This window comes from Amycolatopsis ultiminotia (assembly GCF_039536925.1).
In the GTDB taxonomy this organism is placed as follows: Bacteria; Actinomycetota; Actinomycetes; order Mycobacteriales; family Pseudonocardiaceae; genus Amycolatopsis; species Amycolatopsis ultiminotia.
In genome coordinates this window covers 1-53,257 of record NZ_BAAAZN010000034.1, presented here as the reverse complement: position 1 = coordinate 53,257, position 53,257 = coordinate 1, and the positions used below count along the sequence as shown (strand labels likewise).

The window sequence follows — 53,257 nt, the reverse complement described above, 5'->3', positions numbered from 1 at the left end:
GAACGCATCGGCTGGCACCCGGGCTTGTCCGGCCCGTTCACCCTCTACACCACACCCCGACCCGTCGCCTACTTCTCCCACCACGGCGCCGGATGCTTCATCCCCGACGACAACGGCGAATACCGCCGCGTCATCGACCAACTCGACAACCTCGCTCTGACCCCGCTCGAATCGGCCATGGCCATCGAACAGTTCGCCGCCAAGTTCGACCCGCAGGACACCGACAACACCTGACCCGCCGACGCCACGACGACGAGCCGCGCACCCCTCCCCCCACGCCGGACCGTCCCCGCCAGGCCGCGCGAGCCGTCGGCAGCCGATGACACTCGACGCGGCATCACCAGCCGTCTCTGCTGGTAGAGACGGTCGCGAGCGACGACGATCGTGCACACACTGCTGACAACCTCGGCGAGTCACTATTACAGTGACAACGCGACCACGGAAAGTCGTGCAGTGCGGAGGAACAGACGGCACGGTGCGGTTCTCGAGGCGGCGGTGCTCCACGCGGCGTGGCCGCTCGTGCGCCGTGAGGGCCCTCTCACCGAGGGCAGGTGGTGCAGCCGGTGGCCACCGCGGCGGCGGTGAGGGCTGACGCGACCATCATGGCGACCCCAAACGGCTAGTAGACGATACCGAGGGCGCAGCCGAACACGGCGGCCTGTTCCAGCGGCCGCCGCTTCGCCGGTCAGCTCACCGGCGCCAATTCCCCGGCGACCTTGTACGCATCCGCCCGGTGGAAGTACGTGCCGTCGATGAACGCCGGCGTGGTCCAGGCGGCGTCAAGGATCACCGCCGCGCCAGCGCGCGCTTGCGCCCGGCAGGGGCATGCTCCTTCTCCTGGTTTGGGGTTTGGGGCGCGCAGCCACTGCTCGTCTGGCTTGGAGCGCGCCGCGGACGTCGTCTGCGCCATTCGCTCAGCGCGGGGAGTCAGCCCGGTGCAAAGGGCTTGAGTTCGTAGGTTTCGATCAGCGGAGGCAGTGTCCGGGCCAGTAGCGGAACCGCCTCACCCGGCCGTCGAAAATCCCGTTCCGGAACACCAAACCCGCCATCGACAGCCCCGGAACTTTGCCAAGTCGTCGGCACGCGCAATCAATTCGACCGGCTTCGGGCCCACGCACCGCGCGATTCCTCTCACCACACTCGCGGTCAAACTCACCCGACTTCTGCACGACGGCAGGCAACGACCCGGCCACGAGGCGGTTACGCCGTCGGCCGACATGGCCTCGACGACCGGGGCCTCCCAGGAAACCGACCGGTCTACGACACCGGGTCACAGGTGGCCTATATCACAGTAGAGCTTAGGTAATGCTAACCTAAGCTCTACTCGCTCAGGTCATCCCCGGAACTGCGACCGCCACCCAGTCGAGGCACGTCAACCTCGATGTTCGCATCGACAACGAAAGGTTCGACCGAAGATGGAAAAATCGCAGCGACGGAGATCCCGTCGCGCACTGGGCGCCACCGCAGCGTTCGCCCTGGCGTTGGTCACCGCGGTGCCCGCGCAGGCGGCGGGCCCGGACCAGAGTGCAGGCACCCCGACCCAGGTGGGCGGGGTTCGCGTGTATCAGAGTGTGGTGGATCCCAAGACTGATACGGTTTTCGTTGCCGCGTATGGAAACTCCGCGGTCTACAGCTATGACGGGGCGACCGGGAAGCAGAAGGCCCAGTTCGACCTCCCCGGCGCCGGGCCGCAGGGGCTCGAGCTCAACAGCACGACGAACACGCTGTACGTGTCCAACGCCATCGAGGACAAGATCTCGGTGCTGGATGCGGCCACCGGCAAAGTCAAGGCGACCATCGACGAGCCGGGCAAGGGCCCCCGCGAGATCCGGGTGGACGAGGCGAGCAACCACTTCTACGTGACCGAGGCACATGCGCAGCCCGGCGCACTGGCCGAGTACGACGGTGCCACCAACAAGCGGCTGCGGGAAATCCCGACCGACGGGGAGAACTCGGCCGGGCTCGCGCTGGACTTGCCGGGCAAGCGGGCGTACGTGGCCAACTACGGCACCGATACCGTCTCGGTGATCGACCTGGCCGCGGGCAAGACCGTCAGCCAGATCCAGACCGGGGCGGGATCGAACCCGACCGGGGTCGCGTTCGATCCCGCGACCAAGCACCTTCTCGTGACGCTGCAAGGGTTCGGCTCGGTGGAGACGGTCGACGCGGCGACCGGGAAACCGATCGCCGCGCCGGTGAGCACCGGCAAGCAATCGCTGGGGGTCACCGTGGACAGTGAGCGCGCTCAAGCGTTCGTGACCAACTTCGGGACGAACACGCTGTCCGTGCTCGATACCAAGACCGGCAAGCGGCTCTACAACGTCAAGCAGGTTGGCAAAGCGCCCATCACCGCGGCGTTGAACACCAACACGCACGAGGTGTGGGTCTCCGCGGGCGGCTGGGACGGCGCATCGGACTCGGTGGTCAAGGTGGTGCCCCACCAGGACTCGGCCACCGTCGACACCCCGGTGAAGGTCGGTGACGTCAGCGTCTACCAGAACGTGGTGGACCCGGCGACGAACACCGTGTACGTGGCGAGCTTCGGCAACTCCGCGGTGTACGCCTACGACGGCGCGACCGGGAAGGAGAAGGAGGACCAGAAGATCGTCCTGCCGAACCGGCCGATGGGGCTGGGAATCAACGTCAAGACCCGCACCCTCTACACCTCGGACGGTATCGCGAACACAGTGCAGGTCGTGGACCTCGACACCGGCGCGGTGAAGGCGACCCTGCCCTTCGGCGAGGGTTCCGCACGGGAGATCCGCGTGGACGAGACGACCAACCGGTTCTACGTCACTGAACCGCACGCCGAGGCCGGCACACTCGACGAATTCGACGGTGCCACCAACCAGCTGCTCCGGCGCATCCCGACCGACGGCAAGACCTCCGCCGGGCTGGCGCTGGACCCGGCGGCCCAACGAGCGTACGTGAGCAACGTCGGTAGCGGCACGGTGTCGGTGATCGACCTGACCACCGGCACGGTCACCGCGAAGATCGGCACCGGCGACGGCTCACAGCCCACGGCGGTCGCGGTGAACCCCGCGGCTCAGCGGGCATACGTCACACTGCAGGGTTTCAACTCGGTGGAAACCATCGACACCGAGAAGAACCTTCCGGTCGGCGCACCTGCCGTCAGCGGCCAGCAGCCGCTGGGCATCACCGTGGACGCCGAACTCGGCCGGGTCTACGCGGTGAACTACGGAGGCAGCACACTGGCCGTGTTCGACGCGGTCAGCGGCAAGAAACTCGGTGCCGTGCCGAAGGTCGGCACGGCACCGATCAACCCGGGGCTAAACACCAATACACATGAAGTGTGGGTGTCCGCGGGCGGCTACACGGGCGGAGCCAACACGCTCACCAAGGTGTCTGCACCCGCCCGAGGATGACTACGCACGTGGGCGGGGCCGCAGGAACGCGGCCCCGCCCACGTCCTTGCGAGCGCCCGTTCCGCAAGGGCGGCCTGCCCTGCCCGGCCGGGCGATGCCGCTGAGGAGTAAGGCCCTTGCCGGGCAAGGGATGACGAGGATCCCTGCGCCGAAGAAGTGTGTTCGCACCGCTGCTCGGCAATGACGACCCGCAACGACGGCGACGGACAGAGCATTACTGCGCGCCCTGCCGGCCAAGATCGCTCGCGTGGCCCACCGTGACCGCACCGGCAGAGAGGGCGAAACTGCGGTCTTGCGGCGTGCCCGCCCCCGACAGAAGCCTTTTGTGCTGCGGAGTCGATCGCCTTGACGACGTCCGGCGGCCAGGAGGTCCGGACGGCAAAGAGGTTGCGCAGCCGCGGCTGCAGTTCGGCCGACGTGGCTGCGTGGTGCTTCTTCACCGACGTGCCGTCGAATAGTTAGGATAGACTCAGCTAATGTCCGGGGGAACGGTGGAGACTGTCGCCGCGCGGGAGGTGTTGCCACACGCTCACAGGGGCGCGGTGCTCTCCGCCGGACTGGGGATCACCCTCGTCGCACTGGTGGCCGTCTGTGTCGCGAGCATCGCTGTCGGCGCCAAGGATCTGCCGCTTTCCACGGTATGGCATGCCCTTTCCGCTTACGACGGGTCAGTCGATCACATGATCGTGCGCAGCTACCGGATTCCGCGCACACTGCTCGGAGTGCTGGCCGGGGTCGCACTCGGCGCAGGGGGAACCCTCATCCAGGCGATGACGCGCAACCCACTCGCCGACCCCGGAGTCCTCGGCGTCAACGCCGGCGCGGCATTCGCGGTCACCATCGCCGTCGGAGTGTTCGGGCTTACCGGCTTCTCTTCCTACGTCTGGTTCGCGTTCCTCGGCGCGGTCGTGGTGACCGTTGTCGTGTATCGGCTTGGCTCGCTGGGCCGCGGCGGTGCCACCCCGATCCGGCTCACCCTGGCCGGGATCGCCGTCGGCGCGGTGCTGAGCGGGGTGAACCGCGGGCTGCCGCTGCTGAACGCCAAGGCGTTCGACACCATGCGCGCCTGGCATGCGGGCTCGCTTTCCGTCCAGGGCATGGACATCGTGCTCGCGCTCGCCCCGTTCGTCCTGACCGGACTGGCGCTTGCGGTCTGGGTGGCCCGCTCGCTCAACGCCGTGGCCCTCGGCGACGACCTCGCCGCCGCGCTGGGCGTGCACGTCGCCCGCACCCGTGCGCTCGGGGTCGTGGCCCTGACCCTGTTGTGCGGGGCGGCGACCGCAGCCGCGGGGCCGATCGGCTTCGTCGGCTTGATGGTCCCGCACGTCGCGCGCTGGATCGTCGGACCGGACCAACGGTGGATCCTCGTCCACAGCCTCGTCGGCGCGCCCGTCCTGCTGCTGGCCTCCGACGTGGTCGGCCGGATCGTGGTCCGGCCGGACGAGATGCCGGCGGGTGTCGTCACCGCGTTCCTCGGTGCGCCGGTTCTGGTCTGGCTCGTCCGGCGGGAACAGGCGGCGGGACTGTGAACGGCCCGATGTTGCATCGTTCGCGTATCGCGTTCGGACGGTCCCTTGTGGTCGTCCGCGCGCCGGGAGAGTGGCTGTCCGGGCGGATCGGCGTGCGCGTGGTCGTGGTCTGCGTGGCGCTGCTGCTGGCGACCTTCGGCGTCGCGGTGTTCGCGCTGGGGACCGGGGACTACGCTGTTGCGCCCGGCCAGGTGCTGCGGGCGCTGTTCGCCGCGGGGTCGCCGCGGGACGAGCTGGTGGTGCTGGAATGGCGGCTGCCCCGGGTGCTGCTCGCGCTCGTGTTCGGCGCCGCGCTCGCCGTCAGCGGAGCGATCCTTCAGTCCCTGACCCGCAACCCGTTGGGCAGCCCCGATATCGTCGGCTTCAACACCGGCGCCTACAGCGGCGCGCTCGTGGTCATCCTGCTCACCGGCGGCGGCTACTACGCCGTCGCCGCCGGCGCGCTGGCCGGTGGCATCGCGACCGCACTCGTCGTGTATCTGCTGGCCTTCAAACAGGGCGTGCGCGGTTTCCGGCTGATCATCGTCGGGATCGCGGTCAGTGCGGTCCTCGGCTCCCTCAACACCTGGCTGAGCCTCAAGGCGGATCTCGACGACGCGATCTCGGCCGCAGTGTGGGGAGCAGGGTCACTGGCCGGGCTCGGCTGGGCACAAGTGCCGCCCGTGCTGATCGCGACGGCCGTGCTGGTGCCCGTGGTCGCTGTCGCCGCGCGGCGGATGCCGTTGCTGGAGCTGGGGGACGATGCGGCGCGGGCGCTCGGGGTGCGCGCGGAGCCCGCACGGCTGCTGCTGTTGTTCACCAGCGTCGGGCTGACCGCGGTCGTGACCGCGGCCGCGGGCCCGATCGCGTTCGTGTCGCTTGCCGCGCCGCAGCTGGCGCGGCGGCTGACCAGGACCGGGGGCATCGGACTGATGTCCTCGGCGAGTATGGGCGCGTTCCTGCTGGTGGCCTGCGACTGGCTAGCGCAGCGCGTGTTTGCGCCGACGGTGCTGCCGGTGGGTGTCGTAACGGTGTCGATCGGAGGGCTGTATCTCGTGTGGCTGCTGGCCGGCGAGGCGCGCCGCCGGTGAACGAGGGAGATGGCGAGGTTCGGCGCAAGGTGACCGACACGAACGGCCGGGCGCGGTTGAGCGCCGTCGGCGCGACGATCGGCTACGACCGGCGGATCGTCAGCGAGGACCTGACCGTGACGATCCCCGACGGCGCGTTCACGGTGATCATCGGTCCGAACGCGTGCGGCAAGTCGACACTGCTACGCGCGCTTGCCCGGCTGCTGCGGCCTCGCACCGGGGAGATCCTGTTGGACGGTAAGGAGATCTCCGGTTATCCGGCGAAGGAGGTCGCTCGCAGGATCGGCCTGCTCCCCCAGTCCTCACTCGCTCCGGAGGGGATCCGCGTCGCGGACCTGGTGGCGCGCGGCCGGTACCCGCATCAGAAGGCGATCCGGCAATGGTCGGCGGCCGACGAAACCGCAGTCGCAGAAGCAATGGCGGCAACGAAGATCACCGAACTGTCCGGGCAGCTGGTGGACCAGCTCTCCGGCGGCCAGCGGCAACGCGTGTGGATCGCGCTCGTGCTGGCGCAGCAGACGCCGCTGGTCCTGCTCGACGAGCCCACCACGTTCCTGGACATCGCGCACCAGATCGAGGTGCTGCAGCTGTGCCGGTCGCTGAACCGGGACCGCGGCCGGACGCTCGTCGCGGTGCTGCACGATCTCAACCATGCGTGCCGCTACGCCGACCACATCATTGCCATGCGGGAGGGACGGATCGTGGCCGAGGGCGCACCCGGCGACATCGTGACCGCCGAACTGGTGCACGAGGTGTTCGGGCTGCGGTGCCGGCTGATCACCGACCCCGAGGCAGGGACACCGTTGGTGGTCCCCCTCGCGGACGAGGAGGAGCACCGGCGGGGGCGTTCAGCCGAGCGTGGCGGCGATGTCGTCCAGGATCACGTTCACCCCGAGCGGTCCTGAAGAACTGGTCCACGCGGTACCGTCCACGACCTTCGTCCGGTTGCCGCGCACCGCGTTCAGCTGGGCGAAGTTGGGGAGCTTCCGCGCCCGGTCGAGGGCCGCCTGACCCGCCCGGACGTCGCCGAGCACGCCGACAAACAGGTAGTCGGCGTCGATCAGGTCGAGCTGTTCGAGGCTGACCGTCTGGCCCGCGCGGTTCTTCGAGTCGACGTTTTGCTGGCTCGGCGGCCGGGTGAGGCCGACCTGGCTGAGCAGCAGGCTGGCCAGGGAGTTCCCGCCGGAGATCGCCGGGCCGGAGTCCGCCCAGCGCACCACGCTCGCCGTTGCCGGCAGCTTGCCCGCGGCCTTCGCCTTGGTCTCCTCGGTCTTGTGCCGGATCGAGCCGAGGACCTTGGTGGCCTCGTCCTGCCTGCCGAGCACGTCGGCGATCTTGGTGAAGTACGCCTGCCAGCCGATCGCGGGGTTGGCCGCCCACACCGTCGGCGCAATCTTCTGCAGCTCGGCGAACTGGTTGCGGGCGCCGGTGGTGTCGTCGACGATGATCAGGTCGGGGTCCTGCGCCAGTATCTGCTCCAGGTTCGGTTCCTTGGTGGAGGCGACGATCGGAATACCGGCCGCCTGCGCGGTCAGGTAGGAGGGCGGCCCGTCCTGCCCGCGGCCCGCGGTCGTGCCCACCGGCCGAACTCCGAGCGCGAGCGCGTCGTCCAGCGCGGTTTCGCTGAGCGTAACCACTTTCTCCGGTTTGACCGGGATCTGCACGGTGGTGCCGTTGGCGTCGTGGAAGCTCTTGGTCGACGGTGCCGTCGAGGTGGCCTCCGTCGAGGAGCCACCGCAGGCCGTGAGGGTGCCGAGCAGTACGAAGGCCGCGGCGACCGCGGTCAGCATTCGCCAGGCGGCGGTAGGTCTGTTCATGTGGTGCCGTCTTTCCTGGGATAGCGCGGATTGGTGTGCATTTCGGTGAGCCCCTCAGTCAGGGCCGCCGCCCAGCAGCAGTGGTCGTGTCCGCCGGAGTAGACCCGCAACGAGGCGTTGAATCCCCTTTCCCTCAGCAGTGCGTGCAGCTTCCGCAGATGCAGCAGCATCGCCCCTTCGTTGGAGCCGACGTCGATCCGGATGCCGAGGTTGCCGACCGGCGCGGCAGCGAACTGTTCGAACAGCCAGGTGTCGCCCTCCGGCAGCGACGGCGGCCGTGCGGTCATCCCGGGCCGCCACCAGACCGACGCCGAATGGGCGAGTACCGAGCCGAACGTGGCCGGCCTCCGCAGAGCGGCCACCAGCGCGGTGAGCCCGCCCAAGCTCTGCCCGCACAGGACAGTACGGCGCGATCCCGCCCAACCCGGCAGTTCCCTCGCGACCGCGGGCACCAGTTCGTCGGCGAGCGCATCGACGAACCGTGGATTGGCACCTAGCTGCTGCATACGTTCGCCGGGCGGGCCGGCCTCGATGCCGACGACGGCCGTCGGGGGGAACCTGCCGGCCGCAGCTCCGGCGGCGACGGCGGCGGCGATTCCGTACCGGTCGAACCACTTCTCGCCGTCGAGTACGACGAGCAGTCCGAGTTCCCCAGTGGCGTCCGGGATGAAGCGCCGGACGCGGTAGGTCTGCCCTGCCGACGTTGTGAAGCCGAACGCGTCGGTGCGGCCGGGTGCCTCGTCCGCATACCAGTCAGCCAGTGACGGCGCGCCGTCGAGCTCGATCAGCGAACCGAACCGCCCGGACGTGCTGCGGTTGAGCGGATCGGTCAGCCCCTCCGCCCGCGAAGGCCCTGTCCCGAGCCGGCTCGGGACAGGGTCGCCGGGCTCGAACGGATACAGCTGGTAGCTGCAGCGCAGGTCCGCGGGTAACCGCAGGCTCACGAACCAGACGTCGGTGCCGTCCAGGCTCCGCAGCATTCCCCGGTTCGCGTTGTGCTGGTCGGTCAGGCGGTTGGCCCGCACATAGACGCCGGACACCGGCCGGTCCTCGCGCCACAGCACGGTCACCACCCGTTCGCCGGGGAAGCCGGGCGCGGGTTCGACCAGGGGTGCGCCGCTTTCGGCCACCTCGCGCCAGAACCGGGCAAGTGCCGTCCGGCCGGATGACCGCAGCTCGCGCACGAGGCGTCGCAACCGAGGGCTGGAGATGTCCGCTGTCGCAGTCGCGCTCGACATAGATCTCCGCCTTCGCTCCGAGTCAATAAAAGGTTAGCCTAACTTAAGTTGATTGCCCTGCGAAGGGCGCACATGTGGCTGTCCTCCTCGACCAGCAGCCTCGGCGGCCGGTTCCCGGTGGGTGGCGTGCCGTCCGGGAACCGGCGCCGTCACAGGGTTTCCGCCACGGCGGCGAGTCGCTCGGCGATCTCGGCCAACGGGCCGGGCTGGACCAGTTGCGGGTGGGTGCAGTCCAGCTCGTGGGCGATCAGCTCACCTCCCAGATGCGGCAGCCAAGCCTCACGGCGCAGCCCATCCCGCTCCCGGGACGCCCTCGCAGCGAAGAACAGCAGATCACCCGAGAACCGCCGGTGCCGGTGCTCGCGCATCAGCCGGGCATTGTTCGCGACGATGTCGATGACCGCGGACAGGGTCCGGTCACGCAATGTCGACAGCGCACTTCCATGGCGTCGCAACACTTCGATCACCGACGCCCGGGTCGGTTCCGCGCCGCCGAGAGCGGCCTGCTCGTGGCCGGCCATGTACAACAGGGCCAGCAGCGCGTCCTGTCCGGACGGGGGCGGCACGTCCCGCCACTGCTCGCTGGGGTAGGCGTCGAGCAGGGCCACCAGGCCGACCCGTGCGCCCTGCGCTTCGAGCTCGGCCGCCATCTCCTGGGCGATCACCCCGCCCACCGACCACCCGACGAGCAGGTACGGACCGTCCGGGGCGACCTCGCGGAGCACCTTCACGTAGTCCGCCGCCATCGAGGCGAGGTCGGTGGCCAATGGCGTATCGCCGGCGAGGCCACGTGCCTGCACCGCGTAGACCGGCTGGTCCGGAGGCAGCGCGCCGAGCAGGCCGGCGTAGGCCCAGCCGATGCCGCCCGCGGGGTGTACGCAGAACAACGGCGGCTTCCCGCCGTGGGCGCGCAGCGGCAGCAGGACATCCAGCGACCGGTCCCGCGACTCACCCCGCAGTCGTGCCGCAAGCCCGGCAACCGTCGGCGCCGTGAACAGGTCACCGAGCGACAGCGGGACGCCGAAGGTCTCCCGAATCCGCTGCACCAGGTTCGCGGCGAGCAGCGAATGCCCGCCGAGCGCGAAAAAGCTTTCATGCACGTCGACGGTGTGCGCGCCCAGCACGTCGGCCATCAGGCGGCACAGCACCTCCTCGGCGGGGCTTTCGGCAACGGTCGCCACGCCCTGCTCCGGACCGGCCTCCGGCAGCGCCGAGACGTCGAGCTTTCCATTCGGGCTCAATGGAAGACCGGGAAGTGGGACGAGCAGGGACGGCACCAGGTGAGCGGGCAACTCCGCCGCGAGCCGGTCGCGCAGCCGCGCCGGTTCACACCGGGCCTCGGGCTCCGGGACCACGTAGCCGACGAGCGTGCCCGCGCGGGCGACGACGGCGGCCCTGGCCACTTCCGGCTGGGCTTCGAGTGCCGCGCGAACTTCGCCCGGCTCGACCCGGAATCCGCGAATCTTGACCTGGGAGTCGTTGCGCCCCAGGTATTCCACCGCTCCGTCGGGCCGCAACCGGGCGAGATCGCCGGTCCGGTACATCCGCGAACCCGGCGGGCCGAACGGGTCGGCGACGAAACGTCCCGAACTCAGCCCGTACCGCCCGAGGTAGCCGAGCGCGAGCTGGACCCCGGCGAGGTACAGCTCACCGGCCGTGTTCGGGGGCACCGGGGCGAGCGAGCCGTCCAGCACGTACAGCCGCGTGTGCCACACCGGGACGCCGATCGGGACAGAGCTGTCCCCGTCCGTCGGGTCGGCAGGCCAGCTGGTCACGTCCACCGAGGCCTCGGTCGGCCCGTAGAGATTGTGCAGCGGGACACCGAGGATCTCGCGGAACCGGCGGGCCAGGTCGACGGGAAGCGCTTCCCCGGAACAGAGCACCCGCCGCAGCCCCGTGCACCGGGCGGCCGCGGGCTCGGCCAGGAACACCTGCAGCATCGACGGCACGAAATGCGTCGTGGTGATGCCCTCGTCGACGATCAGCCCGGCGAGGTAGGCGGGGTCGCGGTGCCCTTCGGGATGCGCGAGCACGAGGGTCGCGTTCTCCAGCAGCGGCCAGAAGAACTCCCAGACCGACACGTCGAAGCTGGACGACGTCTTCTGCAGCACGCGATCCTCCGCCGTCAGCCGGTACTCGGCCTGCATCCAGGCCAGCCGGTTGACGATGCCGCGGTGCGGGACCAGAACCCCTTTGGGGCGCCCCGTCGAACCCGAGGTGTAGATGAGGTACGCCGCATCATCGGCGGCCGGCCAGTCCCCCTGGTACGGACCAGCCGTCAACGCGCCGAAGAACTCCTCATCCAGCACCAGCGTCCCATGTGGACGGACGGAGGTGTCCGAGGTAGCGAGCACGCACACCGGCGAGGCGTCTTCGAGCATGAAGGCGACGCGGTCGGCGGGGTAATCCGCATCGACGGGCAGGTACGCGGCACCCGAGCGCAGGACTGCCAGCAGGGCCACGACCAATTCCACGCTCCGCGGCGCGATGACCGCGACCACGGTGCCGGAGCCGGCCCCGTGCTCGGCGAGTACCCCTGCCAGCCGGTCCGCTCGGTCGAAGAGTTCCCGGTACGTGAGCGTCGTGTCCGTCTCGGGGAAGCGCAGCGCGGGCGCGTCCGGTCGGCGAGCTGCCGCTTCGGCGAGCAGTTGCGCCAGGCTCTTGGCGCTCACTTCAGGGACCTCGCCGGTGCCCTGCGCGCGGACCGTGTCCTCCTCGGCACGGGTGAGCACCCGATGCCGGGCCAACGGGAGGACAGCCACCTGGGCACCGCCCCGGCCGACACTTTCGAGCAGCGCGGCGATCCGCTCGTGGTGCTCGCGGGCGGTGTCCTCGTCGTACAACTGGGGGTTCACGTCGAGGTCGACGCCGAGTTCGCCGCCTCCTGCGGAGCCGTGCACGACCAGCTCGGCGTCGTCCACCGGCCCGGCCGCCAGGTAGCGCACCCGGCCGCCAGCCACGCCGAACCGCAGTTCCGCCGGGAACGGCTTGAGGTTGACCTGCACGCTGAACAACCGGCCGTCCACCAGGCCGAGTTCGCGACGCAGGTACTCGCACCGGTAGCGCTGGTGCCGCCGCAGGTCTGCCATCCGTGCCCGCACCTGAGCGGTCAACTCGTCAAGCGTCGTTCCCGGGGTGAGCTCGAGCCGCAGCGGCAGTACGTTGACAACCGTCGTCGGCACCCGCAGCGCGGAGCCGGTCCGGCACATCATCGGCACGCCGAGCACGACGTCGCGTGAGCCGGTCATCCGGTGCGCGTACAGGGCGCTCAGTCCCAGCACGGGTTCGACCCAGTTCCCGGCTGTCCGCTTGCCGAGGCTCGCCAGGCCGCGGACCGCCGCTTCCGACAGCCTCCCGTGCTGCCGCCGGAACCGGTACACACCGCGGCTTGTCTCCTCGGTGAGTCCCGTGATTTCCGGCCGATCGCCGAAGCAGTCGAGCCAGAAGGCACGGTCTTCCCGGTAGGCGGGCGAGTCCAGGTAGGCGTCCTCATCCGCGCGGACACCGCTGAGGGAACCGAATCGCGGCGACGGTATCTCGATTCCGGCGAGCAGCGCCTGGTACGCCCGCGCGACCTGCCGGCTCAGCAGTCCGAACGCGAACCCGTCGGCAAGCAGGTGGTGGATCCTCAGGTACCACACGTGCTCCCGCTCGCCGGTCCGCAGCAAGACGGATGAGACGAGACCGGGGCCGAACAGGTCCACCGGCTTCGCGAGGTCCGCACGCATCCAGGCGAGCGCGTCCCCACCCGGCGGCAGCTCCACCACCTCCGGCATCAGCCGCGGGGCAGATCCGGGTAGCTGCCACGGGCGCCCGTCGCGTTCGACCATCGTGACGGTCAGCTGCTCGGCACAGGAGAGGGTACCGGCCACCGCCCGGACGAAGAGCGTTTCATCGAGAGGACCGGTGATCTCCACGTACTCCGCGCAGTTGAACACCGGATTCGCGGGATCCGCGGCGGCGGCGAACCAGATCCCGGTCTGCGCTTCGGTCAGCGGTAGCACAGGGTTCTCCTTAGTGCTTAGGTAAGGCTAACCTAGACACCGGATCAGGACATCGCCAGAGGAAAGAAGGCTCCGGCCGTGGGTTGCGCTGTGCGATCGCTCACCGATCGGCCCCGAGCGGCGGTACGGCTGCTCGCCCTGCCCCCCGAAGGAGGCCGGGCCGACTTGTTCAGCACGTGGACACCTCACCTGCCCGAACACATCGAACTGCTGGCCGCGCAGTATCCCGGCCGGGAGGACCGGTGTAGCGAGCCGTTTGCGGCGAACCCGGGCGCACTCGCCGACGAGCTGGTTCGCGAGCTGCTCGACTCGACGGACAAGCCATTGGCGCTGTTCGGGCACGGCCTCGGCGCGGTGGTCGCCTACGAACTGGCCCTGCGCTTGCAGGAAGCGGGCCTGCCGCCGCGGCTGCTGGCGGTCTCCGGCCGTACCGCGCCACACTGTTTCGGCGTGGTCCCGGAAAGCGCCGAGGCCGCCCACGAGTTGCTGCGCTCGTTCGATGCCGCCGCACCGTCTCACCAAGATCGGGCGTTCGCCGTCACCCAGGCCGACTTCGTCACCGCGGGCCGGTACGCGCGGCCCTCGGTCACTGCGCTGGACTGCCCGGTGGCCGCGTTCACCGGCGATGGCGACCCGAGAGCGAGCGTGCCCGCGGTCGCGGGTTGGCGTTCGGTCACGACGGGACCGTTCACCCTGACTGTCCTGCCGGGCGGACACTTCTACCTCATCCCGGAGCAGGCAGAGCTGGTGGCTGCGCTCACCGCGGCGACCACCTCTCCCACACCGACGCCCGGTTCCACTGCCACAGCGAAAAAACGCCCCGTTCCGGCCACCTCGGTGCCACCGCACGCGAGTAGCCCCGGACCGGACCGGACCACAACGAGCCCCCGGATAGCGCGGCTTCGCGCCGGACTGCGCGACGGCCGCCAGGACATGCTCGCCACGTTCTGGCAGGAGATTTCGCGAACAGGCACGCCACTGATCGAGCCCGGCCCCACCGCGGACGTGGTCACCTTCGTCTGGCGCGGCGAACCCGGAACACGGCGCGTCCAGGTGCTGGCCAACAAGCTGCACGACCGTGCGTGCCCGGAACGCAGTCTCCTGTGCCAGGTTCCGGACACCGATATCTGGCACCTGTCCTACCAGGTTCCCGCTGACTGGCGCGGCAGCTATCAATTCGTCGTCGACGATGCACGCACACCCCGCGCCGATCCACTGAACCCGCTCGTGCTGCCCGCTCCGGCGGACCGGCCGGTGAAGTCCGTCGCAGCCGCCTCCCGCGCCCCCGCCCAGCGGTTCTGCTGGCCCCGCCCCGGCCTGCCCAACGGCGCGCTCACCGAGCACCGGGTGGACGCGCCCGCGCTCGGCGGTGCCCGGCGCGTCTGGGTCTACACCCCACCCGGCCATCGTCGCGTGCACGGGCAGTACCCCGTGCTCGTGGTACTGGACGGTGACATGTGGACTGGCGAGCTACGGATCGAGACCACACTGGACACCCTGATCGCGAAGCGGCTGCTGCCGCCCCTGGTGGCACTGCTGCCGGACTCAGCCGGTCCGTACACCCGCGCCGTGGAGTACGCCTGTCACGAGCCCTTCGCCGCTTTCCTCGGTGACGACCTCCTGCCCTGGGCCACGGACCGCTTCGGTACCACGGATTCGCCGCGGCAACGCGCGATCGCCGGGCAGAGCCTCGGCGGGCTCGCCGCCGCGCACGCCGCACTCACGATGCCCTCGGTGTTCGGCGCAGTACTCGTCCACTCAGGCTCGTTCTGGTGGACCGACGACGACCAGCCCGAACAGCTCACCCGCCGCTACGCGGACAGCCCCGCCTCGGCCACGCAATTCCACGTCGACGCCGGCACGCACGAAGGTACGCGACCGGATCCGACCGACCGATTCGTCGCAGCGCTACGTAAGAAAGGCTATCCAGTACACGCCGGACGATTCAGCGGCGGGCACGACCGGGCGTGCTGGCTCGGCGGCCTCGGTGAGCAACTCGCCCAGCTCGGCGCAACCGGTTGGCAGCACACCTGACGAGTTGGTGATCCTCGTACCCGTCAGTCGAAACTGGCGACTGACTCGCGCCAGCCACTGACGGGCAGGGGGCGACCATGTGTGTTGACCTGAGTCCTACCCGGACCCAGTTAGCACGAGTGGCATCCTCCGCTTTGCCACCAGTAGGGAGAACATCGGGCCGCCTATGGAAAGGAGAGCAACCACCGACAACGGAGAACGCCGGGCTGATGGGCAGGATCAGGAACGCCGAACTGACCGTGACCAGTATTGAGGACGCGCCGGCACCCAAACCACTGTCATACGACTGTCTGAACCACGACCGCGACGTGCCGGGTAACGCAAAGCGCCGCAGACTGCGGCGCGGCAGGCGCAGTAGAGTTTCGGGCATCGGGCCCCGTACCAGACGAATGCGTTCACGTGGCAGAAGGCTCGACGCCCGCACTCACACCGTCCAGCGCGATACCTCCGTGAACGGTTCCACCACACTGGTTCGACCAGACCCAGGCAAGCCAAGCGATGTCTCGTAACCTGATCTGAGGCTGGCTGGCTCGGTAGTTGATCACGTTGTCGTGGTGCAGGTAATCACAGCGTCGCGGCCGGAATGAATCGCCCGTTCACCGGAACGGTTCCGCTAGCAGCTGCGACTGGTCGCGAAACGGCGCGGAGGCGAGATCAGGGACGGCCTCCCTGATCGACAGCGCGCATTGCCACTGACCGATCGTGTGCTGCTGCTGGTGACGACCGACTGTCACTGGCTGGCGACACCATCGAAGAACGACCGCTACCCGACTAACGTACACGAAACCCGGCAGGTGATCGCCACCCGTGACCCGCAACCAGAAACAGCCACAACGATTGCATCGTCTACCACGACTCCGGCGCCGAACAACTCGCCGACCGGCAGGTCATGACCGACGGCAGCTACCAAGGTAACCCGAAGTCGTCACGCCCTACAGACACCTTAAGGCGATTAGCCGAACGCTGTCCGGCGTACTACCCGATTCCCGAGCACCAGTTTCGCCAACGCTGCAATCTCAGCGCGAAAGGTCGGCTCGTGGCACGCAACGGGTTCCGTCTCTTCGAACTTCGCACGGGTTTCAGGTGCGGTACCGCCACCGTCGGCTTGCTGCCCGGCGTTTTCGATCGCCGCGCGGAGCACGACAGCGTCGATAAAGTCGTCCCGGGTTTGGGCAGGAACACTTGCGGCCTCTGCCACGAGCTTCGCTCGCTCCCGCACCCGGTCGTCGTTCTGCTGGTGCGCAAGCACCAATGTGTCACAAATGTCGATGAGCTCACGGGCCGCGACACCGCCTGCTGGAACCCCGACCATGGTTTGCCGGAGCGGCTCTACGTACCACCACAACCGTCGTATCCGACGGCGTTCGCGCCGCCTACGTAGCACCTCAAGAGCTCGAGCAACCTCGCCAGAACACGACCCGAGGACCAAGAGCACACCACCGCAGCTGTGTGCCATGAGCTGCACTCCGCCAAGGTCATGACCGCCCGAAGGAAGGTCGAGCGCAACCACTGCAACCGCGAGCCCGCCTCCAGTGGCCGCACAGCCCGCAACAGTGAAGTAGCTCCCGACCTGCGCCTGTGCCCCAGCGTCGCGCCCGATCAGCACCATCCTGGGTGCGGCCAAGAGGTACGCACTCATAGGGATGACCGCACAGAACCAGACCGCGCAATTCCCCGCTACGAAACCTTCGGGGCCGTTCGGCGCCAGTCGAGCCGCGACCACGACGAAGGCCGCCGCGGCAACGACAGGCAGCAGAACGTAACGTGTGCGCAGCCAGGTATAGCCGGTGACTTTGAGAATTCCGGCCGAGCCGACGGCTGTGCCCACCGTGCACCAACCACGCAGGACGAGTCCCAGATCCGGAATTCCCGTCAGCCGCGTCACCGTCGCGTCGGCCTGAGGGATCCGCAACAGCACGGATGCTCCGGCCAGCACGAGCAAGACACCGAGATACCCGCGCCCCGCCGCGCTCCGGTGTCGTATCAGGAGGACGACAGATCTCACGCCTTCGGCAATGATCAAGACTCCGACGAACACCGCGAACCCGCTATGTTGCTCACGCATCGATCCCGCGCAGCTCCGCCTGCGCTGCGAACACCCGATACAACCCCTCCGCGGCCGGGTGCCTCCGCGACGAGGGCATCACATCGGCATCAATACGCTCGGCAAGCTGGTAAGCAAACTCTTCGGCCAGCACTTCGCCCCAGTCGCGGGTGTCCGACGCCTGCCAGCAAGAGCCCGCGCCGCTGCACGGACCGAGCGACCCGGCCACACCCCCGTCTTCGAGAAGGACATGGCCGAGCTCGTGGAAGAAGATGTGCCGCGCGTGCCCGCCGCGGACGTCTCGAAGGATCACGACGTAATCTGCGGAGTCAGTGCGCAGCAGCATCCCCGTGGGCATCGTGCCCGTCGAACTGGCGCGCATGAGGCGGATCGGCGTATCCCGTTCACGATTCAGCCGGCCGATCAGCGCCTCGACGGTGAATGGCCGCACGATGGGCACCCGGTCAACGATCTGTGCGACGGTATCCAGCATTGCGCGGTCGAGTACGTCCGCTCTCATGGCGCGCCCCTCTCCTCCGTCACCGCTGGCTCTCCGGGCCGGCGGCGAACAACTGCGAGGTCCGGGACACCGCCTGCTCCCAGCTGCGTCCCGGACCTCGCTGTTCTGTGCGATGCCAGGTGGTCCGTCCCGGCTGCGACTGGTCTACCAGGTGTTTTCCGGATCACCGGAAGATCACTCGCCGTCTCACCCCGAGGTGAGACGAGCATGCTTCACCCGTTCGGCCGTACCCGGCAGCCGATTTCCGGATCCGCGCGACGGAGGCAGGTTCATAGTGTTAGCTGGTCAGGTGAGTCGGCACAACCTGTCCTACCAACGGCATTTCGAGTCGGCTGTCGACATCTTGCGTGGGCGGTGGATGCTCGCCGTGCTGGGAGTAGTTGCAAACAGACGGTCGCAGTACGGCGAGATCCTGGACGAGGTCAATCGCGGCGAGGTCCGGTCTGGCAACGGGGATGATGTCAAGCCGTTGTCGTCGCAGATTCTCGCGAAAACGCTCAAACGTGCACAGGACAATGACCTGGTCAGGAAAACCGACGACGGGCTTTTCAAGGCGTCCTGGTACGAGATCACCAGGAAAGGGCGAGAGGCGCTGACCGCGGCTCGCCCTCTCGTCGAGTGGATGCAGAAGTACGACTACCTGCATGCCGAGTCACCCCCGCCGCCGAGCGGTCGACCCGCGCGGGCGTCGGCGCAGGAACGGCTCAGCCGGCCCTGACTTGGTCCCGACCCCGGTCCTTGGCGACGAACAGGCGGTTGTCCGCAACGAGCATCAGCATGTTCAGGTCGCCTTCGTTCGCGGACTCGGCGTCGTCGCAGGCCACCCCGATCGAAACGCTGACGGACACCGTCTCTGCCGAATGCTCGGCCGGGCGCACCGGTACCGCAGTGGTCGACACCACCTGCCGAATTCGTTCCGCGATAGCGATCGCACGGCCCTGCTCGACATCGGCAAGGAAGACCACGAACTCCTCGCCCCCGAACCGGCCGACCAAATCGGTTCGTCGCACCTCGCCACACATCGCCTCGGCGACGGCCCGCAGCACGTCGTCACCGACCATGTGGTCGTGACCGTCATTAATGGCTTTGAAATGGTCGATGTCAATCATCAGCACTGCCACTGGTTCTTCGTGGCGATGCGCTTTGGCGAGGCCGGCTTCGGCAAGGCAACGCCACGCATCCATCCGGAGCAGCCCCGTTTTGGCGTCTCTGCTCGATACGACTTCGAGATGTTTGACCGACGCACTCCGATGCAGCACGTAAATCACGGGCATGACCAGCACCGCCATCCACGGCTGTTTCTGAATCAGCACCACCGCCAAGGCGCCCACGCACAGCGTGACCAGCAACAATGCGTTGTCGTTCCATCCGCCCAGCAGCCTCGGCAGCGAGCGCTCTCCATCCGCGATCGCGATGACCGCACCGACCAGCGCCGAGTTGACTGCCCAGTACGTACCGATCACCGCCACGAGAACGATCAACTGGGTCGCACCCACGGTGAGGGGCGCCAGAGACCGCGCAACCAGATCACTCGCGGTCGCAGAAATGACCATCACGCTGGTGTTGAACACAGCCCGGTACGGCGTCATACCGCTGACCCACCGCGTAGCTCGCCACCACAGGTGCAGGTACAGTGCCACCGCGGCCGCACCGCCCAACACTGGGCTCGTGAGCAAGGTGACGGCCAGGATCGTCACCGAGCTCATATTCACGTGCGGCGTGTCCGACAGCCGACGCCGCATCCGCTCCGCGCGGCTGGTCACTTCCCCGACCAGCAACCCGGCGGCGACCAGGAGCAGGCACACCCGGACGTCACCGGCGGTAGGAGGCTCCGCCATGCACCAGCCCGCAATGGCGCTGAATGCGAGCACATCGACCGCCAGTACCATGGCGAAAAGAGGTCTCGGCACAGCCAGCAGCTGCGATTTCCGGTAGCGGCGTCGTCTTGGTGCGACGATATTCGTAGTCACTTCCGGTCGTGGTTGCCTACCTTGCATACTGGTCCCCTGTGCATTGTCGCCTGATCTGCCGCGTGAGGCGTTGCTCCCGCCTCGGTAGGCCAGCTGGCTTGGTGGTCCCGATCCCGGGGGGAGGTGTCCGGCATGCGTGGCAAGGAATGGTGATCGCCTCCCTCCAACCCCGCTGGCTTGCTCCCGGCGTTCCTGCGAGAGCAAGCCAGCCACCACCCCCCGATAACTCCAGCCAGTACGGCGGCCACGGCGCCCGCGAGCCCGACCGCGAAGAACGGGCCGACACGGTCGGCCACGGCGCCGCCCGCGACGATCATCAACCCCTGCGAGCAGTACATGGTCGTGCCCATCCGCCCCATCACACCCCCGAGCGCCCCGTTCGGCACGATGGCGGCCGTCACTGTCTGCGTTTTGATCACGTAAAGCTGAGTGACTGCACCAACTGCGGCCCACAGCACCAACGTCAGCCACAGCGGCGGCCCCAACGAACACAGCGCCAGCAGTGCACCACCAAACGCGGCCAACGCGCACACGGTCGACACCCGCGACGGCAATGTCAGTCTCGGCGACAGCCACGCTGCGACCGCGCTGCCGACCGGATCGACCGCCAGCAGCAGCCCAATCCCCGCGGCGCCAACGCCGAGCTGATGCCCGTATGGCGCGGCAAGACCCTCGGGCACCATGTACAAACCGAGCAGCGCCACCAGCCCGTACAACGCACCGATCAAGCCCCGCCCCGCCGAAACGTCGATCCGACCGTCCAGTACCGGTTCGTCTGCCGCATCCGCCGACCGCGCTGCCGGGCGCCGCCGCACGACCCCCATCACCAGCACCGCGCTCAGCACGAAGGTTCCTGCGTTGAGCACCATCGCCAGATGAGGTTCGATCACCACCAAGACGGCACCACCCGCCGCAACGCCGACGAACTGAGCAGTCTGGGTAGTGAATTGTCGCAACGACAAACCCGCCTCGTACTGCTCCGCCGTGCCGAGCACCTCCGGCAGTAACGACGCCTGCGCTGCTTTGAACGGACCAGCGGCAACACCCAGCAACCCCACGCACACCCACAATGCGGTGAGCGGCATACCTGGTACGGCCATCGTGCCGGCCAGCACAGCGCGCACCACGTCGGCGACGATCATCACGTCACGGCGTGGAAATCGGTCCGCCAAACCCGACAGCAACATGCCCCCGAGCAGGCTCGGCATCAGGGTCAGGCCATACGTCAACGCTGTCAGCAGCGCCGACGACGTCTGCGCGAACACCAGCATCGCCAACGCGACCCGGGGAAGCTGATCACCCACAATGGAAACCAGCTCCGCCAGCCACAACGCGCGAAACTCACGGTTCCGCAGAGGTTCGCCGAAACCCGGCTTCCGCCCTTCAGACATGACATCCTCGCGATGAACACGCCGCACCCACGGCACGGGCCAGCACGCGGCCACGCCCTACCGAAGGTCGACGTGGCGTAGATAGTGCCGGTCAACCAGAAACGAGACCGGCCGTCACAAGTCCCGATCTCTGCGCACTACGGCGGAAACCGTGCCACCACGCCGGTTTGCTGGAACCCATCGCAACATAACCTGGTTCATACGGCCTCCCCTGCCGACATGTTCCTTCAGGTGACCGGATCCCGGTCAACCTAAGATCAACATATTACCCGTGCGTGCGCGAACGAACGCAGTCCGCATCACTTCACCCGAACGGCGCAATCAGCAGCAACACACGATCAATGATTGCCACTACCACGATTCGGGCAGCGCCCACACCGTCTCGCCCGCGGCGCCTCCGGATAAGAATCACAGTAACGTGCACGGCCGAGATTGCACAGCCAACCGTGAGCATTTCCGTCGTCACGACCATGCCCAGCGGCAAGCCCTCAGTTCGACCCTCGCGGAATGACGTGCGCCCGTCGCACCCACTTGAAACGGACAAGCTCCGCACCGCCAGCGAGGGTGCCACCAGCGCCTCAGGAAACGCAGGCCGTAACCCGGATCGTCGGCCGGTAGTGGAAGCGCACCACAACCTCCTGCCCGTCGAGCACATTACTCAGGCAACCGGAAATAGGGTTTGCCGCAGACAGATTCATCAGATCGACCACACCAGGAGTGCAGCAATCTATCTTCCAAGACTGTTGCGCGGTCCCTCCGCAATCTCACGCAGTCCACCTGCCTGTGGCACGTTTCCCGGGGCAGCACTGCACCCCGTTCGCTGGCCCAGAAGGGCAGGAACGCCCGACGGCGCAAAGCGTCCGGGAGGCGGCGCCCTCCCCGACAACCGCCTCCCGGACCGGACAACAGCGTTGACCTGAGGGGGTTGGAGGCCCCGCCGTCGCCCGGAAGGTGCACTGCGACCGCTCCGGTCCGGGCCGCCAGCTGATCACCTTCTACCGACAGTGTGCCCAGATCGAACTATCATGTCAACAACTGCATACACCTTGTTTAATCTGCGAGTTCATTCGTAGTCCCGCCTGTTGCGCGCTCGTCGTGACGGCGACGCTACCGAGACGACGGGAACGTGCTGACAAGCGGACCGAACGTCAGCCGCTGCACAGCTGTGGCCACCCGGCGTCATAGATCGCGGCGGTTGACGATCACTGCCCCGCCCACTGCGAACCACCAGCCTCGACAACACCTCCAGCGTAGAAACGACCACTCGACACGGCAGCAGCACACGTCGATCGAACCGCCACTCAAGCCTGTGTTGGTGGCCAGTTTGAACTTCCTCCGCTGACGGCCAGTTAACGGGGAGTTATCTGGCCGCACGCCCGGTTACGTAGCGTGGCTCTCGACAGACGTGACCGTAGCCCGTAGCGAGCTGCCCGCTCATCGGCTGGGGTGGCTTCGATCTGTCGTTTGCCAAGCCCGAGGAGCCACCATGTCACCAGTCGTGGGACCACCGACACCAGCGCACAAGTGGAACGGACTATTACGCGGTTTTTTGAGCAGCCGCGCTCCTCAACGACTACTCGGTGGCAGAAGCGGATGTTCGTCGCGGATTGACTCGCAACCGAGCAAACGTGATCGTCGGACCGGCACAATTCCCGGCCACAAAATTTGAGGCGGAATTTGCTGGGTGGCGCGTTCATCGGCAGGTGACTTGCGGATGCTGGGATCGTGTAACGGTCGAGGACGGACCTGCGACTTGTTAGACATCCGCTACGGCGGAGCACGGATCGGCGTCAGACGTGCGCTACTCGAGCTTGGTCGCCACGGATGCCGGCGAGGCGCTGAGAGGTGCGCACCCGAATTTCCTACGCGAGCGATGAGAGGAAGTCAGTGAGCGACGCCGATCACCGCGCTGGCCGCCCAGGGCAACTTCCGGATGCCCTCGTAGGCGCGACTGCCGCCGACGCAGTCGCGCCGCCAACGGCTCCGGGCAAGTCCTCCAGTCAGCTGGCATTGAAGTCTCTGGCGCCGCGATACGACGAAAATCAGCATAAGACCTATCTGAACTACCTGGCGAAGGCGGTCGAGAATCCCAAGAACCGCAACATCGTCCTTGCCGGACGGTACGGGACCGGCAAGTCCAGTGTGCTCGACAGGTTCCAGGAGGAGCACAAGGACTCGACGCTGCGGCTAGCCGTCTCCACTTTGGCGCCTGACACGGAAAGCGCGACGCTGACCAACCGCATCCAAAAGGACGTACTCAAACAGCTGGTCTACAGCGCCAGACCGCGCACGCTTCGCCACTCGCGGTTCAGTCAGCGAGGCCCACTGCTCTGGTGGCGAGCGTTCGTTGACTCCGCGCTGTTCGTCGGCGCACTCGGTGCGCTGCTAGCGCTGCTCGGGCATCTGCCTTCACAGGTAGCTACCGGTTCTGATCACTCGGATACCGAGCGGACGGTGGTGTGGGTGGCGATAGGCGTCCTGCTCGTCGTAGTGTTCGCAGTGCTGCGAATGGTCACATGTAGGAGATTCGTGGTCTCCGACGTGTCTGCGGCGGGCGCGGCCCTGACTCTCTCAGCGCCGAACCACACCTACTTTGACGAATACCTTGACGAGATCGTCTACTTCTTCGACCAAGAGCGCTAGGAAATCGTCATATTCGAGGACCTGGATCGTTACAATGATCCCCATATTTTCCAGGCACTCCGGGTCCTGGTGGTACCGGGACGTTTCGCGGACAGCATCGGTGACGAACGCCTCCGGACCGTGACAGGAAGCGACCTCGTTATCCCCGTGCCACTGCGAAGCCACGCACAAGCCTGGAGGGCAGATCAGGGACGCGGAGATGCGGGTGCCATGTCACGGCGGGCGGACTCAGCCCCTTCCGTCGTGGCCAGGGTGGCTTGGCTCTCGGTTCGGCGATGCTGGGCACCGAGTCGTTCCCGGTTCCGCTCGTCGCGGGAGTTTGGCTGGTTCGTGCCTCAGATTTCTGGCACCGCGCACGGAACCGTGCGGCGAACTCGCCGCGCGGAGGTGTCGAACACGGTGCGCCCGGCCCCGATTTCGCGAGTCCGCCGAGCCAAGGCGGCGCCCGGGGCCGTCTCCGGAAGCGGGCGACGGCCCCGGGCTGGGTCGGCTTGCCTTCGGCCCCAGCCGACCCGACACCGAGTTACGAGACATCCCTAGCTGATTGAGCGTGTCGTCCTGCACCGCGGCAAGCGTTGAGGTGGCCACCCAGCTGCAGGCAGCCACCCCAAACGCTGTTCACCTGATGAAGAACCGAGGCTCAGCTGCGGGCGGCCGACGCGGACTGCCTGCCCGACGACGGGACGAGCTTCGGGTATTCCTTCTGGAACTTCTCGATGATCGACGCGGGCGAGATGATCCGGTTCGGGTTGGCCTGGCTCGTCGCCAGCTTCTCACCCCACGCACCGGCGGCCTTGCGCTGGTCGGGGGTTCCGTGGTCGTGTGCGCAGTCGCCGATCGAGGCGTCGAGGTAGGTGACTTCCTGTTGCGTGCGGGCGTTCCACGCGTCGCCCTTGGCGTGCGCGAGGAAGTAGCCCCCGTACGCGTCCGGGCCCAGCTCCCGGGACTCGTCGCCCGGGCTGTTGCCGTTGGCGAAGTCGACCTGATGACCGTACTCGTGGCCGAGCACGGCTTCGGGGGCGACGTCACCGAAGCCAAGGGTGCCGAAGACGTCGAGCAGGCCGTCACCGAGCAGTACGCGTTTGCCGTGGAGTTCATTGGCAGGCGCGGAGAAAGCGTTCAGGGTGAGCAGCGGCTGGCGTCCGCCCTGCAACGCAGGAATCTCCTGGACCACCTTCGCGGTGAGCGCGGCGGCCTCCTGCGCCTTCGCCGGTGCGAGGCCGAGACCGAAGGTCTTCTTCATCTTCGCCTCGCTGCCGAGGTCAGTGCCCTTCCAGGCGACGAGCTGCACGTTCCAGCTCTCGATGTCCCAGAAGCAGCGCAGCTTGCCGATCGCCGCGGTGGCGCGCGGGATGTACTGACCGTCGGTGCCGAAGACCTGCGGATTCTTGTCGTCCGCGACGTTGAGGGCATAGAGCGTGCCGATGTTGGACAACGCCTCGAGCGCGTTCTGTTCCAGGGGGCTGAGCTCAGCCTGGAGCTTGGCCGCCTTGGTCAGCGCGGAGCCTGCTGTGCAGTCGGAAGCCTGTTCCTGTGTGGCATTGCTGTGGCGGCCGAACCGGGAAACCGGCGAATCGATAAGGGGGTGGACGTTACTCGATGCGTCCGCCGCCAGTACATTGAGCAGACTTGTCACGTCGTCGGTGAGCTGTGCCACATCCTTTTCGACACTCTATTGTGCAGCCACCGCAGGGCCCGCGCCGACGAAAGTAAGAGTTGTCGCCACCGCTGCTGCGGCGACGGTGGCGCCGAGGAATCTCGTTCGTGAACGATTCTGCATCATGGTCCTCATTTTTTTCGAGGGCGGGAGTGCTGAGAATCGACACTCTAAGTGGTGGAGCGAGCAGGAAAGCGCATCGTGCCGAAAGTCCCCGGCGCGGGTCAGTCCTTCCGTCGATAAACTCGTACGTCGTGAGAAAATGAATACTCCACGCGGGGGATGGCTAGTGCCGTGCAGAAGGTTGGCGAGGTAACGGTCTCCGGATCGGCTGGCTGATCAGGCCTGGCAGGCTGCCTGGTGGAGCTGGCGTCCACGGCTCGCCAGCCCGAGGTATTCGTCCATGAGCTGGAACCCGAACAAGCACATCGCCTGGTGAAAATCACGAGGTCAACACGCGACCGGGTCCGGCTGCGCCGGGCCGTAGTTGTCCTGGCTTCGGTACAGGGCCGGCCCGCGAGCGAGATCGCGGTCATGTACGCCGCGACCGAGAACTCAGCGCGAGAGGTGATCCACGCGTTCAACGACCAGGGGTTCGCGGCATTGGACCCAAAATGGAGCGGCGGCCTTTGGTTCGGCCGTCAGCGACCTCATCTGCCGTATCGCCCGTGCCACCCCGAGCGCTCGGGCAACCGTCCACTACGTGAAGCCTGACCAAGCTCGGCCATACCTGAGCGGCCGCACCACGAACCGGAACTCGGGCGAACCGGTGTGGGTCGCACTCCTTCATCCACTGTGGACCGTCAAGGGTGGCGGCATCCGGCGGTCAGCCGGCCACCGCGGCGACCAGGGAAACCACGAGGGTCATCGGCCAGATGGAACTGGCGGGCGGGTCGATGTGGCTGTCGCCGCGGATCAGCCATAAACGGGAGAAACCCTCTCCCGCGAATCCCGTGATGGCACCCGCGACGGCACCGACGAGCACGAGCGCCCACGCGGTGGGGCCGGCGGGTGACCAGATCGCGGCGAACGCGCCGACCGCGGTCGCGGAGACGATGGTGATGTGATGGGTCGCGGGGACTTCGACGCCGAAGGCGAGACAGATCAGCGACAGCGCAGAGATGCCGAACCCCAGGTAGATCACGTCACTCGCCTGAGGATGGGCGGCCAGCAGTGCCACCGAAGCCCAGGCGGAGAACCCGCCGACGAAAAGACCGAGGGTGCCGGCCATGCGCGGCGTCTGCTGACAAGCGAGCCAGACGTGTTCGGCGTTGGGCGCGAACCGTGCCCAACCGGTGGCGCCGCCGCGGTGGCGGCCGATGAGCCCGGTGCGGCCGAACATCAACCGGGCCGCGACGGCGGTCACCACGACACTGAGCGCGGCGGGGTTGGTCCACGTCCCGAAGCCGGGGATCGCGGTGACGCCGTCTTGGACCAGGCTGCCTGCCACGCCGAAAGCGGCGCCCACGAGCAGCACACCGGGCCGGCGCAGCGTGGCGAGCGGCGTGACGATGTCGCGGCCGTCGGCCAGCCAGCCGTGGCGTCCGGCGTACGCGGCCGCCGCGACACCACCGGCGAAGGACACCTGCGGACCGAACATCGCGCCGAAGCCGACGGTGTCGAGGAAACCCGGATCGCCGGTCGCGATCAGAACGACGACACCGGTCACGACACCAAGACCGCAGAGCACAAAAGCGATCAGGGCACCGAAAGTGGCGCCGACGAAACCACCGAACGCCGCTCCGGCGAGGGCGAGCACGTCACTGTGCATGGGAGTGCCTTTCCGGGCCGGCGAGCGGCCCAGCGACCAGGAACTCCGTTAATGGAGTATTTGTGACCGCAGGCGTGCCATGGCTCGGCCCGAGGGATGGGGTGAAGCGAGTAACCGGGGAGAAGGTGGATCAGGTGCCGATGCGGTGCCCGCGGTTGCGGGCGACCCAGCCTCGGTAGTCGATCTCCTGGGTGGCGCGGACATCCGGGGAATAGCCGTGGTGATCGGCCAGGACGCCGGAGACATGGCCGATCGCGGCGTCATCGCCGTCGGCGGACCAGTAGAACGAGCCGGTGCGGCGGACCAGCACGTCGGCGATGGTCATCGCCATCTCGTGCTCGATCGCGTACCGGATCTCGGCGTCCGTGAGATCGGTGCCCGGGATCGGCTCGTGGGCACCGGCGGAGGCGACGCGGTCGGCATTGCCCCCGTACCGGCGCAGCCAGCGTTCGGCCTGTGTGGCCGCCACGGGCTGGAGGGCGCGCCGAGCCCGGAACCGGTCGGCGGGGTCGCCGCCGGAGATCGGGACCTGGTCGGTGGTGCTGGCCGGCACGGAACGTACGCCGTGCTCGCGGGCCAGCTGTGCCACGACGTGGTCGATGATCTGCCTGCCCATGATGCGCGCGGTGGTGAGTTTGCCGCCGGCCGCGGTGATCAACCCGCCCGTGCCCTCGGTGATGGTGTGCTCGCGGGAAGCGTCGGAGTTCGAGGTGCCCGGCGGCGGGGCGATGACCGGCCGCAGCCCGGCCCAGCTGCCGACGAGGTGTTCGGTCCCGACCCTGGCGCCGGGCAGGGTGTGGTTGGCGACCTCCAGCAGGTACGCGATGTCCTGTTCGTCGGCCACGACGTCGTCGAGGGAGCCGTCGAAAGCGGTGTCGGTGGTGCCGACGTAGACATGCCTGCCGTCCGCCGTGGGTGTCGGCCACACCACGCGGTCGTCCGATGGGGAGCGGAGGAACACGGCGGTGCGAAGCGGGAAGTCCTTGGCGCTCAACACGATGTGCACGCCCTTGGTCGGCCGCAGGGTCGGGTGTGGCACCGGTGCTCCCAGCCCCAGGACGCGGTCGACCCATGGGCCGGCGGCGTTGACCACGGTCCTGGCTCGGATCACCGTCTGGGCACCCGTGATCCGATCGGCGACTTCGGCCCCCGCGACGCGGCCGCGTTCGTGCACGAGGCCGACCGCCTCGCTGTGGTTGGCCAGCAGCGCGCCGGCGCGGGCCGCGGACTCGAGGACATCGATCACCAGGCGGGCATCGTCGGTCATGGCGTCGTGGTAAAGCCCGGCGCCGGCCAGCCCGGCCGGATTGAGGTGCGGCTCGCGGCGCAGCACGGCGGCACGCCCGAGCATGCGATGCCACCGGTTCAGCGGGGCACGGGAGAACGCGTCGTAGCAGGTCAGCCCGAGGTTCAGCAGCGCCTTGCCCTCGGGGTAACCGCGATACAGCAGGTACAGGAACGGCTGCAGATCGGCCAGGTGCGGGGCGATGCGCATCATCACCTCACGCTCGCGCACGGACTCGTGCACCATCCGGAACTGGTAGGTCTGCAGGTAGCGCAGGCCGCCATGGATGAGCTTGGACGAACGCGACGAGGTACCGGAGGCGAAGTCGTCCCGCTCGACCAGCACCGTCGACAGCCCGCGCAACGCGGCGTCACGGGCCGCGGAGGCACCGGTGACACCTCCGCCGATGATCAGCACATCGACCCGCTCCGGCAGGTCTGCGGCGTCGAACCGCTTCATGTCCGGACCCATCCTCTCGCTCGTTCGACAGCGTGGCCCCACTGCGCGTACAGCGCGTCGCGCCGGGCGGGGTCCATGCCCGGGATGAAGACCGCGTCGTCGGCAACGTCGCGGAAGCAGTCTTCGGGCGTCTTCCACACTTCGACGGCCAGCCCGGCGAGGTAGGCCGCGCCGATCGACGTCGCCTCCACGTCGGCGGGGCGGTGGATCGTCGCGCCGATCATGTCCGCCTGGAACTGCAACAGGAAGTTGTTGGCCGACGCGCCGCCGTCGGCCCGCAGGCTTGTGATTGACTGCCCGTACTCCGCGGCCATCAGATCGACGAAGTCCTTTATGGAGTAGACGATGCCTTCGAGCGCCGCGCGGGCCAGGTGACCGCGGGTGGTACCCGGGGAGATGCCGATGAGCAGCCCGCGCGCGGTCGAGTCCCAGGACGGCGCGGCGAGGCCCGTCAGCGCCGGCACGAAGTAGACGCCACCGTTGTCCGGGACGCTCTCGGCGAGTTCCTGGGTCTCGTCGGCGGTCCGCAGGAGTTCCGCGCCGTCACGCAGCCACTGCACGGCAGAGCCGGTGACGGGCGCGTATCCCTCGAGGCCGTAGGTGGTCTCCCCCTCCCGGCGCCAGGCGATGATCGTCGACAGGCCGTGGGCGGAGATCACCGGTGTGGAACCGGTGTTGAGGTCGAGGAACGTGCCGGTGCCGTGAGTGGTCTTACCCTCGCCCGGCGAGAGGCAGCCCTGGCCGAACAGCGCGGCGGACTGGTCCGCGACCGCGGCCCCGATGGGCACCTCCGCGCCGAACACGCCCGCATCGGTGGTGGCGATGACCCCGGAGTCGTCGACGACCCGCGGCAGCACGCCGCGCGGGATGCCCAGCGCCTCGATCCATTCGCCGTACCAGTCGTCGGCGAGCAGGTCGTAGCAGCCGGTCACGACCGCGTTGGACGCGCTGATCACGTGCGCGGCACCACCGCTGAGCTTGTGCACCAGCCAGGAGTCGATCGTGCCGAAAGCCAGTTCCCCGGCCTCGGCGCGCCTGCGCAGTGCCGGGTCCTGTTCGAGCAGCCAATGCAGGGACAGGCACGAGTAGACCGGCGCGAGCGTCCACCCGGTGTGCATCTGGACCCGCTTGCCCCACTCCGGGGCGAGCTCCGCGGCCAGCCCGGCGGTGCGCAGATCCTGCCACACGATGGCGCGGGTGACCGCTTCCCCGGTCTCCCGGTCCCACAGCAGACTGGTGCCGCGCTGGTTGGTGATTCCGACCGCCGCGAGTTCACCGGCACGAGTGCCGGACTCGCTGAGCGCGGCGCGCGCCTGCTCCAGCGTGGCCTGCCAGATCTCCTCCGCGTCGTGCTCGACCCGGTCCGGCGCGGGATGATACTGGGTGAACTCGCGGTAGCGCGCGGCCAGGCGACGTGCCGCGCCGTCGAACACCAGCGCCCGGGTGCCGGTCGTGCCTTCGTCGATGACCAGCAGTCGATCGTTCCGACTCATCGGTGAGCCCCTTGTCGTATCCGGTCAGAGTCCGAGCTTGCCCGGGTTGAGCAAGCCGTCCGGGTCCAGCGCGTGTTTGAGCCTGCGCAGCACCAGGTGCGCAGAACCGAGGGAGCGGCGCGAATACGGAGAACGGGCCAGCCCGCCGCCGTGGTGGTGCGAAAGCTCAGCCCCGTGGTCGAGGCAGACCCGCATCGCCGTCGCCCAGATCTCGGTGAGCCGCTCGCTGGCGGCCGCGTCGTCGGCGACCCCACCGAGCAGAATGATGTACATCGATGTCCCTTGTGGATAGACGTGCGAGAAGTGCACCAGCACCTCGTCCGCCAGCGGCTCCAACGCTTTCCGCACGTCCGTGTAGAGCGCTTCGATGTGCCGCCAGGTGTGCGCCACCTCGACCGTCTCGGCGAACCCGCCCGGGGTGTCCAGCCGCTTCTCTACCGTGGAGAAATCGAACCGCCGCGCGAGCCACGCGCGCACCGGCTCCGGCCCGAGCTCGGTCGCGCCGAACTCGGCCGCGATACGGGTCAGCACAGCCATTTCGGCCGCGACCGTCTCCGCCTCGCCCTCCGTGCCGACGAACAACACCGTGCCCTCGAATCCCGGGTCTGCCATCGCGTGCCGCGCCTCGGTGGGGTCGTAGAGCCGCAGCAGTGATGGGCGCAACCCGCGCGCGGCCTGCTCTCGCATGATCGCCAGTCCGGCACCGACGTCGGGGACCAGGAACGTCTGGACGTCCTCCGCGGCAGGCAGTGGAAAGATCTTCAGCGTCACCCGTGTGATGACCCCGAGTGTCCCTTCCGATCCGAGGAACACCTGACGCAGGTCCGGTCCCATCGCCGCGCGCGGCGACGCCTTCAGTTCGACGGCCTCCCCGCCTGCCAGCACCACCCGGTACCCCACGACCAGATCTTCGACGCCGCCGTACTTCGAGGAGAACTGGCCGGTAGCCAAAGTGGACAGCCAGCCGCCGACCGACGACCGGTACAGCGACTGCGGCGAAAACCGGGTCGTCCACCCCGCGCGGTTCAACGCGTCCTCCAGCCCACCGCCGTTGACCCCCGCAGGCGCGGTCACCGTGAGGTCGACCTCGTCGACCTCGTGTGGCCCCACGAGACCTGACAGGTCCAGCACGATCCCGCCCAGCGTCGGCAGTGGCTGTCCCGTGACCGATGAGCCGAGCGCGCGAGTCGTCACCGGTGCCCCGTACTCCTCGGCGATCCGCAGCACCGCCGAAACGTCCGCTTCGGACACCGCGCGGACGACCACGTCAGCCTGGTGCGGGTGCAGGCCCCGCCGCGCCCACTTCGTCGACACCGGCCAGGTGTCGTGGCTCGTGGCCGCCAGGGACGCCGGGTCGGTCGAGATCTTTTCGGCACCGAAGGACTCGGCCAGCCGACGGACAAGCAGTTGCGAATCGGACACGTCACTTCCCAGTGCTCAAGTGTGGCTCGTTCTCGATCGAGACAATACTCCATTTTTGGAGCACCGGTCAATCGCATCGGCGGTAGGCTCATCGCGACAGGACCGACACCACGTTCAGCGGGGGCGCGAAGTGACTCAGGACGTCCGGCCGACCGCGTCGGACCGGCCTCTCCCCCGGGTGCTGCGGGCCGTGGTGATCGACGCGCTGCGACTGGGCATCGGGGAACGACTGCCCACCAACACCCATTACGCGCGCACGGTCGGCGGCACCGCGGGCACGATCCAGCGCGCGATGACCACGCTGGCCGACCAAGGGGCGCTCACCACCACCTCGCACGGCGCCGGCGGCCGCACCGTCGGGTCGATCGACCTGCGCCGGGCGTGGGCGCTGGCGGGACTGGACCCGATCCGCCTGCTGCTGCCACCCGGCGGTCCCGAGGAGATCGAGCAGCTCTCGGAAACGCTGACCGATGAGCTGACCGCCGCGGGCATCCCGCACACCGTGCGACATCAACGCGGTGGCGCGCGCCGGCTCGACAGCCTCGGCACCGACCGCGTCGACGTGGTCGTCGTTTCGTCAGGCGTCCTCGACGCGGCGGCCCACCGCGTCGGCGACGACATCCACGTCCGGCTCCTGGCCCCCGGAACCTACTACGGCGCCAACCAGCTGGTTTCGGTCCACCGAACCCGCGACGAGGGCACCGAGCCGCACCGCATCGCGATCGACCGGGACTCCCCCGACCACGTCGCACTCACTGAAGCCACCTATCCCCGGGAGGACGGGTACCAGTACGTCGACCATCCCTTTCCCGACGTGCCCGCGGCGGTCCTGCGCGGCGACACCGACGCCGGCATCTGGCACCGCAGTCACTCGGTCATCCCTCTCGAGCTCGCCGGCCTCACCTGCCACCAGCTCACGGCCCCGGCCGAAACCGTGTGGTCCCGCATCTCCGCCGCAGCCCTCGTCGGCAGCGGCAGCCGCCCGGAAGTAAAATCCGTACTGCGCGCGATCCCGGCCGTTCACTGAACAGCACGTGCCCGGAACAGAAACTATCTTCTGCCTGATACCAATGTGCTCTATCAACTTTGCAAAGAGAGCCGCAGATCGTAAAGAAGCGGCAGCGTCGACTGACAGATCTGGATCTGAGCTGCCGGATAGATCTCGGACAGTGACGTGATCTCAACAACTTTCACTTGATCATGCGATGTTCGAATTGTGTCAGCACGAGCGCGGCTTTCACGATGTCACCAATCCTGCTAGGGCCGGCGGTGATATGACGCAGGCTGCGCCAGCGGCCAGTGATCAGCGCAAACCCGCGTTCGCCCAGACAGCGCAGCCCGCGCAGCAACGCGTTGTAGGTCTGATTGTCCGTATCGAGCACCTGCCCGTCGGCGGGCTGTTTGATCGGGGTGTGCACACCGATTCCCGCGCCGCTGTAGCCGCCATCGGCCAGTGTCGGCAGGTCAAGCTGGGACGCGGCCCAGTACAACGCGCCGAGCACGTGTTCGCGCGCGGCCGTGAGGTCATGCGTTGATCCAGGCTCGACAGCCGAGGCCCACAGTGGCACACCGTCAGGCGCCGAGAGCACCTGAATGTTGCCGCCCGACTCGTGAGCCTTCCCGGAAAACCACAGGTCAATCTGCGTGCCCTTGACGCTGGTGGTCTTCTGGCCGCAGCGGTCGGCGGAAAACACCTTGCCATCGGAGGATCACGTGGGACAGGCCCTCGGTGTGGGCTCGGCGCAGCGCGTCGTGCAGGTCGGGGGCTTGGGTGGCCAGCACGGTGATGACCTCCTCCAGATAGCGATAGCCGGTGGCGCGGGAGATTCCGGCGTCGTGGGCCAGCGCGGTAACATCGGCGTTCTGGCGGAACCGGCGCAGGCCCAACACCGCGTGTCGAAAGCAGCTCAGCGCCCTGGTACGGCTGCGAGTGCCGCGTCGGCAGCGTTCGGAGTGCAGCAGTCGGCTGAGGTGACAGGCCAGTTCACGGGAGACGTCGAGCATGCAGAATAAGCGATCACGCGGAGTCCTCGGTGTAGATGGTCTTGTGGCGAGAACTCATCTACCAGGGACCCCACGCCCGCCTGGGCGCTGTCCAATAAGGATGGCTTGCGCGTGTCGTCTGGCTCAGATGCCAATCGTTGGTGAGATCACCTCAATGACCAGGTGGTAGCGACGGTGGCCCGGTGCTCATCGGGCAGCCCGTCGGACTCGGGCAACAACGACGCCAGACTCCGCTGACGGTCTGTCCAGCGGGTGCGGTAGTCGGTGCAGGACAGATCCCGGTCCAGCATGCATGCGCCAGCCTGCGCCAACGCCAACGGCAAGTACCTTAGCTCGACGGCCAGTTCGGCCCCTCCCGCGGCAAGGTGCGGCTGGTCGGCCAGCACGGCACGCAGATAGGGCTCGGCCTCTGATGGGGTGAACACGTCGACCTCAACCAGATGACGACCGCGTCCACGCAACGCAGCGTCACGTCGCCGAGTGGTCACCACTACCCGCCCACTCGCCGTGGCCGGTGGCCACAACATCCTTAGATCGGCCGGATTCTGTACATCATCGAGCACGATCAGCCACCGCGCCGCCGTGGTGGCCAGCCATTCCAGCAGTCGCTGCGCGCCGTGCTCGGGGTCAGGGTCCTCGACACCGGTCAAGTCGGCGGCCAGGCGAGCGTAGCTGGACACGACCGCTTCCCGAGAAGCCGCGGTCACCCACACCCACAACTCCACCCCGCCAGCGGCCCACACCCGCTCGGCGTAATCCGGCGCCACTTGCGTCTTGCCGACCCCACCCAACCCCGACACCACACCGGTACGTTCCGCCGGCCGAGCCATCAGCACCGCGGCGTCCCCACACTCCAGCGCCTGCGCCAGCAGGTGCGCTGTCTCCGGGCGGTCCTGAAAAGCCGCCGCCTGCTGTGGCGCCACACCCGCTCGATACGGCAAGTCCACCACTGGGCGAGCCTACCGGTGAAAGTGCACGTCACCGTGGATAGCACCAACCGGCACCAGATTCCCGGACACACTGCCGGTCACCTGGTTGGCCGTGTCGGCGGTCGCCGGACGGTCAGAGCGGTCACTCATCGACTCAGTATCCCGACACCGCTACCCGCAGATCGCAGGACCCAACCTGCTGAACCGAATGACGGAACACAGCTCGCCCGCCAGCCGACTGCACGCCCTCTGCTCAGCAACCGACTGCACTACGCTAGCCAACGTCCGCTCATCGGCAAAAGAGGGCGTTCGCAGCAAGAGGAGACCGACGCACAGGCACCGTTATCGAGAACGTGTTCTCACGGCGACGCCGGGCCGCAACGACCGTGGCCACTGACGGATCCCAGTTCCACCGCGCCGCGCCCTGCTGGCGCTCACGGCACGATCAACCTCGCGGCATGACTAGCTGTATTGATCACCAACGTTGTTGACAGTGCACCGACGCGGCTTTGCGATTCCGCCCGGAACGAGTGATGCTCAGGAGTCGGCGAGTCGGCGCATAATTCGGGAAGCCTGCAGGAGTGTCAGTCGCTCCTCACCGGACAGTTGGGCGAGCTGTCCCTCCAGCCAGTCCTGACGCACTGCCAGTGCTGCGCGAGCGACTTCGGCGCCGGTCGGGGTGAAGTAGAAGAGGACTCGGCGGCCGTCGTCGGGGTCCCGCTGCCGGGTCGCGTGTCCGCCGGAGACGAGCCGGTTCACGGTCTGGCTCATGGAGCTCGGTGTCACGTGGGCGTGGCGGCTGAGTTCGGTCAAGCTCTGCGGTCCGCGTTTGAGGAGTGTGGTGAGCACGATGGTGGCGGCCTCGGCCATCTCGCCCTCACCGCGTTCGGAGCGGAAGCGGCTGTAGATCCGGGCCACCGCGACCCGCAGCTCGCTGCCGACGGCCTTGGTGTCGTTGTGCGGGTCGTGGGGGTTTGCGTTCACACTCACAGTTCCTTAGTATAACGAAATAAGATGTTTCGTATTACGTAAGATCCACCTTCGGTACCCCAGCGGAAGTACCCGTTCCGCCCCCTGACTGACGAGGCCGCATGTCTCAGATACCCCCCTCACTGCCGGACGCGTCCACAAAGCCGACGGTGTCCGTTGACGACGGCTTCAGCCTGCGGTTCACGTTCCCGCTGATGCTGGGTACGACGTTGAACCCGGTGAATACTTCTATGATCGCCACCGGCCTTGCCGGGCTCGCCGCCGACTACCACCTGGGCCCGGGTCCGGCCGCGTCCCTGGTGTCCGTGCTGTACCTGTGCAGCGCGGTCATGCAGCCCACCATGGGCAAGCTCGCCTCGATCTTCGGCCCCAGGAAGATCTTCCTCACCGGTGTGGCCATCCTCTTGGCCGGCGGCGTGATCGGCACCATCGCGCCCGGCTTTCAGGTCCTGCTGCTCTCCCGCGCACTGATCGGCATCGGCTCGTCCGCCTGCTACCCCGCCTCCATGGCGCTGGTGCGCCGCCGGGCCGAGCGGCTGAAGACCGGCGTGCCCAGCGCCGTGCTGGGCAACTTCTCCATCGCCTCGCAGATCGTCGCCGTGCTCGGCCTGCCGCTCGGCGGCGTCCTGGACGGCGCGTTCGGCTGGCGCGCCCTGTTCTTCGTCAACGTGCCCCTGGCCGCCTTCGCCTTCATCTTCGCCGCCAAGAACGTGGAGAAGGACCCGCCCGCCAAAGCCCGTGGCTTCAAGGGGGCGTTGGCGTCCGTCGACCCTGTCGGGATCGTCCTGTTCGCCCTTTCCGTGGTGTGCCTGCTCCAGTTCCTCAACGATCTCGACCGCCCCGCCTGGCCCCTGGGTGCCATCGCACTCGCCGCGCTCACCGGTCTCATCTGGTGGGAGCGGCGCTCCGCGTCCCCGCTGATCGACGTCCGTTCCCTCGCCCGCAACCCGGCGCTGCGCCGGACTTACCTGCGCCAGCTACTGGTGGGCCTGGGTATTTATGCCTCGATGTACTCACTCACCCAGTGGCTGGAGGGCAGTGCCGGGTACTCCTCGTTCCAGGCCGGCATGATCATGCTGCCGATGTCCGCGGTCAGCATGATCCTGGCCCGCTTCGTCTCCACCCGCGGCTGGGTGCGCTGGCCGCTGCTGACCGGCAATGTCGCGCTAGCCGGGGGCGGACTGCTCATGCTCACCGCACACGCCAGCAGCCCCCTGGCCGTGATCCTGCTGACGACCGGTGTCCTCGGCTTCCCCAACGGCCTGTGCAACTTCGCCAACCAGACCACCTTGTTCGTCCAGACCGCCGCGGAGGAAGTCGGCGTCGCCGCAGGGCTGTTGCGTACCTTCGGCTACATCGGCGCGATCTTCTCCTCCAGCGTGATCTCCCTCAGCTTCGGCGACCACGTCACCGACAGCGGCTTCCACCGCATGGGCTGGGTCGTCCTCGCCCTGGGAGCCCTCACCGTGCTGGCCACCCTCCTGGACCGCACCATCCCCACCACCGTGGCCCAGGACAACGGCCCCGACACCGCAAACGAAGGAACCCCCCGATGAAGCTGCTCGCCATCCTCCTCTACCCGCTCGGCCTGCTGCTGCGCGGCAAGCGTGCAGGCAGCACGCGCAGTATCCGCAACGCCCCCGAGCTGGCCGCCGCCGAATCGGGCACACTCCACCTCACATCGTCCGCCTTCACTCACGGGTCCACCATCCCGCTGCGCCACGCGACCATGGACCTGGGGCCCAACATCTCCCCGGCGCTGGCATGGGATGAGCCGCCCGCCCGCACCAAGCGGATGCTTCTCGTGATGGAAGACATCGACACCCCGACCGCAAAGCCGGGACGCCACATGGCTGCCTACTTCGCGCCCGAGCCGCCCCGCATCGACGAGGGCGAACTCACGGCGGACAACGCACGGTTCACCTATCTGCCCGACCACCGAAACCGCACCGGCTACCAGGGACCCCGCCCGCTGCCCGGCCACGGCACCCACCACTACCAGTTCCACCTCTACGCACTGGACTGTGAACCCAACACCACCGCAGCAACCGAACTCGAGTCCCTGCTCCCTCTGCTCATGGGACACGTCCTGGCATCAGGCCACCTGGAAGGCACGCTACGCGGATAGCCGGAAACGGCGGCCGCTTCATCTGGAGACATCCAGTGGACCAGTCCGGGTAAGCCATGCATCCGGTCAGCGACGCCGTCGCGGCCAGCAATGCCCAGGTCGATGGCGCCACCCCCGCGCAGGCTCATACGGCCTGGTCGCTACGCCGCTCACGTCATTCCAGCCTGACTACCTATCCCGACGCCGCCGCCCTCCCTGTCACGAGGGTGGCGGCGTTCAGGATTCACCACACTGGAGAGGTCTTCGTGCCCCACCCCAATGCTCGTCTGACCATCCACGGCAGACGACTCCTGGTCGACCGGGTCCGGGCCGGCAGGCCCGTCGCCCACGTGGCAGACGAGATGGGTATATCCCGCGCCACGGCCTACAAGTGGGTCCGGCGCTGGCGGACTGAAGGCGACACGGGACTGCATGATCGCTCCAGCCGCCCTCTGACGACACCGCACCGAACCCCCGTCGACGCATCTGCGAGCTGCGGCGCGAACGGACGCTCGGCCCCGCACGGATCGGACCGATTCTGGCCGTGCCCGCCTCAACGGTTCATCGCGTTCTGGCCCGCCACCAGCTGAACCGATTGCGCTGGATGGACCGGCCAACCGGCCAAGTCATTCGGCGCTACGAGCGAGAGCGCCCCGGCGAACTGGTCCACGTCGACATCAAGAAGCTCGGCAACATCCCGGACGGCGGCGGACATCGGATCATGCCCCGCCGGCAGGCCGCCGACAATCGGCAAGCCACTACCGAGGCTCGCAAGGGCGGCAGCCCCGTGATTGGCTACAGCTTCGTCCACACCGCCATTGACGATCACAGTCGGCTCGCGTACAGCGAGGTTTTGACCGACGAGCGCAAGGAGACCGCAGCCTCCTTCTGGAAGCGAGCGAACGCCTTCTTCTCACAGCACGGCGTCACCGTCGAGCGAGTCCTCACAGACAACGGCTCCTGCTACCGATCCAAACTGTTTGCCCAGACCCTCAGCGCCGCCGGGATCATACACAAACGCACCCGCCCCTATCGCCCGCAGACGAACGGCAAGGCCGAGCGTCTAAATCGCACCCTACTCGACGAATGGGCGTACGTACGCCCCTACTCCAGCAACGCCGAACGCACCGAAGCCTTGGCGGACTTCCTCCACACCTACAACCACCACCGCTGCCACACCACACTCGGCGGCCACCCGCCCATCACCCGCGTGAACAACGCTCCGGGTCAATACAACTAGCACGGCCGCGCCGACCGACGAACCTGCTGCGATCACTGATCGTGCAACTGACCCAGCAGGAAACCGAACTGGCCGTCCGTGGGTGGCCGTCCACGGGGAATTCCGACTGGCCGCCGACAAGCCTGCTCGGCCACGCGGGTTGTACGTCGCAGGTATCTCCACCCTGGTCCGTTCGCCCAAAGGTCCCGCCACGGCCAGCGGTGCTGATGAACCACCTCTGCAGCTCACGCGGAGCGCAGCCGAGGGTGAAGCCACAACCGGGCGACATAGCCGCGAGCCAACGCGTTCGAAGAATCATATGGTCATCTGCGCACCCAGGCGGGACCAGCGCACGGTGCCCGGCCCCGGCCGCCGGGTCAACCACCCCGGTGACGAAGCAGCCCGCCTCAGCACATTGACCCGGCCGACGGCGCCGGGACGAAGGACGCCGTCCCGCCCGGTGCGCGGCGTGCATCTATGAGCTCCCAGAGGGCCAGGACACCCGGTCGAACCCGCCTCGAGTGTAAGAGAGGAAGAAATGAACACTCATGACAATGAACAATTGAACGGTACAGCTCGCCATACTTCGGATGGTCTCACCGTTCTCGTCGCCACAACCCGCACCCAGGGTTACCGACCGAACGACTGCTGCGCCTGCAAACCAGGAGAAATGGTCACTATAGCGACCATGTGCGACCGGATCGACGAGCTCGCTGACTGCAACTGCACACTGTGCAGCTTCTTCACCGGGCTGGAATGCGACCGCGCAACAACCACTGTCGAAGTGGCTCAATTGCCGATTACGTGGAACGACTATGTCACACAGCATCACCTCCGTCTGCGCCGAGCCGGGGCACTCACCGACTCCGACTCCTGGTCCATCGCCACCCAAGTCGCGGAAGTGATCACTTCCATTGCCAGCGACTTCCCAGTTGGTGTCGTCCTCCAACGCCAGGGCTCGGCTATCCTCCGACGACCGGAATAGCAGCAATTATCAGACAGCGCGAAATGTGAAGAACACAATCTAACCACAAAGGCTGACGCCGATCCGCACGGGCACCCGGTTCGCTCTCCCGGGTCACGTTCGCCACGCCAATCGGTTCTTGAATACCTGCATGCTATCCAGATCGCTTCCCACCGCAGAGCGCATCATTGCTATCACCATTCGGAGAACTCATGAATCGCTCTACTGAAGATCGTCGCTCCCGCGTTCTTCTTCAACACGCGGCTGCAGCCGGCGCCATCCAGCTACCCGATTTCATCAGCCAGGTAGGCCATGTCGAGGCTGCGCGCTTGATCGGCGACGGCACCGCACCGGCAATGCACGTTCCGCCACTACACCGTCGCATCACGTGGCAGGACACCGATCGAGTCCTCAAACGCGCCGAAGCCCGTGGGATCCGCTTCGTCATCCCCGGCGACGACGAGTGGCCGACGGACCAGATAGCGGACTTGGCGGCCTTGTCCGAGGTGCAAGAGGGCACTGGCGGCGTTCCGCTAGGTCTGTGGATTCGTGGCCGGCAGCAGTTGAACAAAATAGTCCGGCGCGGGGTCACGGTCTCTGGCACGACAGTCCCCTCCGCCTACGGCAGCTTTGCCGCCTCGGAGATCTCGTTCGGGTTAGCGTCTGCCGGCTGCCCGGTGTGGAGCAGCGGCTCGGTCGGCATCGACGAAGCCGGGCACCGTGGAGTTCTCGCCAGCGACTCGGGTGTGCCGGTGGCCGTCCTGCCGAGCGGGCTCGACGTCAGGCACCCCCATCACCGGGATGTGTGGCTGGACATGATCGCTGAGCGCGGCGCCGTGGTCTCACAGTTTCCACCGACAGTGCTCGTCACCCGGGCCCGAGCCACCGTCAGCCGATGGCTTTGCTGTGCGCTGACCACGGCGGTGGTGGTGATCGAAACAGGTCGGCGCGGTGCTCAACACAGCCTCGCCCGTAGCGCCTCCGCGCTGCAACGACCGGTATTCGCGGTGCCCGGCCCGATAGGTTCGGCGCCTTCGGCGGGGTGCCACCAGCTCATCATGGATGGAACAGCGAAACTGATCACCACCGCCACCGACATCCTCGACTGTCTCGACACCGGCAGTGCCGATGCCGGCGGCGAAGACGCGGGACCGCGCAGTGTGTGAGTCCGCGGACCGTAGCGCGCCCTCCACGACGGCGCCAAGTCCGGAATGACCGGCGTCGGCCAGGCATGCCCGCGGCGCCGCCGTGATGCGCGCGCTCAACCGGTGGCGGCTCACACACCTGAGCCGCCACCGCGTCGCCTGCGCGATGTGCGCGGCTGCGCCGACAAGATCGGAACTTACCCGTGTCCACACCATGGTCCATCGGCGAAGTGATCGCCGCCTTACCCAATACCGGGCACGACACTCTGTACGTGATCGCTTGTCACGACAACGGCGCGCCTCAGGAGATTCCCGCTGTCCTGGCGGCATTTCCGACTACGTGTCTGTCCCGCGATACCGGCTCCTTGGCCACCGCTCTGCAGGCCCACTTCGACCGCGGCACCACCCATCTCATTCTCATTGTAATTGGCAGGCAGGTGCAGAAACGCGACCTTCCGCACCGTGCGGCACTCGCCGCCCTGGGGGAGGCGTTGCTGGACTTGGGCGGCCACGTCGTCGGCACCATCTGGGCCCCTCGCGCACAGCCCGGCGTTTCGTGGCGCGACTACCGAAGCTACGCCCACACCGGGCGCGTCACGACACCGCGCAGCACGATCGACCTCACCAAGCCGGTCCGCGTGCGCACCGGCGCCACCAACATCCAGTGGAACCGACCCTTCGAACGGCATGGCGACACCGTCGGCGCGCCCATCGGATGGTTCGCACGTCAAATGCTGCACTTCGCCGTTCGTCACGACCAAGAAGCACAATCGCTCGTCACAGTCGCCGTCCGGGGAGCCTCATCCGGGGAACTACCCAGCGACCAGACCGGTTACGCCATCGCGACGGCTCTCGAACGCGACGCGATCTTCGCCCGCTTCCTCCTACCTGATCCGCGTCTCGATGCTCGCCGCGTCGAACAACTCTGGATCGCCCTGTTCAGAGGCACTACCAGCCGCAAAGCACAGGCACGCCTCGCAACCTTGGTCGCCGCCAGCGCGCTCCTGCGCAGTGACCGGACACTCGCCGCCCGATCGCTCAACTACGCCGACCACTCCCACACCACAGAACTCATCGTCACGCTCCTGCACAACCGCACGACATCCGACGTCATCCGTGCACTGCTCTCCGGCGAATGCAACGCCCTCCTCCGCCGCAGCTAAGTCTCCGCGGCCACCCAGACCAGGAGAAAACCATGCCCCACGACGTGTCCGTACACAACGACATCGTCGAATTTGTCCGACTCGGCCAGAAAGTCAGCCTCAACTTCACCGTCAGCCTACCGAACAGCGCCACCTTTCACGCGGTGATGGCGAAGGCACAGGGCTGCAACAACTTCAGCCCTCAGCGTGTCGCCGACACCATCGGTGCGTTGGTCGACGACGCGATGCTCGTCGAGTTCGGCGCCGAAGGCTCGCCCGTCCTCTACATCGGGGTGCCGTTCTTCGAGCAGCAACGCATCCGCACGTCGGCGACCACGACGAACAACAGGCTCTCGGACGTCGACCGGCAGGCATACGCCCAGCGCGTCATCGACTGGGCGAGGCGGCTGCGGGCCGACGAGATCACCGTGCAGCAACACCCGGCGACACCACACCCGATCGTCGGCAAGCCCGGCGATCAGCCGTACCGGATCCGGATCTGGTGGGACTGAGCGGGGACATCCAAAGGAACCACGGCCGAGCCTGAGCCGCCGCGATCGCAGCGTGGCCGGGGGCAGGGGACCAGGCCAGCGCCGGCGGCACCAGGCCCACTGCGGTCGGCACGCTCGGTTGCCGAGAACGGGGCCCGGTGCCGCCGGCGCTCCGGCCTGGTGGACAGCCACGTCCACGCGCGACCTCACGGCCTCGCCGGCATACCAGCCGGCCTGGTCGAGGGCCGCCACCAGTACTCGTGAAAGGACCGGCCAGCCATGTCCCGAGAGACGGCCGCTTGGCTCAACACCCAGGTACTTATCGGATTCACCGACAAACGGGGCCACGCGTGGCACTACCGCGCTGACTCCCAAGGCGGGGAACCCAATCACTACCCAGGCCCGATCCCGGTAGCCGACGTCAGGCGCCGCCTCTTCAACTGGAAAGCACAGCGCGCCGAAGTGCTCATCCGGGACAACTTCGGGACCCGCCTGGAGCCGACCGCACTGGCGATCACCGCCAGCGACAACGGCGACCGGCTCGGCCTCCACACCGACGGATACGGGATTCATCAGTACGACGAGTGGCTTCTGAACAAAGTTACCCTCCTCCTCGACGGGGGTCTGCAGATCGGCTCGGCGGGGCTGCTGCGCCAGCGCAAACAGGCGTGGGTGAGCGTCGAAGTGCCGGACAACATCATGACCCCGGAAGGCGTCGAGTTCCGGCCCAATCTGCTCGCGTGCACCTCCCACGACGCCAGCCTCAAATCACGCTACAAGCGGGTCGTCACCAACGTGGTGTGCGACAACACCATGGCGGCAGGCTTACGTGAGACCGGCCAGGAACACGCCGTCGCGCACACCTCCCAGAGTGACCTGAACGTCCTCGACGCCCGCGCCGCGCTGAACATGGTCGAGACCATCGCCGGCGAGTTCGCTGCCGAAGTCAAGAAGCTGTGTGAAACCGCCGTCACCGACGAGGCCTGGCGCATGTTTCTCGACGCGCACGATCCACTGCCTGCCCAGCGGGGCCGTGCCTACACCAACGCCGCCAAGCGTCGCAGTTCCCTCACCCGGCTCTGGACCAGCGACAGCCGTGTCAGCCCGTGGCGCGGCACGGGATGGGGAGTCGTGCAAGCCGTCAACACGCGCCAGCACCACGAAGCGACGGTCCAGGGCGCCACCCGTCCCGAACGCAATATGACCCGTGTCCTCGACGGCGGCCTCGCCAAGCTCGACCACGCCACCGTCAGCACGCTGCGCACAGTCCTCGCCACGATCTGACCGCCACGTCAACGATCATCACGGCCCCCGGCCATGGCGGCGTGCCTTGTCCCCTTTGCCGCCAGTCCACCGGCGGCAAAGGCGTCGTGTGGACTCCGCCACGCGGGCACGCCTGGGTGTCACCGCCGCGCGTGGTGATCCGCGGGCGTCCTCGCACTCTCCCGTCAGGCCAACCGAATGGACCGGGTACCCCGAGTCCGGCTCGTCTGTCCCGGACTGAGCCGAAGCCCGGTCCGGGCTGGTCGTGCACCGCACGCGCCGTGGCGCACGACCAGCCCACCCCATACCTCGCCCACTCCGTCGAAGGACGCCCTCGTGTCGAAACGCCCACTGCTCACCGATGTCGAACTGCATGTTCTCGCTGACGTCGCACGCGGCCTCAGCAACGCACAAATCGCCGCGAAGCACTGGCGTTCACCGGAAACCATCCGAAGCCACCTCAAGAACATCCTCCGCAAACTCAAGGCGGCGAACAGGACTCACGCAGTCGCGATCGCCTACCACATCGGAATCTTTTGCGGCCGCAGTCCGTCTATCGTTGAGCACGACGCGGCACCTCCCGCCCGCCCAGCCGTGTTCTCGCCCCTCACGAGACCTTCGGACACCGCGACCAGGCCGTCACCTCAGCCCCGTCGCTGATCGAGACGGCGCAGCAATCTCTGGCGGTGAAGCTTCCCCCAGCAAGCTCAGTGTCTGAGCCGACTCTGATGTGTCATCCGGGCGTTGCACCCCCGGCGGGACGACGCACTCTAGCGGAGCCTGGCGGTGCCGCCCGCCGACACAGCCGCCCCGATGGACGGCTGCACCGCCGGGCGGGCGGCACCGCTGGCGGCCCCGCTCGGTCGAGTGCGTCCCGCCCGGGACGCCCGCCCCGCTCGATCGGCTCCGCCTTAACGCCAGGGCCGGGGGGCGGTCGGAACCGACAGCACGTCGCCGCATCCGATGACGTGGTACTCAACCAGGGAGTTGCCCGTGACCAGCACGATGGACAAATCAGCTCAGCCCGACCACGAGGACCCTGCCGGCGCGGCCAACCTCCCCACCGGGACGGCGCCGGCCCAGGCCGATCCTGCCGACGAGCCGGACGTCGCAGCCGACACCGGCCGGGCTGGGGAAGCTGGCGAGGACGCCAGTACCGCCAGCGAGCCGAACGCCGACGAGGCTCGTCGGCACCTGCTCCATGACCGGGAAGCGGAGTACGACACCATCGTCTGGGCCGATCCGGACGAGGTGGTCATCGCGGAGAACGTGCGCGTGGACAACGCCACCGCCGACGCGACCACCACTGCCAACCTCAAAGCGCTCGGGGTACGCGTCGCGACCAACGGCTACCGCGCCGACGACGGCACCATCATGATCACCCAGGGCCAGCGTCGCGTGCTCAACGCCCGCCGGGCCGGAGTCCCGGTTCCGGTGTGGATGCAGGCGCCGCCGCCCGCCGACGAACGCAAGGCCGCAATCGAGCGGATCGTCGGCCAGATGTCCGAAAACGATGTCCGCGTGGCGATGACGCTCGCCGACACCTACCGTGGCATGCAACAACTCGCCGCATTCGACCTCACGCCCAAAGCGATCGCGCGCAAGCTCGCACGCGGTAAAGGCGGCACCACCTACGTCGAGAACGTCTTCACCGCCGGCGCCAGCGAGCTGGCCACCAAGGCGGCCGAACGCTACGACCTCGATCTGGTCCAGGCCGCCACGATCGCCGAGTTCGACAACGCCGGAGACACCTCCACCGCCACAGACCTGCTGCGCCTCGCCCTCGAACAGCCCAACAACTTCGAGGTCTACGCCAATGTCAAACGCACCGAGCGCGCCGACGCCGCACGTAAAGAGCAGCTCACCGAGCAACTCACCCACGACCTCACCGGCGCCGGCATCGTCATCTTCGATCGCACGCTCGACCCGTACTCCGGGCCCGCGCGCACGCTCGATCGCCTGCGGCCTACTCCCGACGCCACGTCAGACACCGCGCTGATCCCGGCCGGGCATGCCTCCTGCCCCGGGCACGGAGCGTGGATCGAAGAAGACACCTCCGACGACGGCGAGACTGTGATGGTCGCTGTCTACGGTTGCCGCGACTTCGTCGCTCACGGGCACGCTCTGCAGCACGCACCGGCGGGCTGCGCCGACTTCACCCCCGCCGCAGTCGCCGCGGCGGAAACCCCACCGACGGAGCAGGAGTTCGAGGCCGCAGCCGACGCTGCTGCTCAGGCTGAGCGCACCCGACGGTCCACTTCGATCATCCGTCGCTGGGTGATCGCCAACAACAAGGACTGGGACGGCGCAGTCGTCAAGCGCCGGAAGTGGCTGGGTGAGGTGTTTGCCCAGCGATCCACCGCACCGACCGGATCGCACGTATTCCTGGCACTGCACAAGGCCAACTCCACCAAGGCATTGCAGTACGTGCTCGAACGCGGTCACGACCTCGCACGCGAGCTGCTGGGACTACAGCCCGGGTACACCCATTCCACCGACCTCGCGGACAAGATCGCCGCCGCCAAACCGAGCAAGGCCACCGTGTACGACGTGTTCCTCACCCTCTGCGCGATGGAGCAGCGCATCGCCCGCAACGCCTGGCGGAACCCAACCCCAGAGGACCAGGACTACCTCAGGGTCTTGACCCGCTGGGGCTACAAGGCCTCCGACGTCGAACTGAAAGTCCTCGATCCCGAACGCGAGGACGACGTGATCGCCGCCGCGCTGGGTGACCCCGCACCCGCGGCCCAGCCACACCAGGCCGAAGAGGGTTCCGACGATGAGGATTCCGAGGGCGACACCGAGGAGGACGGCCCCCACGGGACCGAACACGGCGAGGAGCCCGTCGAGGATCCTCGCCCTGAATCGTCGGGCGACACCCACCATGACGCGGCCGAGTTCGACGCGAACTCCACAGAGGACTCGGAACCCGATGATCCAACAGACCTCGAGGTGGTCTCTGCGGCCTGATTCCTCGCAGGCCTGATCCTTCTGCAGAACGGGGTGAGCGCCGTCGGTGGCTGACGCGCTCACCCCGTTCTGTGCTGCCCGCACAACCTGCCTGGTTCTTCACCGGCAGGGATCGGAGATCACCGATGCATCCTCATTTTCCTCCCGTCCAGCCCCACGTACACCGAACTCACGCCGTCGCCGCACGTACCCACCCAGCCTGGCCACACAGCGCGCTACCCACCGGACCCCGCTGGGCACGCGCGGTCTGCGTCTGCGGCTGGTCGGAGTGCGCCGAGTCGCACCGTGACGCACGGGCCCTGGCCCGCCATCATCGGCGCTTCGCCTACGGCCAGCCGTTCTACCTGTCCGGATGGGCTTCCCGGATCGGGAGCCGCCGGCTCCAGGCGGACGCGACCGGAACCCACGTCGACATCACCGGCTGCCGCCGGGCCTGGGCAATCGCCGACGGCATCGGGGACCGACCGCTGTCGGTCTACGCAGCAGGCTGCGCCGCCACGTCCTCGGCCTACGCTGCCGCCGACCGCGGAGCCCGCGCCGGGCTTCTGACCGCGGGCACTGCTCTGGGCGGCCACAGCGACGGCGACACCGTGCTGGTCGTCGCCACACCGCGCACAGACCTCGGTGGTGCGGGATGGGACATCGCCTGGGTCGGAAGCTGCCGCGCCTACGAATACCGGCCCGACGATGGCGCCCTGGTCCAGCTGACCACCGACCACACCCAGGGTCAGAAGCTGCGGGACGCACTCGCCAGCCGCTACCGCGACCGGCCCGGCGAGCTGGAGAAACTCGCGGCCGCCAGCGACCACATCGTCACCAGCTCGGTAGCGACCGCCGCCACCACCGTCGGTTCCGTCACGACCACCGGGCGCCGCGGACGCCTGCTGCTGACCACCGACGGTATCCACGGGCCGGTCCCGCACGACACCCTGCGCCGTATCACCGCCCTGCAGATCACTCCGCAGGCATGCGCGCGTCTGCTCACCCTCGCCGCGACACACTTCGGCGGCACCGACAACGCCACGGCCATGATCATCGACCCCGGCGACATCGCCGCTCGCCTCGGCAAGCAGCGATGAGCGCACCCACCCGGCACACAGCCAGCACCTCCCCCGGATCGTCGCCTTTCCTTGACGCAGCACTGGACGCCGCTGCCCGCGGATGGGCGGTGTTCCCGCTGCGTGCCGGCAGCAAACGCCCCGCGATCGCCGGATGGGAACGTCAGGCAACCCGCAACCCCGAGCAGATCCGCACGTGGTGGACCGGCCAGCCGACCGCCAACATCGGGATCGCCTGCGGCCCGTCCAATCTGCTCGTACTCGACTTCGACGCCGCACGTGGCGTCGTACCCGAGCGGTGGGCGCGCTTGGGTGTGACACACGGCCGCGACGTCATCGCACTGCTGGCGGCCCGGGCCCGGCAGCCCGTGCCGCACCACACCCTGAAGGTCACCACACCACGCGGCGAGCACTGGTTTTTCCGCCTCCCGCCGGGAACCCGGGTGCGCAGCACCGTCGGCGCAGGCCGACACGGCCTCGGCTGGCATGCCGACACCCGGGGCCCCGGTTCCCTCGTGGTCGCTCCGGGATCGGTCGGCCACGTCGATGGCATCACTGTCCCCTACACCATCAGCCAGGACCTACCGGTCGCGCTCGCACCCGGCTGGCTCGTCACCATCCTCACACCGCCTCCACCGTCGATCCCATCCACCGGATCACCACCGCCGCCTCCGGCACGCAGCCGACGGGTCACGGCCTACGTTCACGCCGCCCTCACCGCCGAATGCCGCAACGTCGCCACCGCCGATGAAGGCGAGCGCCACATCCGGCTCTTCGCCGCGGCAGCCGCTCTCGGTGAGCTGCTCGCCAACGGCTGGATCAGCCACGCCGACATCACCCGCCACCTCACCGCGGCCGCCCGGCGACACCTCGGCGTTGCCGACTTCGGCTGGCACGAACTGACCACCACCATCCGCGACGGCATCGAGACCGGACAGCAGCACCGCCGCGTCATGACCGACCGCCCACGCCCACACCAAACCCGCGGAAAGGACTGACCCACCATGACTCCGACTTCCACCACCGACGCCAACCCCCTGGTCTGGATCTGGCAACGCCGCCCCCTCAGCACCGCTCTGGAAAAATTCCTCATCCCCGCCGACAGCCTCCCCACAGGCACGCTGCCGCTGCTGCAGCACCGCTACGTCCCCGGTGACCGCGTCGTCTTCACACCCCCTTCCAAACCCATCAGCCATTACGGGACCGTCGTACAGGACCAAGGTCTCTACCTCGCAATCAACGGGCAGAAGCCCTCTGACAGCTACACCATCAGCAAACTCAACGCACGCCCCGACGGAGTTCCGCTCTCCGTCACACCTCCGGTCCCGGACGTCGTCGGCAACCCGAACGCACAACCCACCATCGTTCACAACCGACACACCGCAACTGCACACTGGAACGTCGGCACCCCTGACACCAACGGGTCACAAGCACAGGCCCGGCTGCACGTGAGCTTCTGGCACCGCCACGGGTTCCTCGCACGCCTCAGCAGCGTGACCGAACTACGACACAGAAACCCACGCCGTGAACGCCGACGGCCCACCACTCCTGTGGTCGTACATCTCCACCCGGCGACTCGCCCCAGCCAGCACGCCACCCGCGAATGCCTGCACGCCGCGATCACCATCATCCGCGACGCCGTCAGCAACGGTGAATCCGCAGTGTCGCTTCACTTCACCACTTCCGCACCGGCGCTCGGCCCACGGCAGTGACCAGCACCGCACGCCCACACCAGCACGGAGGCACCCGTTATGGCTACCACACCAAGTACCGCAACCGACGACGTTGCGTTCGCCCGCGCATACGCACTGATCACGAACGGGCTCAACGCCCACCCTATTGCCACCGAGGTCCCACACCGGTGCCAGCCCGTCTGCGTCCAGCTCTACACCATTCCCGCACCCACCTCGGTCGAACACCACAGCACCATCGAACCGTCCGACGAATCACGCTCCGGCGCCACGACGGGAAATGACGATGCATAGCGATCGACCGTAGCGAGCACACCCCCTGTGGCAGTGGCAATGACTTCTGGAGCAGCGCCATCAACGGCGTCATCCCCGCCATCGGCCACGACGGCTTCCGCCCCTCGCCACCGGGGATTGCCGGGATCGTCGACCACGCTCTCCGCACCATGTTCCGCCCCTGACGAACCTTTCGTCGGATCCCAGCTCCGCGAGGCAACCCGCACCACTTTCACCCTGGCCGGCCTTCCGTCCGGCCACCGTCTGCATTGGACTGTTACCCATGATCTTCATCCACGACACCGGAGAATTTGTCGCGACGATCCCAGCCCTGTTGGGATTCATTCCCTCCAACTCCCTCGTGTTGATCGCTACGACACCCACCAGCGTCGGACAGGTGCACGTCGGTCCCATAATCCGGTGCGACCTTGCTACGGTCCGGATCGCCGGAACCAGCATCGTGTCCACCGGGCTCACCAGGCTGGCCGACGAGCCTGTCCACGACATCAGCGGTTTCCTCATCGGCGCCGACACTTCCGACGAGTCACCGCTGCGCGACATGGCGGACGAGGTGGCCGAGCTCCTCCGCCAGTCCGGTTTCCGGATCCGGCATCTCATTCACGTCCCAGAGCTCGTGGCGGGCGCCCGCTGGCAGTGCTACCTCACTGCCGACTGCCGCGGCACCCTTCCGGACCCGGCCACCACGATCACTGCAACTGCATCGGCCGCAGCCGGCTACACCATCGCAGGCAGCCGCGAGGAAGTCGCGGCCCGCTACACCAAGGTGTCGTACGACGCTCGGGAACGGGTGCGCCCGCTCATCCGCATCGCCGCCAGCGCAGCGCAGGCTGACCTGGCTCTCAGCACGGCAACGCGAGAACGGATCGGCCGTACCCGAGCCGCAATCCGCTGCGCCGCTGACGGGACACTGCCCACAGACGACGCCGTCATCGCCGATCTCATCGCCACCTTCAGCACCATCCCGTTCCGCGACGTGCTGCTCAGTTCCACCGCCGTGGAGCAAGGTTTCGGCACCGAACACCTGGCCTTATACCTGTGGCGGCATTGCGACGAGCCCTACGCCAGTCATCTCGCCGCGATCAACGCTGTGCAGGCCTACCTCCGCGGAGACACCGTCGTCGCCATGTGCGCGCTGGAAACAGGGAACCCGCGTGTTCCGATCATCAAACTGCTCACCTCCACGATCAGGTTGGCGCTACCACCGTCGACGCTGAGGGAGCTACTCGACTGGACCCACCAGAAAACGCTCACCGTTCTGTCGGGCGACACGAACACCCAGGAGTTTCCCGGCAACTGACCTCGCTTCTACAACGACGCGCTGTCCGCCGCCTCAATACCAGAGGTCGCGGGCAGCGCCAGCCCATGTCTCCCGAATCGCACACGACACAATAGACGCCGCTCAGCAGATCCGACGATCCCGAACCAAGCCGCAATGCCTTTCCTCACAGCTCATCTCGCCTCGCGGCGCCACGCGCTCACGGAACCGAGGCCTTCGCAACAGCCGTCATCGGGTCAACGCCTGGCCCGATTGTGCGTGGATCGCCTGAAGGCAAGCACACCGCGGCCGGAGCCCGCGTTCCCGGACGCACCAATCCCCGGTCGGCAGGTCAGCGCGAACTAGGGAGGTGTACCGGTGACTTCCTTGAGGGCGCGGGGATGACAGTACTGGCCCTCGCCGTCCTCGTAGTAGCCTTCGCGGAACGCCGAATGGAGTTGCAGGTTCCAGACAGTCTCGGTGTCGGCGTCGAGCACGAAGACGCCCAGCCAGTGGCGATTGTTGCCCCACAGCATTTCTGCGGGAACGCGAGTTCGACGTGGTCTGGGCGATGTCGAGCAGGGTACGGGCGCGCTTGGCGGTGAACACCCAAAGCGTGTGCAGGAAGCCGTCCGTCGGTCGAGCGGGCACGGGATTTCGTGTCCTCGAACGATCTCGGAATCTTGTCGCCCGACGGCGATACGGAAAGTCCCGGCGGTCGCGGTCGCGGCGGCGTCAACCCGACGGCCGTGCGCCGGTGGCGGACCTCCTCAAGGACCACCTGGTATCCGTAGCTTCGGAAACGCTCAGCCAGCAGCCGCGTGACTCGCCGGTGAGTGACGCTCTCCGGTCCGATCCAGCACTCTAAGCCGGGGAGATGCGCGAAGTGCGCGACCTGCTCCGGCTGTGTTTGAGCAGCACACGCCCTGCCCAGGTCGGGCACAAAAGGCACCGGTGGGAACGTCGCGTGCTGCCTCCACCGGTCGACCGTGGTGTCATGAGCAACGAGCACAACACACGCTTCCTGGAGCCGTGGCCAATCCGGGTCTCGATTCTCCCGAACGCCACCGACACGCTCGCCCATCGCGGCCACCGCTGACAGGTCGAGCCCCGAACTGAAGCACGCAGGCTTCGCGACCTCCGGGCGGTCCAATCGTGGACGGGAGCGGCCTTTCTCGCCTCGTGAGACGCGGAAGACGAGCTTGCTGGCACGCTCGCCAGTCGCGGTCGCAGGAGCCCTACCGAAACCCTGTCGGTCGCCATCGGGCGCGCTTTCGAGAGCCAGGCCCACCCTGCTTAGCCACGTCCGCAGCAAGATCGTGGAGCCTGTCCAGGCCGCAGGTGATGGCGATGCCGGCGAGCAAGTCGCGACGTGGTCCACGACGGCGCAAGCCAGGCAAGCTGCACGCCGACAGGGCTAATAGCCAATCGGAGCGCCGGGCCCGAGTTCACCACCGCAGCATCACGGTCCGCATCGCCTGCAAAGGCATCGAGTTCGGCGAGAACTCGGCATATACCGCTGGGTGCTCAAACGAACCATGTGCCTGGCTCGCCGGCTACCGGCGCCTGTCCTTGCGCTACGAACGCAAGCCATTCACGTCTTCACCTTCCTCACGCTCGCGGCCCTGTCATACGAGAAGACGCTCCTCAGACGCCAAGTAACACAAGCTTTAAGCCTGGTCGGCGTCTGGTGATTGCGGACTTCTCCGTGCATGAGAAGGGACGCTCCACACGGCTGTAGCGGAGCGTCCCTGAGTGATCTTCTGGGTCAGCAGGCCAGGCGGTTCGAGTAGCCCTGTTTGGTGACGGCCCCTACGGCCAACAAGATCACCATCGCGAGTTGGAGGCTGCTCAAGCCAGCCGCAGTCCAGAACGGGGGACCTTTTATAGGCCGAGTGTGCTTCAGGCAACGCGATCCACCGCGACGTCGTCCTTGGCGGGGATTCGGTCACGCGGAGGGCCCTGCAGATCCGATGGCCCGCGTGATTCCCCACCAGCCCCG

General features: G+C 67.5%; 40 protein-coding genes and 2 pseudogenes. 24 read left to right on the top strand and 18 right to left on the bottom strand.

Going from position 1 to position 53,257, the window contains the following annotated elements; genetic code table 11:
- The 5 genes from ABD793_RS41570 to ABD793_RS41550 form a co-directional block, all read left to right on the top strand.
- Window positions 1-234: Scr1 family TA system antitoxin-like transcriptional regulator (locus ABD793_RS41570; protein WP_344869269.1), on the top strand; the 234-nt coding region annotated here is incomplete at its 5' end.
- Window positions 235-1,574: 1,340 nt separating this feature from the next.
- A complete protein-coding gene (locus ABD793_RS41565) occupies window positions 1,575-3,386 on the top strand; it encodes a YncE family protein (RefSeq protein ID WP_486303695.1) in 1,812 nt (603 codons plus the stop codon).
- Between the two features lie 476 nt (window positions 3,387-3,862).
- Window positions 3,863-4,915, top strand: a complete 1,053-nt coding sequence (locus ABD793_RS41560) for an iron chelate uptake ABC transporter family permease subunit (protein WP_344869265.1) — start codon at window positions 3,863-3,865, stop codon at window positions 4,913-4,915.
- 8 nt (window positions 4,916-4,923) lie between these two features.
- Complete coding sequence (locus tag ABD793_RS41555) at window positions 4,924-5,985, top strand: FecCD family ABC transporter permease (protein ID WP_344869263.1); 1,062 nt, start codon at window positions 4,924-4,926, stop codon at window positions 5,983-5,985.
- Between the two features lie 29 nt (window positions 5,986-6,014).
- The gene (locus ABD793_RS41550; protein WP_344869261.1) at window positions 6,015-6,890 is read left to right on the top strand and encodes an ABC transporter ATP-binding protein; all 876 of its coding nucleotides are present in this window, start codon (window positions 6,015-6,017) and stop codon (window positions 6,888-6,890) included.
- On the opposite strand, the gene ABD793_RS41545 is transcribed toward ABD793_RS41550, so the two are convergent.
- The 3 genes from ABD793_RS41545 to ABD793_RS41535 all read right to left on the bottom strand — a co-directional run bounded on the left by ABD793_RS41545 (window position 6,834) and on the right by ABD793_RS41535 (window position 13,044).
- The gene (locus ABD793_RS41545) at window positions 6,834-7,802 is read right to left on the bottom strand and encodes an ABC transporter substrate-binding protein (protein ID WP_344869260.1); all 969 of its coding nucleotides are present in this window, start codon (window positions 7,800-7,802) and stop codon (window positions 6,834-6,836) included. The genes ABD793_RS41550 and ABD793_RS41545 overlap by 57 nt on opposite strands.
- Window positions 7,799-9,040 carry an alpha/beta hydrolase-fold protein gene (locus tag ABD793_RS41540; RefSeq protein ID WP_344869259.1) on the bottom strand — a complete coding sequence of 414 codons (1,242 nt, stop codon included), beginning with the start codon at window positions 9,038-9,040 and terminating at the stop codon, window positions 7,799-7,801. The genes ABD793_RS41545 and ABD793_RS41540 overlap by 4 nt, the downstream gene beginning before the upstream one ends.
- A gap of 149 nt (window positions 9,041-9,189) precedes the next feature.
- Complete coding sequence (locus tag ABD793_RS41535) at window positions 9,190-13,044, bottom strand: amino acid adenylation domain-containing protein (protein ID WP_344869258.1); 3,855 nt, start codon at window positions 13,042-13,044, stop codon at window positions 9,190-9,192.
- 78 nt (window positions 13,045-13,122) lie between these two features.
- On the opposite strand from ABD793_RS41535, the gene ABD793_RS41530 reads away from it, so the two are divergent.
- Window positions 13,123-15,078 carry a thioesterase domain-containing protein gene (locus tag ABD793_RS41530; RefSeq protein WP_344869257.1) on the top strand — a complete coding sequence of 652 codons (1,956 nt, stop codon included), beginning with the start codon at window positions 13,123-13,125 and terminating at the stop codon, window positions 15,076-15,078.
- A gap of 952 nt (window positions 15,079-16,030) precedes the next feature.
- Here the strand turns inward: ABD793_RS41530 and ABD793_RS41525 are convergent.
- The gene (locus ABD793_RS41525; RefSeq protein WP_344869256.1) at window positions 16,031-17,143 is read right to left on the bottom strand and encodes a hypothetical protein; all 1,113 of its coding nucleotides are present in this window, start codon (window positions 17,141-17,143) and stop codon (window positions 16,031-16,033) included.
- Window positions 17,136-17,642, bottom strand: a complete 507-nt coding sequence (locus ABD793_RS41520) for a hypothetical protein (protein WP_344869255.1) — start codon at window positions 17,640-17,642, stop codon at window positions 17,136-17,138. Before ABD793_RS41520 ends, ABD793_RS41525 begins: the two co-directional genes overlap by 8 nt.
- A 289-nt stretch (window positions 17,643-17,931) precedes the next feature.
- Here ABD793_RS41520 and ABD793_RS41515 point away from each other — a divergent pair, with 289 nt between their 5' ends.
- Window positions 17,932-18,360, top strand: a complete 429-nt coding sequence (locus tag ABD793_RS41515; protein WP_344869254.1) for a winged helix-turn-helix transcriptional regulator — start codon at window positions 17,932-17,934, stop codon at window positions 18,358-18,360.
- Here the strand turns inward: ABD793_RS41515 and ABD793_RS41510 are convergent.
- The 3 genes from ABD793_RS41510 to ABD793_RS41500 all read right to left on the bottom strand — a co-directional run bounded on the left by ABD793_RS41510 (window position 18,347) and on the right by ABD793_RS41500 (window position 21,713).
- Window positions 18,347-19,612, bottom strand: a complete 1,266-nt coding sequence (locus tag ABD793_RS41510) for a GGDEF domain-containing protein (protein WP_344869253.1) — start codon at window positions 19,610-19,612, stop codon at window positions 18,347-18,349. The genes ABD793_RS41515 and ABD793_RS41510 overlap by 14 nt on opposite strands.
- Window positions 19,609-21,003: an MFS transporter gene (locus ABD793_RS41505; RefSeq protein WP_344869251.1), complete on the bottom strand. Its 1,395-nt coding sequence runs from the start codon at window positions 21,001-21,003 to the stop codon at window positions 19,609-19,611. Before ABD793_RS41505 ends, ABD793_RS41510 begins: the two co-directional genes overlap by 4 nt.
- A gap of 578 nt (window positions 21,004-21,581) precedes the next feature.
- Window positions 21,582-21,713 carry a hypothetical protein gene (locus ABD793_RS41500; protein ID WP_344869250.1) on the bottom strand — a complete coding sequence of 44 codons (132 nt, stop codon included), beginning with the start codon at window positions 21,711-21,713 and terminating at the stop codon, window positions 21,582-21,584.
- A gap of 1,177 nt (window positions 21,714-22,890) precedes the next feature.
- Here ABD793_RS41500 and ABD793_RS41495 point away from each other — a divergent pair.
- Window positions 22,891-23,646, top strand: coding sequence for a YobI family P-loop NTPase (locus ABD793_RS41495; RefSeq protein WP_344869248.1), 756 nt, complete (start codon window positions 22,891-22,893; stop codon window positions 23,644-23,646).
- A 640-nt stretch (window positions 23,647-24,286) separates the two neighbouring features.
- Here the strand turns inward: ABD793_RS41495 and ABD793_RS41490 are convergent.
- Complete coding sequence (locus ABD793_RS41490; RefSeq protein WP_344869247.1) at window positions 24,287-25,303, bottom strand: hypothetical protein; 1,017 nt, start codon at window positions 25,301-25,303, stop codon at window positions 24,287-24,289.
- A gap of 360 nt (window positions 25,304-25,663) precedes the next feature.
- On the opposite strand from ABD793_RS41490, the gene ABD793_RS41485 reads away from it, so the two are divergent.
- Window positions 25,664-26,017, top strand: coding sequence for a helix-turn-helix domain-containing protein (locus ABD793_RS41485; RefSeq protein ID WP_344869246.1), 354 nt, complete (start codon window positions 25,664-25,666; stop codon window positions 26,015-26,017).
- Window positions 26,018-26,129: 112 nt separating this feature from the next.
- On the opposite strand, the gene ABD793_RS41480 is transcribed toward ABD793_RS41485, so the two are convergent.
- The 4 genes from ABD793_RS41480 to ABD793_RS41465 all read right to left on the bottom strand — a co-directional run bounded on the left by ABD793_RS41480 (window position 26,130) and on the right by ABD793_RS41465 (window position 31,733).
- Complete coding sequence (locus tag ABD793_RS41480) at window positions 26,130-27,074, bottom strand: DUF7973 family transport facilitator (protein ID WP_344869245.1); 945 nt, start codon at window positions 27,072-27,074, stop codon at window positions 26,130-26,132.
- Between the two features lie 130 nt (window positions 27,075-27,204).
- A complete protein-coding gene (locus ABD793_RS41475; protein ID WP_344869244.1) occupies window positions 27,205-28,818 on the bottom strand; it encodes a glycerol-3-phosphate dehydrogenase/oxidase in 1,614 nt (537 codons plus the stop codon).
- A complete protein-coding gene (locus ABD793_RS41470) occupies window positions 28,815-30,311 on the bottom strand; it encodes an FGGY family carbohydrate kinase (RefSeq protein WP_344869243.1) in 1,497 nt (498 codons plus the stop codon). Before ABD793_RS41470 ends, ABD793_RS41475 begins: the two co-directional genes overlap by 4 nt.
- Before the next feature lie 24 nt (window positions 30,312-30,335).
- Entirely contained in the window at window positions 30,336-31,733 is a 1,398-nt protein-coding gene (locus ABD793_RS41465) for an FAD-binding oxidoreductase (RefSeq protein ID WP_344869242.1), read from the bottom strand.
- A gap of 130 nt (window positions 31,734-31,863) precedes the next feature.
- Between ABD793_RS41465 and ABD793_RS41460 the strand changes: the two genes are divergently transcribed.
- Window positions 31,864-32,760, top strand: coding sequence for a YhfZ family protein (locus ABD793_RS41460; RefSeq protein ID WP_344869241.1), 897 nt, complete (start codon window positions 31,864-31,866; stop codon window positions 32,758-32,760).
- A gap of 163 nt (window positions 32,761-32,923) precedes the next feature.
- On the opposite strand, the pseudogene ABD793_RS41455 reads toward ABD793_RS41460, so the two are convergent.
- From ABD793_RS41455 to ABD793_RS41445, 3 genes and pseudogenes are all read right to left on the bottom strand, one after another.
- Window positions 32,924-33,754, bottom strand: a pseudogene (locus ABD793_RS41455) (transposase family protein).
- Window positions 33,755-33,883: 129 nt separating this feature from the next.
- Entirely contained in the window at window positions 33,884-34,687 is an 804-nt protein-coding gene (locus tag ABD793_RS41450) for an NB-ARC domain-containing protein (protein WP_344869240.1), read from the bottom strand.
- A 516-nt stretch (window positions 34,688-35,203) separates the two neighbouring features.
- Window positions 35,204-35,656, bottom strand: coding sequence for a MarR family winged helix-turn-helix transcriptional regulator (locus ABD793_RS41445; RefSeq protein ID WP_344869239.1), 453 nt, complete (start codon window positions 35,654-35,656; stop codon window positions 35,204-35,206).
- 101 nt (window positions 35,657-35,757) lie between these two features.
- Here ABD793_RS41445 and ABD793_RS41440 point away from each other — a divergent pair, with 101 nt between their 5' ends.
- The 13 genes and pseudogenes from ABD793_RS41440 to ABD793_RS41385 all read left to right on the top strand — a co-directional run bounded on the left by ABD793_RS41440 (window position 35,758) and on the right by ABD793_RS41385 (window position 49,727).
- Complete coding sequence (locus ABD793_RS41440; RefSeq protein WP_344869238.1) at window positions 35,758-37,212, top strand: MFS transporter; 1,455 nt, start codon at window positions 35,758-35,760, stop codon at window positions 37,210-37,212.
- Window positions 37,209-37,784 (top strand): YbhB/YbcL family Raf kinase inhibitor-like protein, encoded by a 576-nt coding sequence (locus tag ABD793_RS41435; RefSeq protein ID WP_344869237.1) that lies wholly within the window; start codon window positions 37,209-37,211, stop codon window positions 37,782-37,784. Before ABD793_RS41440 ends, ABD793_RS41435 begins: the two co-directional genes overlap by 4 nt.
- Before the next feature lie 245 nt (window positions 37,785-38,029).
- Window positions 38,030-39,003, top strand: a pseudogene (locus ABD793_RS41430) (IS481 family transposase).
- 517 nt (window positions 39,004-39,520) lie between these two features.
- Window positions 39,521-39,967 carry a DUF7715 family protein gene (locus ABD793_RS41425; protein WP_344869236.1) on the top strand — a complete coding sequence of 149 codons (447 nt, stop codon included), beginning with the start codon at window positions 39,521-39,523 and terminating at the stop codon, window positions 39,965-39,967.
- Between the two features lie 191 nt (window positions 39,968-40,158).
- Window positions 40,159-41,112: a DNA-processing protein DprA gene (locus tag ABD793_RS41420; RefSeq protein WP_344869235.1), complete on the top strand. Its 954-nt coding sequence runs from the start codon at window positions 40,159-40,161 to the stop codon at window positions 41,110-41,112.
- A 182-nt stretch (window positions 41,113-41,294) separates the two neighbouring features.
- A complete protein-coding gene (locus ABD793_RS41415) occupies window positions 41,295-42,254 on the top strand; it encodes a hypothetical protein (protein ID WP_344869234.1) in 960 nt (319 codons plus the stop codon).
- 32 nt (window positions 42,255-42,286) lie between these two features.
- Window positions 42,287-42,745, top strand: coding sequence for a hypothetical protein (locus tag ABD793_RS41410; protein WP_344869233.1), 459 nt, complete (start codon window positions 42,287-42,289; stop codon window positions 42,743-42,745).
- Between the two features lie 258 nt (window positions 42,746-43,003).
- Window positions 43,004-44,008 (top strand): DUF932 domain-containing protein, encoded by a 1,005-nt coding sequence (locus ABD793_RS41405; protein WP_344869231.1) that lies wholly within the window; start codon window positions 43,004-43,006, stop codon window positions 44,006-44,008.
- Window positions 44,009-44,185: 177 nt separating this feature from the next.
- On the top strand, window positions 44,186-44,647 hold the full coding sequence (locus tag ABD793_RS42945) for a response regulator transcription factor (RefSeq protein WP_425548855.1): 462 nt from the start codon (window positions 44,186-44,188) through the stop codon (window positions 44,645-44,647).
- A 333-nt stretch (window positions 44,648-44,980) separates the two neighbouring features.
- On the top strand, window positions 44,981-46,957 hold the full coding sequence (locus ABD793_RS41400) for a hypothetical protein (RefSeq protein ID WP_344869230.1): 1,977 nt from the start codon (window positions 44,981-44,983) through the stop codon (window positions 46,955-46,957).
- A gap of 125 nt (window positions 46,958-47,082) precedes the next feature.
- Window positions 47,083-48,036, top strand: a complete 954-nt coding sequence (locus ABD793_RS41395) for a PP2C family protein-serine/threonine phosphatase (RefSeq protein ID WP_344869229.1) — start codon at window positions 47,083-47,085, stop codon at window positions 48,034-48,036.
- On the top strand, window positions 48,033-49,013 hold the full coding sequence (locus tag ABD793_RS41390; RefSeq protein WP_344869228.1) for a bifunctional DNA primase/polymerase: 981 nt from the start codon (window positions 48,033-48,035) through the stop codon (window positions 49,011-49,013). The genes ABD793_RS41395 and ABD793_RS41390 overlap by 4 nt, the downstream gene beginning before the upstream one ends.
- A gap of 6 nt (window positions 49,014-49,019) precedes the next feature.
- Window positions 49,020-49,727, top strand: coding sequence for a hypothetical protein (locus tag ABD793_RS41385; RefSeq protein WP_344869227.1), 708 nt, complete (start codon window positions 49,020-49,022; stop codon window positions 49,725-49,727).
- 173 nt (window positions 49,728-49,900) lie between these two features.
- Here the strand turns inward: ABD793_RS41385 and ABD793_RS41380 are convergent, their stop codons facing one another.
- Window positions 49,901-50,137, bottom strand: a complete 237-nt coding sequence (locus ABD793_RS41380; RefSeq protein ID WP_344869226.1) for a hypothetical protein — start codon at window positions 50,135-50,137, stop codon at window positions 49,901-49,903.
- 125 nt (window positions 50,138-50,262) lie between these two features.
- Here ABD793_RS41380 and ABD793_RS41375 point away from each other — a divergent pair, with 125 nt between their 5' ends.
- Complete coding sequence (locus tag ABD793_RS41375) at window positions 50,263-51,297, top strand: DUF4192 domain-containing protein (RefSeq protein ID WP_344869225.1); 1,035 nt, start codon at window positions 50,263-50,265, stop codon at window positions 51,295-51,297.
- Window positions 51,298-51,617: 320 nt separating this feature from the next.
- Here the strand turns inward: ABD793_RS41375 and ABD793_RS41370 are convergent, their stop codons facing one another.
- The gene (locus ABD793_RS41370; RefSeq protein WP_344869224.1) at window positions 51,618-51,791 is read right to left on the bottom strand and encodes a hypothetical protein; all 174 of its coding nucleotides are present in this window, start codon (window positions 51,789-51,791) and stop codon (window positions 51,618-51,620) included.
- Between the last annotated feature and the right edge of the window lie 1,466 nt (window positions 51,792-53,257).

Bases quoted from the DNA above. Each gene is read 5' to 3' on its own strand.
- ABD793_RS41560 (WP_344869265.1), top strand. From the start codon at position 3,863: ATGTCCGGGGGAACGGTGGAGACTGTCGCCGCGCGGGAGGTGTTGCCA.
- ABD793_RS41555 (WP_344869263.1), top strand. From the start codon at position 4,924: ATGTTGCATCGTTCGCGTATCGCGTTCGGACGGTCCCTTGTGGTCGTC.
- ABD793_RS41545 (WP_344869260.1), bottom strand. From the start codon at position 7,802: ATGAACAGACCTACCGCCGCCTGGCGAATGCTGACCGCGGTCGCCGCG.
- ABD793_RS41540 (WP_344869259.1), bottom strand. From the start codon at position 9,040: ATGTCGAGCGCGACTGCGACAGCGGACATCTCCAGCCCTCGGTTGCGA.
- ABD793_RS41525 (WP_344869256.1), bottom strand. From the start codon at position 17,143: ATGCGTGAGCAACATAGCGGGTTCGCGGTGTTCGTCGGAGTCTTGATC.
- ABD793_RS41520 (WP_344869255.1), bottom strand. From the start codon at position 17,642: ATGAGAGCGGACGTACTCGACCGCGCAATGCTGGATACCGTCGCACAG.
- ABD793_RS41505 (WP_344869251.1), bottom strand. From the start codon at position 21,003: ATGTCTGAAGGGCGGAAGCCGGGTTTCGGCGAACCTCTGCGGAACCGT.
- ABD793_RS41480 (WP_344869245.1), bottom strand. From the start codon at position 27,074: ATGCACAGTGACGTGCTCGCCCTCGCCGGAGCGGCGTTCGGTGGTTTC.
- ABD793_RS41475 (WP_344869244.1), bottom strand. From the start codon at position 28,818: ATGAAGCGGTTCGACGCCGCAGACCTGCCGGAGCGGGTCGATGTGCTG.
- ABD793_RS41470 (WP_344869243.1), bottom strand. From the start codon at position 30,311: ATGAGTCGGAACGATCGACTGCTGGTCATCGACGAAGGCACGACCGGC.
- ABD793_RS41440 (WP_344869238.1), top strand. From the start codon at position 35,758: ATGTCTCAGATACCCCCCTCACTGCCGGACGCGTCCACAAAGCCGACG.
- ABD793_RS41435 (WP_344869237.1), top strand. From the start codon at position 37,209: ATGAAGCTGCTCGCCATCCTCCTCTACCCGCTCGGCCTGCTGCTGCGC.
- ABD793_RS41425 (WP_344869236.1), top strand. From the start codon at position 39,521: ATGAACACTCATGACAATGAACAATTGAACGGTACAGCTCGCCATACT.
- ABD793_RS41420 (WP_344869235.1), top strand. From the start codon at position 40,159: ATGAATCGCTCTACTGAAGATCGTCGCTCCCGCGTTCTTCTTCAACAC.
- ABD793_RS41410 (WP_344869233.1), top strand. From the start codon at position 42,287: ATGCCCCACGACGTGTCCGTACACAACGACATCGTCGAATTTGTCCGA.
- ABD793_RS41405 (WP_344869231.1), top strand. From the start codon at position 43,004: ATGTCCCGAGAGACGGCCGCTTGGCTCAACACCCAGGTACTTATCGGA.
- ABD793_RS42945 (WP_425548855.1), top strand. From the start codon at position 44,186: ATGGACCGGGTACCCCGAGTCCGGCTCGTCTGTCCCGGACTGAGCCGA.
- ABD793_RS41395 (WP_344869229.1), top strand. From the start codon at position 47,083: ATGCATCCTCATTTTCCTCCCGTCCAGCCCCACGTACACCGAACTCAC.
- ABD793_RS41390 (WP_344869228.1), top strand. From the start codon at position 48,033: ATGAGCGCACCCACCCGGCACACAGCCAGCACCTCCCCCGGATCGTCG.
- ABD793_RS41385 (WP_344869227.1), top strand. From the start codon at position 49,020: ATGACTCCGACTTCCACCACCGACGCCAACCCCCTGGTCTGGATCTGG.
- ABD793_RS41375 (WP_344869225.1), top strand. From the start codon at position 50,263: ATGATCTTCATCCACGACACCGGAGAATTTGTCGCGACGATCCCAGCC.
- ABD793_RS41370 (WP_344869224.1), bottom strand. From the start codon at position 51,791: ATGCTGTGGGGCAACAATCGCCACTGGCTGGGCGTCTTCGTGCTCGAC.